The 52,613-nt window shown below is 51.7% G+C and carries 44 protein-coding genes; 26 read left to right on the top strand and 18 right to left on the bottom strand.

Annotation, left to right across the window (positions count from 1 at the left end; all coding sequences use genetic code 11):
* Positions 1-265, bottom strand: a 265-nt coding sequence (locus WBL83_RS11975) for a contractile injection system protein, VgrG/Pvc8 family (RefSeq protein ID WP_424589355.1), incomplete at its 3' end; no start/stop codon positions are given.
* Positions 266-545: 280 nt separating this feature from the next.
* Here WBL83_RS11975 and WBL83_RS11970 point away from each other — a divergent pair.
* Together WBL83_RS11970 and WBL83_RS11965 are read left to right on the top strand one after the other, a co-directional pair.
* Positions 546-1,301: an alpha/beta fold hydrolase gene (locus WBL83_RS11970; RefSeq protein WP_424589354.1), complete on the top strand. Its 756-nt coding sequence runs from the start codon at positions 546-548 to the stop codon at positions 1,299-1,301.
* Between the two features lie 77 nt (positions 1,302-1,378).
* Entirely contained in the window at positions 1,379-1,612 is a 234-nt protein-coding gene (locus WBL83_RS11965; protein WP_424589353.1) for a DUF2526 family protein, read from the top strand.
* 131 nt (positions 1,613-1,743) lie between these two features.
* Here the strand turns inward: WBL83_RS11965 and dtpB are convergent, their stop codons facing one another.
* A complete protein-coding gene (gene dtpB / locus WBL83_RS11960; RefSeq protein ID WP_424589352.1) occupies positions 1,744-3,222 on the bottom strand; it encodes a dipeptide/tripeptide permease DtpB in 1,479 nt (492 codons plus the stop codon).
* Positions 3,223-3,699: 477 nt separating this feature from the next.
* Between dtpB and atzF the strand changes: the two genes are divergently transcribed.
* The 8 genes from atzF (at position 3,700) to urtE (ending at position 15,672) form a co-directional block, all read left to right on the top strand.
* A complete protein-coding gene (atzF, locus tag WBL83_RS11955; RefSeq protein WP_424589351.1) occupies positions 3,700-5,496 on the top strand; it encodes an allophanate hydrolase in 1,797 nt (598 codons plus the stop codon).
* Positions 5,497-5,506: 10 nt separating this feature from the next.
* Positions 5,507-9,142, top strand: a complete 3,636-nt coding sequence (uca, locus tag WBL83_RS11950) for an urea carboxylase (protein ID WP_424589350.1) — start codon at positions 5,507-5,509, stop codon at positions 9,140-9,142.
* A 202-nt stretch (positions 9,143-9,344) separates the two neighbouring features.
* On the top strand, positions 9,345-10,028 hold the full coding sequence (locus WBL83_RS11945; protein WP_424589349.1) for a GntR family transcriptional regulator: 684 nt from the start codon (positions 9,345-9,347) through the stop codon (positions 10,026-10,028).
* A gap of 23 nt (positions 10,029-10,051) precedes the next feature.
* Complete coding sequence (urtA, locus tag WBL83_RS11940) at positions 10,052-11,323, top strand: urea ABC transporter substrate-binding protein (RefSeq protein ID WP_424589348.1); 1,272 nt, start codon at positions 10,052-10,054, stop codon at positions 11,321-11,323.
* Between the two features lie 116 nt (positions 11,324-11,439).
* Positions 11,440-12,930 carry an urea ABC transporter permease subunit UrtB gene (gene urtB / locus WBL83_RS11935; RefSeq protein ID WP_424589347.1) on the top strand — a complete coding sequence of 497 codons (1,491 nt, stop codon included), beginning with the start codon at positions 11,440-11,442 and terminating at the stop codon, positions 12,928-12,930.
* A complete protein-coding gene (urtC, locus tag WBL83_RS11930; protein ID WP_424589346.1) occupies positions 12,930-14,003 on the top strand; it encodes an urea ABC transporter permease subunit UrtC in 1,074 nt (357 codons plus the stop codon). The genes urtB and urtC overlap by 1 nt, the downstream gene beginning before the upstream one ends.
* Entirely contained in the window at positions 14,003-14,800 is a 798-nt protein-coding gene (gene urtD, locus WBL83_RS11925; protein ID WP_424589345.1) for an urea ABC transporter ATP-binding protein UrtD, read from the top strand. Before urtC ends, urtD begins: the two co-directional genes overlap by 1 nt.
* 173 nt (positions 14,801-14,973) lie before the next feature.
* Positions 14,974-15,672 (top strand): urea ABC transporter ATP-binding subunit UrtE, encoded by a 699-nt coding sequence (gene urtE / locus WBL83_RS11920; RefSeq protein ID WP_424589344.1) that lies wholly within the window; start codon positions 14,974-14,976, stop codon positions 15,670-15,672.
* Here urtE and WBL83_RS11915 read toward each other — a convergent pair.
* On the bottom strand, positions 15,650-16,549 hold the full coding sequence (locus tag WBL83_RS11915; RefSeq protein WP_424589343.1) for a LysR family transcriptional regulator: 900 nt from the start codon (positions 16,547-16,549) through the stop codon (positions 15,650-15,652). The two genes, urtE and WBL83_RS11915, sit on opposite strands and share 23 nt — an antisense overlap.
* Positions 16,550-16,658: 109 nt before the next feature.
* On the opposite strand from WBL83_RS11915, the gene WBL83_RS11910 reads away from it, so the two are divergent.
* Both WBL83_RS11910 and WBL83_RS11905 read left to right on the top strand, forming a co-directional pair.
* A complete protein-coding gene (locus tag WBL83_RS11910; protein ID WP_424589342.1) occupies positions 16,659-17,162 on the top strand; it encodes a phenolic acid decarboxylase in 504 nt (167 codons plus the stop codon).
* Positions 17,163-17,265: 103 nt separating this feature from the next.
* The gene (locus WBL83_RS11905; protein ID WP_424589341.1) at positions 17,266-18,444 is read left to right on the top strand and encodes a GNAT family N-acetyltransferase; all 1,179 of its coding nucleotides are present in this window, start codon (positions 17,266-17,268) and stop codon (positions 18,442-18,444) included.
* Between the two features lie 60 nt (positions 18,445-18,504).
* Here the strand turns inward: WBL83_RS11905 and ydeE are convergent, their stop codons facing one another.
* On the bottom strand, positions 18,505-19,707 hold the full coding sequence (gene ydeE, locus WBL83_RS11900) for an efflux MFS transporter YdeE (RefSeq protein ID WP_424589340.1): 1,203 nt from the start codon (positions 19,705-19,707) through the stop codon (positions 18,505-18,507).
* 191 nt (positions 19,708-19,898) lie between these two features.
* Here ydeE and eamA point away from each other — a divergent pair, with 191 nt between their 5' ends.
* Positions 19,899-20,792 carry an O-acetylserine/cysteine exporter gene (eamA, locus tag WBL83_RS11895; protein ID WP_424589339.1) on the top strand — a complete coding sequence of 298 codons (894 nt, stop codon included), beginning with the start codon at positions 19,899-19,901 and terminating at the stop codon, positions 20,790-20,792.
* 50 nt (positions 20,793-20,842) lie between these two features.
* On the opposite strand, the gene WBL83_RS11890 is transcribed toward eamA, so the two are convergent.
* The 5 genes from WBL83_RS11890 to marR all read right to left on the bottom strand — a co-directional run bounded on the left by WBL83_RS11890 (position 20,843) and on the right by marR (position 23,631).
* A complete protein-coding gene (locus tag WBL83_RS11890) occupies positions 20,843-21,724 on the bottom strand; it encodes a hypothetical protein (RefSeq protein WP_424589338.1) in 882 nt (293 codons plus the stop codon).
* A 3-nt stretch (positions 21,725-21,727) separates the two neighbouring features.
* Positions 21,728-22,183, bottom strand: coding sequence for a LacI family DNA-binding transcriptional regulator (locus tag WBL83_RS11885; RefSeq protein ID WP_424589337.1), 456 nt, complete (start codon positions 22,181-22,183; stop codon positions 21,728-21,730).
* A gap of 356 nt (positions 22,184-22,539) precedes the next feature.
* Positions 22,540-22,749 carry a multiple antibiotic resistance regulatory protein MarB gene (marB, locus tag WBL83_RS11880; RefSeq protein WP_424589336.1) on the bottom strand — a complete coding sequence of 70 codons (210 nt, stop codon included), beginning with the start codon at positions 22,747-22,749 and terminating at the stop codon, positions 22,540-22,542.
* 52 nt (positions 22,750-22,801) lie between these two features.
* On the bottom strand, positions 22,802-23,176 hold the full coding sequence (gene marA, locus WBL83_RS11875) for an MDR efflux pump AcrAB transcriptional activator MarA (RefSeq protein WP_424589335.1): 375 nt from the start codon (positions 23,174-23,176) through the stop codon (positions 22,802-22,804).
* Positions 23,177-23,196: 20 nt separating this feature from the next.
* Positions 23,197-23,631 (bottom strand): multiple antibiotic resistance transcriptional regulator MarR, encoded by a 435-nt coding sequence (gene marR, locus WBL83_RS11870; RefSeq protein WP_424589334.1) that lies wholly within the window; start codon positions 23,629-23,631, stop codon positions 23,197-23,199.
* A 198-nt stretch (positions 23,632-23,829) separates the two neighbouring features.
* Between marR and WBL83_RS11865 the strand changes: the two genes are divergently transcribed.
* Entirely contained in the window at positions 23,830-24,501 is a 672-nt protein-coding gene (locus WBL83_RS11865) for a MarC family NAAT transporter (RefSeq protein ID WP_424589333.1), read from the top strand.
* A 66-nt stretch (positions 24,502-24,567) separates the two neighbouring features.
* Here the strand turns inward: WBL83_RS11865 and WBL83_RS11860 are convergent, their stop codons facing one another.
* Entirely contained in the window at positions 24,568-25,764 is a 1,197-nt protein-coding gene (locus WBL83_RS11860) for a sugar transporter (RefSeq protein WP_424589332.1), read from the bottom strand.
* 166 nt (positions 25,765-25,930) lie between these two features.
* Here WBL83_RS11860 and WBL83_RS11855 point away from each other — a divergent pair, with 166 nt between their 5' ends.
* Positions 25,931-26,728: a PhzF family phenazine biosynthesis protein gene (locus tag WBL83_RS11855; protein ID WP_424589331.1), complete on the top strand. Its 798-nt coding sequence runs from the start codon at positions 25,931-25,933 to the stop codon at positions 26,726-26,728.
* On the opposite strand, the gene ptrR is transcribed toward WBL83_RS11855, so the two are convergent.
* Positions 26,725-27,585, bottom strand: coding sequence for a putrescine utilization regulator PtrR (ptrR, locus tag WBL83_RS11850; protein ID WP_424589330.1), 861 nt, complete (start codon positions 27,583-27,585; stop codon positions 26,725-26,727). The genes WBL83_RS11855 and ptrR overlap by 4 nt on opposite strands.
* A gap of 101 nt (positions 27,586-27,686) precedes the next feature.
* Here ptrR and sad point away from each other — a divergent pair, with 101 nt between their 5' ends.
* The 4 genes from sad to WBL83_RS11830 all read left to right on the top strand — a co-directional run bounded on the left by sad (position 27,687) and on the right by WBL83_RS11830 (position 33,300).
* Positions 27,687-29,063 carry a succinate-semialdehyde dehydrogenase gene (gene sad / locus WBL83_RS11845; protein ID WP_424589329.1) on the top strand — a complete coding sequence of 459 codons (1,377 nt, stop codon included), beginning with the start codon at positions 27,687-27,689 and terminating at the stop codon, positions 29,061-29,063.
* A gap of 140 nt (positions 29,064-29,203) precedes the next feature.
* Positions 29,204-30,130: a glutaminase B gene (gene glsB, locus WBL83_RS11840; RefSeq protein ID WP_424589328.1), complete on the top strand. Its 927-nt coding sequence runs from the start codon at positions 29,204-29,206 to the stop codon at positions 30,128-30,130.
* A 142-nt stretch (positions 30,131-30,272) separates the two neighbouring features.
* Entirely contained in the window at positions 30,273-31,712 is a 1,440-nt protein-coding gene (locus tag WBL83_RS11835) for a diguanylate cyclase (protein WP_424589327.1), read from the top strand.
* Between the two features lie 136 nt (positions 31,713-31,848).
* Entirely contained in the window at positions 31,849-33,300 is a 1,452-nt protein-coding gene (locus WBL83_RS11830) for a tagaturonate reductase (RefSeq protein ID WP_424589326.1), read from the top strand.
* Here WBL83_RS11830 and WBL83_RS11825 read toward each other — a convergent pair.
* A complete protein-coding gene (locus WBL83_RS11825; RefSeq protein WP_424589325.1) occupies positions 33,297-33,575 on the bottom strand; it encodes a hypothetical protein in 279 nt (92 codons plus the stop codon). The genes WBL83_RS11830 and WBL83_RS11825 overlap by 4 nt on opposite strands.
* Positions 33,576-33,639: 64 nt before the next feature.
* Here WBL83_RS11825 and WBL83_RS11820 point away from each other — a divergent pair, with 64 nt between their 5' ends.
* Positions 33,640-34,575 carry a zinc-binding dehydrogenase gene (locus WBL83_RS11820; RefSeq protein ID WP_424589324.1) on the top strand — a complete coding sequence of 312 codons (936 nt, stop codon included), beginning with the start codon at positions 33,640-33,642 and terminating at the stop codon, positions 34,573-34,575.
* 24 nt (positions 34,576-34,599) lie between these two features.
* On the opposite strand, the gene dsbG is transcribed toward WBL83_RS11820, so the two are convergent.
* Complete coding sequence (dsbG, locus tag WBL83_RS11815; protein WP_424589323.1) at positions 34,600-35,364, bottom strand: thiol:disulfide interchange protein DsbG; 765 nt, start codon at positions 35,362-35,364, stop codon at positions 34,600-34,602.
* A 145-nt stretch (positions 35,365-35,509) separates the two neighbouring features.
* Between dsbG and WBL83_RS11810 the strand changes: the two genes are divergently transcribed.
* A complete protein-coding gene (locus WBL83_RS11810) occupies positions 35,510-35,800 on the top strand; it encodes a VF530 family DNA-binding protein (protein ID WP_424589322.1) in 291 nt (96 codons plus the stop codon).
* A 3-nt stretch (positions 35,801-35,803) separates the two neighbouring features.
* Here WBL83_RS11810 and WBL83_RS11805 read toward each other — a convergent pair whose 3' ends face one another.
* The 3 genes from WBL83_RS11805 to WBL83_RS11795 form a co-directional block, all read right to left on the bottom strand.
* Entirely contained in the window at positions 35,804-36,808 is a 1,005-nt protein-coding gene (locus WBL83_RS11805; protein WP_424589321.1) for a FecCD family ABC transporter permease, read from the bottom strand.
* Entirely contained in the window at positions 36,808-37,764 is a 957-nt protein-coding gene (locus WBL83_RS11800) for an ABC transporter substrate-binding protein (protein WP_424589320.1), read from the bottom strand. Before WBL83_RS11800 ends, WBL83_RS11805 begins: the two co-directional genes overlap by 1 nt.
* A 148-nt stretch (positions 37,765-37,912) precedes the next feature.
* Positions 37,913-38,689, bottom strand: a complete 777-nt coding sequence (locus tag WBL83_RS11795; protein ID WP_424589319.1) for an ABC transporter ATP-binding protein — start codon at positions 38,687-38,689, stop codon at positions 37,913-37,915.
* A gap of 331 nt (positions 38,690-39,020) precedes the next feature.
* On the opposite strand from WBL83_RS11795, the gene WBL83_RS11790 reads away from it, so the two are divergent.
* The 5 genes from WBL83_RS11790 to WBL83_RS11770 all read left to right on the top strand — a co-directional run bounded on the left by WBL83_RS11790 (position 39,021) and on the right by WBL83_RS11770 (position 50,578).
* Entirely contained in the window at positions 39,021-39,305 is a 285-nt protein-coding gene (locus WBL83_RS11790; RefSeq protein ID WP_424589318.1) for a hypothetical protein, read from the top strand.
* A 217-nt stretch (positions 39,306-39,522) separates the two neighbouring features.
* A complete protein-coding gene (locus WBL83_RS11785; protein ID WP_424589317.1) occupies positions 39,523-40,113 on the top strand; it encodes a YSC84-related protein in 591 nt (196 codons plus the stop codon).
* A gap of 220 nt (positions 40,114-40,333) precedes the next feature.
* Positions 40,334-41,500, top strand: a complete 1,167-nt coding sequence (locus WBL83_RS11780; protein WP_424589316.1) for a methyl-accepting chemotaxis protein — start codon at positions 40,334-40,336, stop codon at positions 41,498-41,500.
* A 134-nt stretch (positions 41,501-41,634) separates the two neighbouring features.
* On the top strand, positions 41,635-41,799 hold the full coding sequence (locus WBL83_RS11775) for a YnfU family zinc-binding protein (protein WP_221200547.1): 165 nt from the start codon (positions 41,635-41,637) through the stop codon (positions 41,797-41,799).
* A gap of 187 nt (positions 41,800-41,986) precedes the next feature.
* Positions 41,987-50,578, top strand: coding sequence for a GH36-type glycosyl hydrolase domain-containing protein (locus tag WBL83_RS11770; protein ID WP_424589315.1), 8,592 nt, complete (start codon positions 41,987-41,989; stop codon positions 50,576-50,578).
* Here the strand turns inward: WBL83_RS11770 and WBL83_RS11765 are convergent.
* Positions 50,573-52,195 (bottom strand): ABC-F family ATP-binding cassette domain-containing protein, encoded by a 1,623-nt coding sequence (locus WBL83_RS11765; RefSeq protein WP_424589314.1) that lies wholly within the window; start codon positions 52,193-52,195, stop codon positions 50,573-50,575. The genes WBL83_RS11770 and WBL83_RS11765 overlap by 6 nt on opposite strands.
* Before the next feature lie 279 nt (positions 52,196-52,474).
* Positions 52,475-52,609 carry a hypothetical protein gene (locus WBL83_RS11760; protein ID WP_424589313.1) on the bottom strand — a complete coding sequence of 45 codons (135 nt, stop codon included), beginning with the start codon at positions 52,607-52,609 and terminating at the stop codon, positions 52,475-52,477.
* Positions 52,610-52,613 lie beyond the last annotated feature (4 nt).

The raw sequence follows: 52,613 nt of genomic DNA, 5'->3' as shown, positions 1-52,613 counted from the left end.
GCGGGTGCCCGGTGAGAGTGAACCAGCGCCCCGGCTGGAGCTGCGGGCAGTTACTGGTGCCGCTGGCAAAATCCACGTTATTGCGCCAGCCTTCCACCTGATATTTAGCAAAATCGGCCCCGCGCTGCTCATCCTTAAAACGCCCCGGATAGTCAAAGATTTCATAGTCCGGGCGCTGATACGACAGGTTTGCGCCTTCTTCCCGGTACTGCGCCTGCCAGCCTGGGGCGGTGAAGGTAAAGCGGGTGCCGTCAGTGGCCATCATGTTATTCCTTCAACAAAGCATGGATTCATTGATCTGAAAGTAAAGTTTCAGTTGATCTATAAATGTGTTAAATATAATTAAATCAATTAGTTAAAATAATTTTTGAAAATAGGTGGGATAGTGGAGCATTACTGTGACTAAAGTCTCAATTTTAAATGTAGTGAAACAGACAGCAATAAAGGCTATCTATGGAAATAAAGTTTATGGCATGCATTTATCAAAACCATACGGCAAAAAATAATTCACACTTAGCTACCATCAAAAATAATGGAGTGATGACATGGATTCGTTTTTCTCGACAATTGCAAATTGCCGCGTCCGCTGGCTGGATTTACCTGGAACAGGGATACCCCTGATCTTTATTCATGGGCTCGGATGCGCCTCTTCCTATGAGTATCCCCGCGTCGTCAGCGATCCTAACTTTGCGGGCAGAAGGGCCATATTGATTGACCTGCCGGGATTCGGGTATAGCGAAAAACCCAGGGAGTACGGTTATTCAATTAAACAACAGGCGGAAGTGATTGCCGGGCTAATATCCCATCTACAACTCGACCGGTATTTTATCTATGGCCACAGCATGGGCGGCAGTATCAGTATTGAGTTGGCAACATTATTAACCGATGGTTTATCTGGATTGATTGTCTCCGAGCCTAATTTCCATCCGGGCGGTGGCTTTTTCAGTCGGCAAATTTGCAGCGTTAGTGAGGCGGATTACATTTCAACCACTCACCACGCTATGGTTAATGAAGAAAGTGGGCCATGGGCGGGAAGTATGGCGGTTGCCGCTCCGTGGGCGGTATGGCGCGGGGCAAACAGTCTGATAACAGGCAATAACTGGTTTGACATATTTGCTCAATTGCCTGTGCCGCAAACGCTGATATTTGGTGAGCAATCATTACCCGACCCAGATTTCATGCAGCTTCAAAGCCTGGGGATTAGAACTGCGGTTTTGCCAGATTGTGGGCATTGTATGTCGTGGGAAAATCCTGCCGCTTTGGCTCGAGCTTTAGAAGCATTTTGCACAAAATATGAATAAGCCTTTGTAGGGTGGATAAGCGCAAGCGTCATCCACCATTGTCTGTTCTAATGTGCAAAACAATTGAGGAGAGAGTTATGGCACATCTGGAAGACGTTACCGTTCGCGTAGATGCAGCAATCACTGAAAATGTCATCGAACATATGAATGAATTGCTGATTGTGTTGAGCGACGATGCGGAACTGAGCCGTGAAGACCGTTACGAGCAGCAGCAACGTTTGCGCACCGCCATCGCGCAAAAAGGTCATCATCATAAAGCGGAGGTCGAACAGCGCCGTGATGATTTAACCAAAGGCGGTACCATAATTTAAGTGCCGTCCTGGCACTAATGACAAACCCTTTGTAGGTCGGATAAGCGCAGCGTCATCCGACAAAATTGATGCAAATGGTGGATGACGCTAGCGCTCATCCACCATCAAAAACCGTTATTAACCTTTGTCATTTACGCGGTTTTTGCTTCCGGCAGGGTATTCATCATACGGTTTAGCCATGGCACCATGGCGGCCATAATCAGGGCAATGATAAAGGTCGTGATGCCGATTTTGCTGAAAACACCGGTATACACTGGCAGGGTTTGCAGCGGATCGTTAAGGGATTCCGGCACTGCCGTGAAGGTAGCAACGTAGCCACCCAGCAGGAAGGCTGCGGCCTGGGTCAGGAACCACATCCCGAGAATAAACCCCATCATCGTTTGTGGCACCAGTGCCGCGACCATCGCTAAACCTAACGCGCTAATCATCAACTCGCCTAAGCTTTGGAACAGATAAACCAGCACGATAAACCACGGCGAGGTCAGCCCTTGCGCGTCAGCAAACCACAGACCCGCGGCGGCGGCGGTTAAAAAACCTAACGAGCACAGGAACATGCCAAGAGTGAATTTGGCCGGCATCGTCAGGTCTTTGCCTTTGGCACCAAAACGGGTATACAGCGAGGCCAGAATTGGGCTTGCGACCACTACCCAGAAGGGGTTTAGCGCCTGAAAACTGACAGGGTTTATAGTAAAACCGAGTATTTCATGACGTACGTTGTTGATAGCGAAGAAGTTCAGTGATGTCGGCATCTGTGCATACAGAATATAAAACAGCACGGCCTCAATCATCAGCACAAAGGCGACATACATGCGGTTGCGATCGCTTTTGCTTTGCTTTGCGGCTTCCCGGAAGAAAAGGAAAATCACGATGATCGAGAGCACAATCAACACGATATTGGCCACTTGTACGTTATGCATCAGCCACGCACAGACGTAAATCATCACCACGGTTCCGGCTAAAACCATCAGCAAATTTTTGTAGCTCATTGGCTGGTGATCGGGTTCAGAACCGATATCACGCACCATGCCACGGCAGCAGAAATAAACCAGCAGTGCGAAGACTAAACCAATGCCGCACAGGTTATAGGTGACGGCATAGCCATATTTGTTGGCGATGACCGGGGCAAGAGAAAGCGACAATAACGAACCAATATTGATAGACATGTAAAACAGGGTGAATGCGCCATCTAACCGCGGATCTTTCGGCGGATAGCATTTTGAAAGCAGACTGGCGGGATTGGCCTTGAAAAGCCCGTTGCCCACCGCGATGGTACCCAGGGCAATAAAGATCATGTCCGGACTATGCAGCGATAAACCTGTCATAAAGTAACCCAACGCCAGGACTACGGCCCCGAGAACCATCGTGCGTTTGGTGCCTAATAAATGGTCGCCAACGTAGCCACCGATGGAGATCAGTCCGTAAACCAATGCGGCAAATGCGCCGAAGGTCACGAAGGCTTGTTCCTGAGAAAAACCGAGCTGTTTAACGAAGAAAACGGCCAGAATGCCTTGTACGCCGTAGTATCCAAAACGCTCCCATAGTTCAACAAAAAAGATCATAAAAAACGGTTTAGGTTGCTGCAATAAACCGGTAGGGGCGGGCTTATTCATGTTCGTTTGCCTTTAGACATTTTAAGAAAGTATAGGCGGTGAGTCGCCTGTCACTCAGGTCGTTCGGTGATGGAGTTGAATTCTATTTTTTGTGCTGACTGGCGTTGTTAATGCCTTATTCAATACGTATGATAGATTATTGTATGGCTTGATTGCTTTCTTGTTGGTTGATCACACTATAAAACAATGACTGTGACATTTTTTTGTCTGCGTGTTTTTTTCTGGTCGGATAAGCGTCAGCGTCATCCGACACCACGGGTGTAAAGGGGGGAGAAGGGGCTGACACATATTCACCCTTCAAAACGTACATTGCACCATCATCGTTAAATATAAAAAATAAAGCGCCACAACGGTGCGGTAATAATATAAGTAAATATTATTACCCCGCGTCAATGCGTTAAATAACATCACGTTAAATATTTGGCATGCTTAATGCTTTATTTATCTCATCTTGTATACCAGATGGGATTCCAGTTTATGTCAGTAGCAACTTTGTCTGAATGGGTAGCGTGCTACCGCCAGAATCCACAACAACTTGTGGCGGCATATCAGCAGTTAGATGCGGATTTATCCCGCGATGATAATGCCTGGATATATATCGCCTCGCATGACGAAATTTATGCGCAATTAACACAAGTTTTCCTGGCGATTAATTCTGGTGAAAAACAAGCGAGCGATTTCCCTTTATTAGGCGTGCCCTTTGCGGCGAAGGATAATATTGATGTGGCTGGCATGCCCACCAGTGCTGCGTGCCGTGAGTTTACTTACACACCTGAAAAAGACGCGACGGTGATTGCCCGCCTGAAAGCGGCAGGCGCGATAGTGGTCGGCAAAACCAATCTCGACCAGTTTGCCACCGGGCTGGTGGGGACTCGTTCCCCGTTTGGTGCAGTGAAAAACACCTTTAATCCCGATTATGTCAGCGGGGGTTCCAGCTCCGGGTCGGCATCTGTGGTGGCGCGTGGCCTGGTGTGCTTTTCATTAGGCACGGACACGGCAGGATCCGGGCGTGTACCGGCGGGTTTTAACAATATCGTCGGGCTGAAACCGACCAAAGGCTGGATTTCAACCGCGGGCGTGGTGCCAGCCTGCCGTCTGAACGACTGCGTTTCAATTTTCGCCCTGACCGTTGAAGATGCCGAAACCGTTGCGGCAGTGGCGGGCGGTTATTGTGCAGAAGACGCATACTCTCGCGCCAATCCGCGCACCGCTCCGGCACGTTTTAGTGAAAAACTGCGTTTCGCCATTCCTGACCAACTTGAGTTTTTTGGCGATACCTATAGCGAAGCTGCATTCGCTCAGGCACTGACACATTTGCAGCAACTGGGTGCGGAACTGGTACCGATTGATTTCAGCGTTTTTAACCAGTTAGCAGAACAACTTTATTACGGGGCATGGGTGGCTGAGCGCACCGTGGCCGTTGGCGAGATCTTCAAAAACCAACCTGAAGCGATGGATCCGACCGTGCGTGGGATCGTGGCAAATGGCCTGAACTACACCGCCTGCGATGCCTGGCAGGCGGAATATACCCGCGCTGAACTGGCGCAAAAAATTAATGCCCGGTTGAGTGAGTTTGATGCGCTGGTGGTGCCAACGTCGCCCACCATACATACCCTGGCTGAAATGGCCGAGGAGCCGGTGCGTTATAACTCGCAATTTGGCACTTACACCAACTTTACCAACCTCGCGGATCTCTGTGCCCTGGCCTTGCCTGGGGATTTCCGTGCTGACGGCTTACCTGCCGGGATCACGCTTATCGCACCAGCCTGGCATGACCAGGCCTTGAGCCACTTTGGCAAACACTGGCAGCAAGCGTTGAATCTACCCCTGGGCGCGACGGATAAACCCTTCGCCGGGAGCGGCACTGGAAAAACCTCGCCAAACCATGTCCGTGTAGCGGTAGTGGGTGCGCACCTGCGCGGCATGCCATTAAACCACCAGCTCACCACCCGCAATGCGGTGTTTATTGAAGAATCGCGAACTGCCACCAATTACCGCCTTTATGCACTTGCCAACACGCAGCCACCCAAACCTGGCCTTGTCAAAAGCACAGAAGGGCAGCCGATTGCCATCGAGCTGTGGGATATCCCGCTGGCGCGTTTTGGCGAATTTGTGGCGGAAATCCCGGCACCGCTGGGTATCGGCACCTTGACGCTTGAAGACGGTCGGCAAGTGAAAGGGTTTATTTGCGAACCCGCCGCATTAGCGGATGCCACGGATATCACCGCGTGGGGCGGCTGGAAAGCCTGGCTTGCCCGTCACCACAGCGCCTGAGGAGAAGACTATGTTTAGCTCAGTATTGATAGCAAACCGCGGTGAAATCGCCGTTCGCGCGATAAAAACGCTGAAGAAAATGGGTATCGCCAGTGTCGCGGTTTACTCCGAACCAGACGCTAACGCCCAACATGTGTTGGACGCCGATGTTGCCATGGCGCTGGGTGGCGAAAAGGCATCTGAAAGCTATCTCGATATTGAGAAAATCATTGCCGCCGCTCTTACTTCAGGCGCTCAGGCGATTTTCCCGGGTTACGGATTTTTGTCCGAACGCGCCGAATTTGCGCAGGCCTGCGTGGATAACGGTCTGGTTTTCATCGGCCCAACCCCTGGGCAAATCCGCGATTTTGGCCTGAAACATCGCGCCCGTGAACTGGCCTTTAAAGCCGATGTGCCGATGACGCCGGGTACCGGCCTGTTGCTGACGCTACAAGAAGCGCAACTGGCAGCGGCGGAAATTGGCTATCCGGTGATGCTGAAAACCACCGCCGGTGGCGGGGGCATTGGGCTGACTCGTTGTGACGATGAAATTGCATTGATTGATGCCTGGTCCAGCGTGAAGCGCATGGGACAGCAGTTTTTCAGCGACGATGGCGTGTTTATCGAGCGTTTTGTTGACCGCGCCCGTCATCTCGAAGTGCAGATTTTTGGTGATGGCAAAGGCAACGTGGTGGCGCTGGGCGAGCGCGATTGTTCGCTGCAACGCCGCAACCAGAAAGTGGTTGAAGAGACGCCTGCACCAAACTTGCCGCACGCCACGCGTGAAGCTATTCATGCCGCAGCCGTAGCACTTGGCGAATCGGTGAATTACCGCAGCGCCGGTACCGTGGAGTTTATCTACGACGCCTCGCGTGATGCCTTTTACTTCCTCGAAGTGAATACCCGTTTGCAGGTTGAACATCCCGTCACTGAAATGGTCACCGGGCTTGATCTGATTGAAAGCATGATTAACGTGGCGGCGGGTGTCACGCTCGACTGGCAGCGCATGGCGCAAGCACCGAAAGGGGCTGCGATAGAAGTGCGCATCTACGCCGAAGACGCACTGAAAAACTTCCAGCCAGCTCCGGGCGTGTTGACGGACGTGTTCTTCCCGGATGATGTGCGTGTGGACGGTTGGGTGAGTACCGGCTGCGAAGTCAGTGCGTTCTATGATCCGATGATCGCCAAAGTGATCGTCCACGGCGACGATCGTCAGCAGGCGTTAAGTAAACTGAACGCGGCGCTGGCAGCCACGCGTTTACACGGTATCGCCACCAATCTCGACTACCTGCGTCAAATCGTCCAACTGGCTGAATTTAAGGCCGGCGTGATGTGGACGCGCATGCTCGATACCGTCGTCTATCAGGCGCACGCCATTGAAGTGCTGGAGCCGGGTACGTGGAGTAGCGTGCAGGACAGCCCGGGCCGCCTCGGTTACTGGGATATTGGCGTGCCGCCATCCGGCCCAATGGACGATTTTGCGTTTCGCCTCGCCAACCGCATTGTCGGCAACCATCCGTCAGCCGCCGGTCTGGAATTTACCCTGCAAGGCCCGACGCTGCGTTTTCACAGCGATGCGATAATCGCGTTAACCGGCGCTGATTGCCCGGCAACACTGGATGATGAAGCGGTTGCATACTGGCAGCCGGTGATTGTGAAAGCAGGGCAGACGCTAAAACTGGGGCGTGCGACTTCCGGTTGCCGCACCTATCTGGCGGTGCGCAACGGGTTAGATGTGCCGGTGTATCTCGGCAGCCGTTCGACGTTTGCCCTTGGGCAGTTTGGCGGCCATGCCGGTCGTACTTTGCGCGTGGCGGATGTGCTGGCGATTTCCCAGCCGTGCCTACCAGCCTGCACCACGCCTGCACCGATTTCACTGCCGCAAACGCCAGAACCGGCGGTGATCCCACAATACAGCGATGTCTGGGAGATCGGCGTGCTGTATGGCCCGCACGGTGCGCCGGATTTCTTTACGCCCGAATCCATGCAGACCTTCTTTGAGTCTGAGTGGCAGGTTCACTACAACTCCAACCGCCTCGGTGTGCGTTTAATCGGCCCGAAACCTGAGTGGACGCGTGCCGATGGAGGAGAAGCCGGGCTGCATCCTTCCAACGTTCATGACTGCGAATATGCGATTGGCGCGGTGAATTTTACCGGTGATTTCCCGGTGATCCTGACCCGCGATGGCCCAAGCCTCGGCGGATTTGTTTGCCCGGTCACCATCGCCAAAGCGGAACTGTGGAAAGTCGGGCAGGTGAAACCTGGCGACCGTATTCGCTTCCACGCGATTACCTTCGAACACGCACAATCGCTGGAGATCGCCCAGGACGTGGCGGTCACCAATTTGTTGCATGTGCTAACGCTGCCGGATTTGCATCCGTCGATTACGCCGACCACCACCTCCAGTGCGGCAGTGCTGGCGGAACTGGCGGCTGAAAGCGATTTTCCGGCGGTGGTTTATCGCCAGGCGGGGGATAATTACCTGCTAATCGAATACGGCGACAACGTGCTGGATCTGGCGCTGCGCCTGCGAATTTATCTGCTGATGAAAGCCATCAAACAGACCGGGATCTCGGGTATTGAAGAGCTTTCGCCAGGCGTCCGTTCGTTGCAGGTGCGTTACGACAGCCAGCACATTTCTCAGTCGCAACTGCTGACGTTACTGCTCGGGCTGGAAAAACAGCTCGGCGATGTCACGAAGCTCAAAATCCCGTCACGCATTGTCCATCTGCCGATGGCCTTTGAGGACAGCGCTACGCTGGCGGCTGTTGAGCGTTACAAAGAAACCGTGCGGGCAGAGGCGCCGTGGCTTCCGAATAACGTCGATTTCATTCAGCGCACCAATGGTCTCGCGCATCGCAATGAGGTGAAACAGATCCTGTTTGACGCCAGCTATCTGGTGCTCGGTCTTGGGGATGTGTATCTCGGCGCACCTTGTGCGGTGCCGCTTGATCCTCGCCACCGCTTGCTGAGCTCGAAATATAACCCCGCACGCACCTGGACTGCCGAAGGCACCGTTGGGATTGGCGGCATGTATATGTGCATCTACGGCATGGATTCACCAGGTGGATACCAACTGGTGGGGCGCACGGTGCCTATCTGGAATACTTTCCTTAAAAATAAGCGGCTTAAGAACGAACAGTTTGGCGATGAGCCGTGGCTGCTGAAGTTCTTCGACCAGGTACGATTTTATCCGGTAACGGAGGACGAACTGACGGAGTTTCGCAGCGCCTTCCGCGAAGGGCGCGCGCAGGTACGAGTTGAAGAAGTGGAGTTCGATTTCGCCCAATACCAGCAGTTCCTCAATGACAACGCCGATGACATCGCGGATTTCCGCAAGCGTCAGCAGTCCGCATTTAACCTTGAAGTCGCGAACTGGAAAGAGCAGGAAAGCGCTGCTGTTGAAAACGCCATGCTTGCCGAACCTGAGGTGAATGAGGATCAGGAGGGCCATCTGGTGAGCGCGGATCTGAACGGCAATATCTGGAAGATCCTCGTTGAACCGGGGCAGGTGGTGAAGCAGGGCGAGCCGCTGATTGTGGTGGAAGCGATGAAGATGGAGTTGATGGTCGCCGCACCTTGCGATGGCACCGTATTGCGCATCAGTTGCCAGCAAGGCCGCCAGGTTGGGCCGGGTGATGCGTTGTTGTGGCTGGATGCGGTGTGATGTTGGGTTATGGACGCCCTCATCCCGGCCTTCTCCCCCAGGAGAAGGAGAAAACCAATCGTTCGACCTTTGCTGGGGAGAAGGAGAAAACCAATCGTTCGACCTTTGCTGGGGGAGAAGGAGAAAACCCATCGTTGGGGGAGAAGGAAAACACCAATCTGTCCCCTCTCCTGGGGGAGAGGGTTAGGGTGAGGGCGCTCCTGTGCAAATAAAAAAACCACAAGCCATCGCCGAGCGCATCTATCGCCACTTGAAACAGGAAATTTTCGATTTCCAGTTACTGCCAGGCGATCGCTTTAGCGAAAACGATATCGCGCTGCGCATGGCGGCCAGCCGGACGCCGGTTCGTCAGGCGTTGTATGCGCTGGAGCAAGAAGGGTATGTCGAAGTCCAGTCACGTAGCGGTTGGCAGATTAAAGCGGTGGATTTTGATCATCTGGAATCGCTTTACGATCTGCGCATCGTGCTGGAACTCGAGGCAGTAAAACGCCTGTGCAACTTCCCTGCAGAAGTACACCCGCTGCCATTGCAGGCGCTCAGGCAATTCTGGCTTGATGCGCCGCCCCTGGCGGATGGCGCAGAAGTCGCCAGCCACGACGAAGTTTTTCATATGACGCTGGTTGAAGCGACAGGTAACCCGGAAATGGCGCGTGTGCATCGCGACATTACCGAAAAGATCCGAATTGTGCGGCGCCTGGACTTTACTCAACGTCCACGCGTCAGTGCCACATATCTCGAGCATGGGCAAATTTTGCTCGCCATTTTGAACCGCCAACTTCAGGAGGCGCAAACCCGCTTACACGACCATATAGCCGCAAGTCAGAAAGAGGTTCGTCAAATTACTCTCCATATGCTTCAGCAAGCGAAGCATGGGGTTATTCGATAATTCGGAACTGGGGTACACACATTATGCAACGTCGCACCTTCATCAAAGCCTTCGCGCTCTCCGCGTCTGTCATCAGCATGGGTTTGGCCTTTAATGCGCAGGCCGCAGACACCATTAAAGTCGGCATTATGCATTCGCTATCCGGCACGATGGCTATTTCTGAAACGCCATTAAAAGACGTGGCGCTGATGACCATTGCCGACATTAACGCTAAAGGCGGTGTGCTCGGTAAACAACTCGAACCGGTGGTAGTCGACCCGGCGTCTAACTGGCCGTTGTTCGCTGAAAAGGCGCGTCAGTTACTGAGCCAGGACAAAGCGGCCGTGGTGTTTGGGTGTTGGACATCGGTTTCGCGTAAGTCGGTGCTGCCGGTGTTTGAAGAGCTGAACGGTTTGCTGTTCTATCCGGTGCAATACGAAGGTGAAGAGATGTCGCCAAACGTGTTCTATACCGGCGCGGCACCTAATCAGCAGGCGATCCCGGCGGTGGAATATCTGATGAGCGAAGATGGCGGGGCGGCAAAACGTTACTTCCTGCTGGGCACCGATTACGTCTATCCGCGCACCACCAATAAGATCCTGCGTGCGTTCCTGCACTCCAAAGGCGTGCAGGATAAAGACATTGAAGAAGTTTACACCCCGTTTGGTTACAGCGATTACCAGACCATCGTCTCCAATATCAAGAAATTCTCCGCCGGTGGCAAAACCGCAGTGATCTCCACCATCAATGGCGATTCCAACGTACCGTTCTACAAAGAACTGGCAAACCAGGGCCTGAAAGCGACCGATGTACCGGTTGTGGCGTTCTCGGTGGGTGAAGAGGAGTTGCGCGGCATCGACACCAAACCGTTGGTCGGCAATCTGGCGGCATGGAACTACTTCGAGTCGGTTGATAACCCAACCAACAAAGCGTTTGTCGCCGAATGGAAAGCTTATGCCAAAGCCCACAAACTGCCGAATGCTGACACCGTAGTGACCAACGATCCGATGGAAGCGACCTATGTCGGTATCCATATGTGGGCGCAAGCGGTGGAAAAAGCCGGTACCACTGATGTTGATAAAGTCCGCGCCGCGATGGCGGGTCAAACCTTCAAAGCTCCGTCTGGATTTACCCTGACCATGGACGCCACCAACCACCATCTGCACAAACCGGTGATGATTGGTGAAATCGAGGGTAATGGCCAGTTCAACGTGGTGTGGCAAACCGAAGGTCCGGTTCGCGCCCAACCGTGGAGCCCGTTCATCACCGGCAACGACAAGAAATCTGAAGAGCCTGTGAAAATGGCGAGCAACTAGCGCGTTTTCTCCCTCTCCTGGGGAGAGGGCCGGGGTGAGGGCGTCCGTCGCTAATCCCCCTCACCCTAACCCTCTCCCTCAAGGGAGAGGGGATCGATCGCATAAAGGAGACGCCCATGAAATTTGTCCGCTGGCTGCTAATCATAGCCTGGCTGCTGCCGTGTTTCGCTCATGCCGGAGATGCTGAGGATTTTGCCGCAGCAAACCGCACCCAACAGGCCAAACTGCTGCAAAACTGGGCGGCTGCACCGGATGCAAAGCGTTTACCGTTACTCAACGCTCTGGCGCAAGAAAATCTGGTGATTAACGATAAAAAAGTTCGCCTGACTAACCGGCTACGCATTCTTGCTGGCAGCGCACTGGCCAGCCATCAGTTAGTCAGTGACAACGTCACGCAGCGTTTGCAGGCTGCGAAAACCCTCCAGCGTGAGGCGCAACCGGATTTGCTTCCGCTGTTACAACAACGACTTAAAGTGGAGCAGGACGAGAATGTCCGTACCGCTCTTGAAGGTGCGGTGGCACGCCTGCAACTCACCAGTACCGACGCCAAAGTGCGCCTGAACGCGGTTGAACTGTTGAGCCATTCCAGCGACCCGGATACCCAGGCGCTGCTCAAACCGCTCACCGATCCGCAAACCGAGTCAAACGAACAGGTGCGAAAAGCCGCAGCGGAAGGGCTGAAAAAAATCCAGCATCGTCTCATGCTCGGCGACATTCTCGGCCAGGCGTTTATGGGGCTTTCTCTGGGCTCGATCTTGCTGTTAGCCGCGCTGGGGCTGGCGATCACTTATGGCTTGCTGGGCGTGATTAATATGGCGCATGGCGAAATGCTGATGCTGGGCGCGTATTCGGCGTGGATGGTGCAAAGTGCCTTTCAGCATTACGCGCCGGGCTGGCTGACGATTTACCCGATTGTCGCGCTCCCGGTGGCGTTCGCCATGACCGCCGGGATTGGTATGGCGCTTGAGCGCACCATTATTCGCCATCTTTATGGTCGCCCGCTGGAAACCCTGCTCGCAACCTGGGGTATCAGCCTGATGCTGATACAAATCGTGCGCATGGTGTTTGGCGCACAAAACATGGAAGTGGCGAATCCGGCCTGGCTTTCAGGTGGCGTGCAGGTGCTGCCGAATCTGATTCTACCGTGGAACCGTCTGGTGGTGATTGGCTTCGTGATGCTGGTGTTGCTGTTTACCTGGTTGTTGCTCAATAAAACTCGTTTGGGGATGAATGTGCGCGCAGTGACGCAAAACCGTGCGATGGCGGCTTGCTGCGGTGTGCCAACCGGAAGGGTAGATATGCTGGCGTTTGGTCTGGGTTCAGGGATCGCCGGTCTTGGGGGCGTGGCACTTTCACAGCTGGGTAACGTCGGCCCGGAACTGGGCCAGGGCTACATTATTGACTCCTTCCTGGTGGTGGTGCTCGGTGGCGTTGGCCAACTGGCAGGCACCGTCGCCGCCGCTTTTGGGCTGGGGATTTTCAACAAAATCCTCGAGCCACAAATTGGCGCGGTGCTCGGAAAAATCCTCATCCTTGTGCTGATCATTCTGTTTATTCAGAAACGCCCGCAAGGCCTGTTCGCTCTGAAAGGAAGGGTGATTGACTGATGAGCCAGCCGCTAACTTTAACGCTGACCCGCAAAGCGCCGCGTTTGTCGCGGGTATTGGGATCGCTGATGGTCGTGCTGATGCTAACGTTGCCGTTTCTGACGCTGTTGCCCGCCAGCCATCCCCTGAGCCTGTCGACCTATACCCTGACGCTGGTCGGCAAAATTCTCTGTTACGCCGTAGTCGCCATCGCACTGGATTTGGTGTGGGGATATGCCGGGCTGCTCTCATTGGGCCATGGGATTTTCTTTGCCCTTGGCGGTTATGCGATGGGTATGTACCTGATGCGCCAGGCTGCGGGTGACGGGCTGCCGGCGTTTATGTCATTTTTATCCTGGGATGCGTTGCCGTGGTTCTGGTGGGGAACGCAGCATTTTGCCTGGGCGCTGGCGTTGATTGTGCTGGTGCCAGGGGTGCTGGCACTGGTGTTTGGCTTCTTTGCCTTCCGCTCAAAAATTAAAGGCGTCTATTTCTCCATCATGACCCAGGCGCTGACTTACGCTGGAATGTTGCTGTTCTTTCGTAATGAAACCGGATTTGGCGGCAACAACGGTTTTACCGGTTTTACCACGCTGCTCGGGATGCCAATAACGGCCACCAGTACGCGCATCGGCTTGTTTATCGCCACGGTTTTGCTGCTTATCGCAAGTCTTGGCATCGGTTTTGCCCTGGCGCGCAGCAAGTTTGGCCGGGTGCTAACGGCGGTGCGCGATGCGGAAAATCGCCTGGTATTCTGCGGCTACGATCCACGAGGTTTTAAACTGTTGGTGTGGACGTTATCCGCCGTGCTATGCGGCCTGGCGGGGGCGTTATATGTCCCGCAAGTGGGGATTATCAACCCCGGTGAAATGTCACCGACCAACTCCATCGAAGCGGCTATTTGGGTGGCTTTGGGTGGGCGCGGCACCTTGATTGGCCCAATCCTCGGCGCGGGTTTGGTCAACGGTGCAAAAAGCTACTTCACCATGGCCGTGCCGGAGTACTGGCAGCTGTTTCTCGGCCTGATTTTCATCCTCGTGACCCTCTTTTTACCCCGTGGCGTGATTGGTTTACTGCGTAAGGGAGACAAATAATGCAGCCAGGTGAACCGCTTTTTACCCGTCAGCATGAAGCTGACCGATATCGCGACCAGACCGATCCGGTATTGATGCTGGAAAATATCAACGTCAGTTTTGATGGCTTCAAAGCGCTGACTGATTTGTCGCTCAATATCGGTGTCGGGGAACTGCGTTGTGTGATTGGCCCAAACGGCGCGGGTAAAACCACCCTGATGGATGTGATAACCGGCAAAACCCGGCCACAAAGTGGCAGGGCGTTTTATGATCAATCGACCGATCTTTTGCGCCTGGAGCCTGCGGAAATCGCCAAACGCGGCATCGGGCGCAAATTTCAGAAACCAACGGTGTTTGAGGCGCTGACGGTGTTTGAGAACCTGGAGATTGCGCAGAAAGCGGATAAATCCGTGTTGGCGAGTTTGCGGGCGAAACTGAATGCTGAGCAGCGTGACCGTATCGACGAAATGCTAACTACTTTGCGCCTTGGCGCTGAGCGACATCGCAAAGCCGGGCTGCTATCACACGGGCAAAAACAGTTCCTGGAAATCGGTATGTTGCTGGTGCAGGAGCCACATTTGCTGTTGCTGGATGAACCCGCCGCAGGTATGACGGATGCGGAAACCGAGTATACCGCCGAGCTGTTTCGCGGGCTGGCGGGCAAGCATTCGTTAATGGTGGTGGAACACGATATGGGGTTTGTGGAAACCATTGCCGATCACGTCACGGTGTTGCATCAGGGGCAGGTGTTGGCGGAAGGATCGTTGCGCGAAGTGCAGGCCAACGAGCAGGTGATCGAAGTTTATTTGGGCCGGTAATTTTTGGTGGATGACGCTGCGCTTATCCACCCTACAACGGCTAAAACAGTCCTTGTAGTCCATGTAGGTCGGATAAGCGAAGCGTCATCCGACAAATGTTTCAACACGTCCATTTCGTAGGTCGGATAAGCGCAGCGTCATCCGACAGATGTTTTAAGCAAAAGAGGTTAACCATGCTGCAAGTCAACGATCTCAACCAATACTACGGAGGCAGCCATATCCTGCGCGGAGTCTCCTTTGAAGCCAACATCGGTGAAGTGACCTGCCTGCTTGGGCGCAACGGCGTCGGGAAAAGTACCTTACTGAAATGTCTGATGGGGCTCATCCCCGCGAAATCGGGCAGCATCAACTGGCAGCAAAAAAACATCACCAGCCGCAAACCTCACCAACGCGTGCAAGCGGGGATTGCGTATGTCCCCCAGGGTCGTGAGATTTTCCCGCGCCTGACGGTAGAAGAGAACTTGCTGATGGGGCTTTCGCGTTTTGCCGGGCGGGATGCGAGGTCAGTATCAGAAGAGATTTATCAGCTTTTCCCGGTGCTAAAAGAGATGAAACAGCGACGTGGTGGCGACCTTTCCGGCGGGCAGCAACAGCAGCTGGCGATTGGTCGTGCGCTGGCCTGCAAACCTCAGTTACTGATCCTTGACGAACCGACCGAAGGCATTCAACCCTCGGTGATTAAGGAGATCGGTCAGGTTATTAGCAGCCTTGCGGCAAAAGGTGATATGGCGATTTTACTGGTGGAACAATTTTATGACTTTGCCGCAGATCTGGCCGACAGTTATCTGGTGATGTCGCGCGGGTCGATTATTCAACGGGGAAGTGGAGCCAATATGGAAACGGATGGCGTCAGGGGGCTGGTGGCGATTTAAGGCTTTCTTCGCCACTTAACAACGCCACCAGTAACTCAATCTCCTTGTCCGCTACGTCTCTTGCTTCATTGACCAGTAGATAAAGCTGCGTGGTGCGCCGACTCCCCTGAACTAATGGCAGTGGAAGCAATTCACCGGATGCGATTAACGGCTGGATTTGGTCTTCGGGTAACCATCCGTATCCCACGCCGTGAACAATCGCTTCAATGGCGGCCTCAATGGTCGTAAAAGTCCAGCTTTCTGCTGCAGCAAATGGGCGGCTATGACTTTGTTGCTGAACACGGTCGACAATTTCGATTAAAGGATAGCGAGCTAAATCATCCCGACTGAGCGGTGCAGGGAGTTGCAGTAAAGGATGCTCCCGATGCGCCACAGCAACAAATGTGACGCCCATTAATGCTTTCCCGCTGGTTGCCACCTCTTCTGACTGGGTCACTAAATAGACGTCAGCTTCGCGACTCTTTAAATCAGACAAGCGCTCGCTACGCAGCACTTCGGTGAGATGCACCTGCGTCATGGGGTACGTCTGTTGAAAGCGGCGCAATACGTTGAAGAGAGTCGATTTGGGAAAAATGCTATCCACGACTAAGTCTAACCGCGCGCGTTCACCCCGCTTCAGAGCCGCAGCGCGGTTTTCTAGGGTCAGAAAACCCTGCAGTAAAGGCTGGGCCTGGGCTAAAAGTTGTTGTCCTTCTGGCGTGAGTTCAGCCTTACGCCCGACAATCGTCAACAATGACACGCCGAGCCGTTCCTGCATCAACGTTAACTGATAACTCAGCGAGGATTGGCTACGGTTAAACTCTTCTGCCGCGCGTGCAAAACTCCCGTAATGGACAACCGCCTGTAATAACTGCCACTGCTCAAGTGTGGTTTTCATGCCAATTAAAACCCATCTAAATTTTAAATGTATTTGTCCTAATAATAGCGTTATTAATCGAATAAGTACATGGATACACTGCTCTCATTAACTGAAAGGGAGAAAGAAAATGAGCAATTTCGATAAACACGATTTGAGCGGTTTTGTAGGAAAACACCTTGTGTATACCTATGACAATGGCTGGAATTATGAAATCTACGTTAAGAATGCCACTACGCTGGATTACCGTATTCACAGTGGGATTGTCGGTAATCGTTGGGTGAAAGATCAGACAGCCTGCATCGTTCGCGTTGCCAGGTCGGTGTATAAAATTTCCTGGACCGAACCGACAGGGACAGACGTTAGTCTTATGGTGAATCTGGAAGATAATATTTTCCACGGCACCATCTTCTTCCCACGTTGGGTCATCAATAATCCGGAAAAAACGGTCTGTTTCCAGAATGAGCACATCGCTGAAATGGAAGCCTTGCGTGATGCCGGTCCAGCTTATCCCACTGAAGTGATTGATGAATTTGCAAACATTACCTTTGTTCGGGACTGCGGTGAAAATAACGAATCCGTAATTAATTGCCCGGCCAGCGAATTACCGGCTAACTTCCCAGAAAATCTATGACGTTCATCCCACGTTTAAACCGTGCCAACTGGCACGGTTTTCAAACAAAGGGGATTGTGTAAAAGTAATTGCCTACACGTACTCATTTATCCGGTGAATGACTTTGGCAAACTCGACTAACGAATATCTGCAACCTATCGGTAATGCGCTGCCAGACTGGCAGCCTCGTCCACGCCCTGAACGCCTGGTTCTGCAAGGCAAGTTTTGTCATCTCGAACCGTTAAGTCATGACCATGCAGAGGATTTATGGGCCGCATGGAATACCGCCAAAGACGATAGTGGCTGGACGTATCTGAGTATCGGGCCGTTTAGCAACCAGCAGCAATTTACTGCGTTCATCGATACGGTTGCGCAGAGCAACGACCCACTGCACTTTGCGGTTATCGACGAGCTAACGGGTAAAGCCGTCGGTTCGCTGGCGTTGATGCGCATTGACCCGGCTAACGGCGTGGTCGAAGTCGGTTTCGTGATGTATTCCCCGCTATTACAACGCACCGTTCAGGCGACGGAAGCCCATTTCCTGCTGATGAAATATGCCTTTGGTTTGGGCTATCGTCGCTATGAATGGAAATGCGACAGCTTAAATGCGCCATCGCGCCACGCGGCGATTCGTTTAGGGTTCCGCTATGAAGGGCTTTTCCGCCAGCTGGTGGTGTACAAGCAGCGCACGCGTGATACCGCATGGTTTTCGATTCTTGATAGCGAATGGCCGGTTATTCAGCAGGCATTCGAAAACTGGCTTTCTGCTGAAAATATGCCAGGCGGCATTCAGAAAACGGGGTTGTCGCAGATGCGTAAAAACCTGATGTCAGTACAGACTCCTGCGGCCAGACAAAAGGTTCAAGTGAAAGCCCTTGAGGGGAGTGATTACGCGGCGTGGAAGGTGTTATGGCAAGGGTATTTGTCGTTCTACAACAGCCAGTTGAGCGATGAACTCAGCCAGCTCACCTGGCAGCGACTGCTTGATCCCGCCGAGCTAATGTATGCGTTAGGGGCGTTTAATGAAGACGGGAAGATGCTCGGGTTTGCCCATCTGATTTATCACCGTGGAACCTGGTCGGCGGGGGATCATTGCTATCTTGAGGATCTGTTTACCGCCCCAGAGTCGCGCGGCAAAGGTGTTGGGCGGGCATTGATTGAGGCGGTATATCAGCACGCGCAGGCGAAAGGGTCACAGCGCGTTTACTGGCATACGCATGAAACCAATGCAGCGGGCCAGGCGTTATACGATAAGTTAGCGGATAAGCCCGGGTTTATTCAGTATCGAAAAGATTTGGTATAGCGTAACCCTTTATACGGTTTCGGTTTTGTAGGGTGGATAAGCGCAAGCGTCATCCACCATTTAATTGAGCACCAACATCGGTTTCACCGCCATTCCTTTCACCACCATCAAATACGCCAGCATAATCGCCATCATCAACACCACGAAAAGCATATACGGCGGCATCCAGGTCAGCATTAAACCGGTGAACAGCGGGTTACATGCGCCGCCTAGCCATCCCAGTTGCTGTGCCGAGAAGTAGCTCGCTTTCAACCCCGCAGGGGCGATGTTATCCACCAGCATGTATTCACCTGGGGCAAAAATCAGCTCGCCGATGGTAAAGACCGCGGCCGATAACCCCCATAACAACAGGTTGTCGCCAGAAATCATAAAGCCTGCCAGCCCGGCTATAAAAAATAGCGTGCCGTAGCCCATCAGCTTTTTGATGTTGTCCGGGCGAATACGCTTACCGACCATATACTGGAAAGCTACCACCACAACCGCATTCACCGGTAGCACGACACCTACCACATTCTGCGCCAGAACCGAATCTGAGATAGCTATCGCGTACTGGGATAAACAGGCAGCGAAGGAGCCGAAGACCAGTGAACCAAGGAATGAAGAAAGCGTGAAATACATCAGCGCCTTATCTTTGAGCATCAGACCCGGAGACAGCCTGACGCCACTGTTTTGCTGGATGTCGCTCACCGGCACGCTATGCACATAACGGCTAATGACGATAAACGGAATGATCGCCGTCAGGCCAGATAACCAGAAAGGCAAGTTAGTGCTGTAGAGCACCGCCAGCGTGCCAATCGGCGGACCCACCGTCCAGCCGATATTGGCGAAGGTATAGTTGAGGGAGAAGATTTTTGGTTTCTGGTGAATTTCCAGCGTGTCGGCGAAATAGCCTTTCAGTACCGTCGCAAACACGGAATAAGCGCAGTTGATCAACGAGTAAAACATCACCACCAAAATGGCATTATTGACCAGCGGGATCGCCACAAATCCGCCGAGGAAAATAATAATCGCCAGCAGCATGCATTTTTTCTTGTCGAACTTATCCGCCAGAATGCCAAACCACAGGCTGAATACCACCCCAGCGGTCAGCGCAATCGTCAACGCCATGCCAATTTCTGTTAATGGCATGTTGTAATTGCGTGACAGATAAATCGTCATGAAGGGTAGCGTCAGACCCCGACCTACCGTAAGCAGCAGGGAAGAGAGCAGTAAAACGCTGATTGAGAGTTGCTTGCCAGAAAAACGCGTTGTTAAAGAAACCATTTTATCGTTTGTTTTTATTCATGATTAATCAGGGGGAAATCAGATTTAGCATGAAGATTTGGCAAAGTATAGACCCTGTTATTCAGAGGGTACCTTCTGTACTGAAGCTTAAACCTGTCATCTGTGTCTATTCATTCTTTTGTTTTAGCCTTAAGTTTTAACAACAATGCAATATCTACAGGGGTTGGAGTATGACGCGCAAAGATGGGCTGCTGGCGATGCTGGTAGTCGTGGTGTGGGGGCTGAATTTTGTGGTGATTAAAATGGGGCTGCATAATATGCCGCCGCTGTTACTGGCGGGCCTGCGCTTTCTGCTGGTCGCGTTCCCCGCGTTACTGTTTGTCGCGCGTCCGAAAATTCCCTTTGGCTTGCTGGCCGCTTACGCGCTGACGATTAGCTTTGGGCAGTTTGCGTTTTTGTTTAGTGCCATCAAGTTTGGCATGCCTGCTGGACTTGCGTCGCTGGTGCTTCAGGCGCAGGCATTTTTCACCATTATTCTTGGCGCATGCGTCTTCAAAGAACGCCTGCAAGGCAAGCAACTGGCGGGAATTACCCTTGCGGTTATCGGCGTGCTGGTATTAATTGAGGGTAGTCTCGGCGGGCAGCATGTGGCGTTACTCGGATTTATGCTGACGCTTGCCGCGGCGTTTAGCTGGGCGTGCGGCAATATCTTCAATAAGAAAATTATGCAGCTCGACGCGCGACCGCCGATTATGTCTTTGGTGGTGTGGAGTGCGTTAATTCCTGTGCTGCCATTCTTTGCCGCCAGTTTCCTGTTCGATGGCCCGGCATTGATGTGGCAAAGCCTGATTGCCATTGATCTGACCACCATTTTGTCGCTGGTTTATCTGGCGTTTGTGGCAACGATTGTCGGCTACGGAATATGGGGGAGTTTGCTGGGACGCTACGAAACCTGGCGTGTTGCGCCGTTATCGTTACTGGTGCCCGTGGTTGGGATGGCCAGTGCCGCATGGCTTCTGGGCGAAACTTTGTCGATGACACAGTTAGCCGGGGCGCTGCTGATAATGGGCGGGTTGTATATTAACGTCTTTGGTTTGCGGGTGAGGCGGGCAGTGGTGAGTTAATACGGACGGGCAAACCGCTCCAGGATTTCTGAAGCGGTTTGCTTATCTTCCTACGGAGTTGCATATTTTATTTCGTAGTTAAGAATGGCATTGTTACTGCTGGTTTTAAAATTCTTGATAAGGTTTTCAACTTGGGTAATATCTATTTTGTTCATGCATGCAAATTTATCGGTATTGATACAGTCACAATCTAAAAACATCTGTTCATGTTCTTTTTTGCAACCAGAGTAATAACCATGCATCCCACAAGGTTGCGCTATGCATTCAGATTCTTCATAGATAAGGCTTTGTCCGGGATATGTAATACACTCACCCCGCGAACTTCCCGCCAGGACAATGACATTTTCGGCTCCGACAGCAGCAGAGCCGTGTACCAAAAAGCTATCCAGACAAATACCCGCAAAGCTATATTTTGTAATGGCTAATGATTGTAGCAATGAGTAATTGACATTGCTGAGATCAATAAAATCAAAATTATTTGATAGGTTTTTTATCAAGGTTAGCCAACGCTTATAATTCCAGTTTCTATTGTCCGTGGTTGTTTTAGATTGAATCCATATTAAAGGCTTGCTGAATGTGGAAATTATCTCTTTTGCAAAACAGGCATCTGACTCGTGAGTGGGGATGTTTGGCAGGATAATCGGTAACTTAACTGCCAGTGATTCTTCCGCCATCTCCAGCATATGCAAATAACTTGCTCGATAAGGCCGGTTATTATGTGGTCTTCTGGATGTATATTTACGCAGATCAACATGAAGAAAAGTATTATCCACTGGTGGGTGTAAGTTGATCCCCTGCAGATGAGATACCAGTTCAAAATGTTTTGTAAAAACATGAATATCATCAAATAATTCACATTTTATTAGGCTCTGCAAGACTGAGGTGCTGGCCACTGTACAACCAAGTGAATCCGGTAGTCTGATGTTGATCATGACTTAGCTTTCCTTACTACTGGCAAGATTGACCACATTCTCTTCAACTAAAATCCCATTAACCATAGCCTCGTTATCCTCACTAAAGAAAATAAACATGCTGGCGCGTCCAAAGGATTTAGCCTTAATAATATTAGCCAAAAGCTGATCTTTGTTTTCAAAACATAGAAAACAAGGAATTCTACCCAATTCAGAAACTTGTGTTATGTAGTTGAGTGTGTCAATAATTTCCAGTTCTGAGTCTAATAATACAAAGCAAAAAACCTCTTTCGAGGAGGCTAAGCAACTTGCAATATTATTCTTCACATAGCCCAATTCAGACAATGCAAACTCAACATGCTTCCTTGTTTTGTTCGCCACGAGGTGAGGTGTATTAATTACTCTGGATATCGTCATTGCGGCATATCCCGTTTTGGCCGCAACATCCTGGATAGTTATCCTTTTAGAGTTTGTTTTCATTAGCAATCCCTTACAATTATTCCTTGTGGATAATAAAAACCCAACGGCGTAATTTGAAAATACAGATTGAAACATTCACGTTAAGACTGAACTGCGGTCGGCCAGGGAGGATTCTATATTTTTGGCTTTAAGTGTTTATGATGTGCGTCACACTTATAAAGTGATGCGGGTTTAATTTATCGAATATTTCTTATATCGATATTCAGCGAGAATGAATTCAAAGTATTCATTATACAGATTAATAAATAAGTGAATGCGATGAGTTAACCAGTGCAGGGCGAGTGGTTCAGAAGGGTGCTTGATGGAATAGTCAATCGAAAAGGCGAGTAAGTTTACCAAACCCGCCCAATACAAAATTAAAGTGTGTTTTCCTGGTAGTACGGCGTCCCCAGGAATTCTGATTTATCGCCAATCGTATGGCTATTGTCGGCATGGCTTTCAGACGATGGGATAATCATGTTGCCCTGATTGGTCTGAGTGGCACTGAAATGACTTGATTGCTCTGCCAGAGCATTAGCGGAAGCCAGAATCAAAAGCAGGCTGGCTGCGCCGATAAAACGTTTCATAAATCCTCGGTGTCTGAATCAACAGACGGTTGCATAGCATTTGTTAATAATATTAATGATTTAGCGGATGAATGTACTTTCCTTCACCACCTGAACACGCCACGCGGAAGCGGTGAGGTGGTACAGAAAAGTAATTCTTGAACGTGCGTGTGAGTGTCTGTTGGGACTCAAACCCGTATTGTTCGGCTAAATAGAGAATCGGCTCGTTGCTTTGTTTCAGCTTCAGGGCGATCTCGGTCAATTTGCGATTGCGGATGTACTGGCCTAATGAATGACCGGTTTCTTTTTTAAACATCCTTTGCAGGTGCCACTTCGAGTAGCCAGAACGCTGCGAAACCTTCTCCAGGGACAGAGGGTTTTCCAGGTTCTCTTCAATCCAGTCCAAAATACTTTGAATTGTTACTGAATCATTGTTCCGTCTGGACATCGTTTCACCTCTTTTCAGGTTTACGGTAATACCTTGGATAGCAAGTGATAAAGCGTATCGACTTCATCGGCTGTCAGGTTTTTTATCAGTTCTTGATGCATGCTTTGCCCCAAAAGACTGCGGCATTTTTCGCAGAGCGTTTTTCCTGCAGGAGTCAACTGTATCAACACGCCGCGTTTGTCATTGGGGTTGGGTAAGCGTTCAATCCATCCCTTACACAACAAGCGGTCTAACATGCGAGTTAACGCACCGAGATCCACTGAAAGCGATTTTTTCAGCGCCATCGGCGTAATGCACTCTGCGCGGTAGATAGAGCAGAGCACTTTAAATTGCGTTGAGGTGACATCCAGCGGGGAAAGATGCTCGTTAAGCAGGCGTTCCTTGTACTGGTTAACCATATAGATGAGCTGCCCGAGCGGGATCATTTCGTTAAACAGATTGTCTTTGTTTGTCATTTTGATTGCCCAGGCAAGTACATTTAATCACGGCAGATATTATTGCTCAGGCAAGCATAAGTCAACGTGATGAATAAGCGATGCCACGAATTGCTAAAACGGTTCAGTTTTAACATTAAGCTAAATCGTTTAACTCAAGTTCACAGCCCTGGCTGCTATACTGTGCATCGCTTATATATCGGACGTTAAGGACTAAAGATGATGGAGTTGATTAAGGCCATAGGGTTGGGGTTGGTGGTGCTGTTGCCGCTGGCTAACCCACTGACTACGGTAGCATTGTTCCTTGGTCTCGCCGGAGATATGAACAAAAAGGCCCGTGATAAAACCGCGTTGATGGCGTCAGTCAATGTATTCATTATCATGATGGTCGCGTATTACGCCGGGCAGGTGGTGATGAATACCTTTGGTATCTCCATCCCAGGCCTGCGTATTGCGGGTGGTTTAATTGTTGCGTTTATTGGCTTCCGTATGTTGTTCCCGCAACAAAAAGCCCATGAGTCGCCTGAGGCGCACTCCAAAGCAGAAGAAATGGAACAAGAGCCGGATACTAATATTGCCTTTGTGCCGCTGGCGATGCCAAGCACCGCAGGGCCGGGTACCATTGCGATGATCATCAGCTCATCCTCAACGGTCGAGCACGGTGTCAGTTTTTCTAACTGGGTGGTGCTAGTGGCGCCACCATTAATTTTTGCTTTGGTAGGGATTATTTTGTGGGGGAGTTTACGCAGTTCAGGCGCGATTATGCGTCTGGTGGGTAAAAGCGGAATTGAGGCTATTTCCCGTCTGATGGGCTTCTTGCTGGTGTGTATGGGCGTGCAGTTTATTATTAATGGTGTGCTGGAAATTATTACTCATTTCCCAGCCAGTTGATTACGACATCCATTAAAGGGTTGTCGGGTGAGCAGGACGCCACCCGACATCTCAACATTAACCGTGTTAACCGTGTTGCGGTTTTTCTTCTAACGACACCGGCCAGCGGCGGAAAATTAACACCGAACCGATAAGTGCAACCAGCGCCGGAACCGCACCGACCAGACCGATGCTCGACATATCAAAATGCAGACTCACCTGATTACCCACCAATGCCCCCGCACCAATCCCGAGATTGAAAATCCCCGAGAATAACGCCATGGAGACATCCGTTGCATCAGGTGCCAGCGCCAGAACTTTGACCTGCATACCCAGCGTGATAACCATAATCGCCACCCCCCACAGCAGACATAACAGCGTCAGGTAAGTGGTGCTTTCTGCGGAAGGCAGCAGTAACGCGAGGCACAGTACCAATAAACCGATAGAGCCACTGACCAGCGATGATGAGTGTCGGTTACCTAACTTACCAAACATCACGCTGCCAATAATCCCGGCACCGCCCAGCACTAACAGCAGGAAGGTTGCCATATTGGCGCTCAGCCCGGCGACGGTTTGCACAAACGGCTCGATGTAACTGTATGCCGTGTAATGCGCGGTAACGACCACGGCCACTAACACATATAAACTCATTAGTGCCGGGCGCTTAAACAGCAGGGGCAGGCTTTTCAGCGAGCCAGAATGTTCGCTGGGTAGTTTTGGCAGCAGTTTCATCACGCAGAACAACGTGATAGCTGCAATCACGCCAATGGCGAAGAAGGTGGTGCGCCAGCCGAAATATTGCCCGACGACTCGCCCAAGCGGTAAACCTAATACCATCGCAAGTGCGGTGCCGGTGGCAATCAAACTTAGCGCCTGCGCTTTTTTGCCAGCTGGCGCCATACGAATTGCCAGCGACGCGGTAATCGACCAGAAAATAGCGTGGGCAAAGGCGATACCAATGCGGCTAATCACCAGCACGGTGAAGTTCCAGGCGAGGAATGAGAGCACATGGCTTGCGATAAACAGGACAAAAATGCTGACTAACAGCCGCTTTCGCTCGACCTGGCTGGTCAGCAGCATAAACGGCAGGGACATCAGCGCCACTACCCATGCGTAGATGGTTAGCATGATCCCAACCTGTGCGGTTTGCATGCCAAAACTATCGGCGATGTCAGAGAGCAAACCGACAGGGACAAATTCCGTGGTGTTAAAAATAAAGGCCGCGACAGCGAGCGTAACGACGCGTAGCCACGCAGTTTTGCGTGAGACATTGCTTATGGTCATAAATGGGGTTCGCGCTGGTCAGTAAAAGTGTGGAGAGGAGGCGATCATAAAACCATCAATCCTGCGGTACAACCGCTTTTGTGATTAAAGTCTCATTTAATTGTCATGCTATTCGGGGATCTCGTGGCATGGTAGAAGTCATTGGGTACGACAGAGAGAAAATGCCATGCAGCAAATTGATTTTTATATGGTCGATGCGTTTACCGATTCCACTTTTGGTGGCAATGCGGCAGCGGTTTGCCCGCTGACAGAATGGCTGCCAGATGAAACCTTACAGGCGATGACGCGTCAGCATAACCAGTCGGAAACGGCTTTTTTTATCACCACCGATAGCGGGTTTGAATTGCGTTGGTTTACCACGCAAGGGGAGGTTAATCTGTGCGGCCATGCGACACTCGCCACCGCCCATGTGATTTTTGAGTATCTGAATTACCCGGAAACCGCGATTCATTTTGCTACGCGTTTCGTCGGCCCGCTGACCGTTACGCGCAATGGCGACTGGCTGACGCTTGATTTCCCGGCCACCAGCAGTGATGCGGTAGAGCCGCCACAAGCGTTGCTCGATTCGCTGGGGATCGGTGATTATCAGGAAGTCCGGCTCGGGCGCACCTGGACGGTAGTGCTTGAGAATCAGCAGCAGGTTGAAGCCATAAAACCTGACTTTGCACTGATGCGTACCCTGAATCAAAAAGTGTGCATCACGGCACCGTCAGATGAAGAGGGTTATGACTTTGTCAGCCGTTTCTTTTCACCTGGGTCGTCGATGCCCGAAGATCCCGTCACCGGTTCCACGCATACCATGCTGATCCCTTATTGGGCGCAAAAGTTGGGTAAAACCCAGATGCTCGCCCGCCAGGTTTCCCAACGTGGTGGTGATTTGCGTTGCCAACTTGCGGGTGACCGCGTACTTATCGGCGGGAAAGCGGTGACTTATCTGGTCGGCAAAGTGTTGTTGCGCGGCTAAGGTGTGGGTTTCAGTAGCCCGATAAACGCATCGAGTTGTCGGGTTTTCGCACCACGTCGCCAGATAAGCCAGGTATTGAGGAATCGCCACGCTTCGGGCAGTGGCGATATTGAAACCTGGTGACTGCCCGGCATACTTTCCAGCATGCTTCTGGGCATCAGGGCAATTCCCGCTCCGGCAATAACGCATGCCAGCATGCCGTGGTAAGACTCCATCTCATGAATTTTCCCCGGCAGCGATTGCTGGTCGTGGAACCAGCTTTCGAAATGCCGTCGGTACGAACAGTTGGCGCGAAACGCATAAATACTGGCACCGCTCACTTGCCGGGCATCGGTAATCACCGCGTGGTCGGCGGGGGCGACAATCACCATCTCTTCTTCATAAACCGCCAGCCCTTCCAGTAACGGATGCAGGATCGGGCCATCGACAAATGCCGCTGACAGCCGCCCATCCAGCACGCCATCAATTTGATCACCCGATGGCCCCGTGGCTAACGAGAGCTGAATTTTGGGGAAACGCTGGTTAAACATCGCCAGCACACTGGGAATGCGCACCGCAGCAGTGCTTTCCAGCGAACCGAGCGTAAGAATACCCTGAGGTTCATCGCCAGACACCGCCATCCGGGCTTCATCAACTAACGCCAGAATCCGTTTGCTGTAACTCAGAAAACTATGTCCAGCGGGAGCCAGGCGCAAACGCTGGTTTTCCCGGATAAACAACTCCACACCGAGGTCGGCCTCAAGCTGCTTAATGCGGGTGGTGAGATTAGACGGGACACGGTGCACCTTAACCGCTGCCGCGCTGATGCTGCCGGTTTCTGCGACCGCATTAAACATTTCAAGTTGGGTGAGATCCATTAGCCTTTCTCAATTCGTGAATGACTCGCTCATTATTATTCATTTTTCATGATTGTCACGCCGGTTTAAGGTTAGGGCATCAACGAAATGCAGGGGACATCATGAACACACACGCAATTTCAATTAATCCGGCTAACGGACAGCAGCTCTCAGCAACCGCTTTTGCATCGACGCAGCAGCTGGATAACGCACTGGCGGGGAATCACGCGGCATTTAATATCTGGCGCGGAGTGCCACTGGCGGAGCGAGCCGATAAATTACGCGCACTGGGGGCGGCAGTCCGCCACCACGCCGAAGCGCTGGCGCAAATGATCACCGCTGAAATGGGTAAACCTGTCACCCAGGCGCGCGGCGAAGTGGCTAAATCAGCCCATTTATGTGACTGGTACGCAGAACACGGCCCGGCGATGCTGGCAACGGAAAGCACATTGGTGGAAAACCAACAGGCGGTGATTGAGTACCGTCCGCTGGGCGCCATTCTGGCGGTAATGCCGTGGAATTTCCCACTCTGGCAAGTGCTGCGCGGGGCAGTACCGATCCTTCTGGCGGGTAACAGTTACGTGCTGAAGCCTGCGCCGAATGTGATGGGATGCGCACAAATCATTAAGCAGTTGTTTGTCGAAGCCGGTTTCCCGCGAGGACTGTTTGAAGTCGTCAACGTCACGCCCGATGGCGTAAGCCAGGCGATTAAAGACGATCGGATTGCGGCGGTCACGGTAACAGGCAGTGGACGTGCAGGTGCGGCGATTGGCGCTCAAGCCGGTGCGGCCCTGAAAAAATGTGTGCTTGAGTTAGGCGGTTCCGATCCGTTTATCGTGCTTAACGACGCCGACCTTGATGAAGCGGTAAAAGCGGCGGTGGCTGGGCGTTATCAGAACACCGGACAAGTCTGTGCGGCGGCAAAACGTTTCATTATTGAAGCGAGCATTGCGGATGCTTTCACTGAAAAATTCATCGCCGCGGTGCAGGCACTGAAAATCGGTGAGCCTGGTGACGACGCGACCTGCATCGGGCCGATGGCGCGTTATGACTTGCGGGATGAGTTGCATCAGCAGGTGACAACGTCACTTAATCAAGGGGCGAAATTGCTGCTGGGCGGGGAGAAACTGGCGGGCAAGGGCAATTACTATGCGCCAACCGTGCTGGGGAATGTGACAGCGGAAATGCTGGTATTCCGCGAGGAATTGTTTGGCCCGGTGGCGACAATTACCGTCGCTCGCGACGCCGAACAGGCTCTGGAACTGGCTAATGACAGTGACTTCGGTCTTTCCGCTACGCTGTTTACTGCTAATACTGAATTAGCTGAGGAATTTGCCGCCCGTCTCGAATGCGGTGGGGTCTTTATCAACGGTTATAGCGCCAGCGATCCGCGCGTGGCGTTTGGTGGCGTGAAGAAAAGTGGCTTTGGCCGCGAGCTTTCGCATTTTGGTCTGCATGAGTTTTGTAACGTGCAAACCGTGTGGAAAAACAGACACTAGTTTGTCAGGCGGGTAAGCAGTGACGTTGCGCCTGTTACGAGATGCATCTTGTCAGTGCCGTTGCGTGTTTTCACCTGCCTCCCGTAAGCACGCTCTGATATACTGGCGGGCGTAAAATACCCGCCATTCAGGAGTTTGCAGTGCCAGGTCTGTTAGATAATCAATTGCTCGAAGATATTCTGGCTCAGGTTCGGCCACTCATTGGTCAGGGAAAAGTCGCTGATTACATTCCTGCACTGGCTGAAATTCCTGGCAACAAACTGGGCATTTCGGTATGCACTGTTGACGGCGAAATGTTTAGCGCCGGGGATGCGGCAGAGCGTTTCTCGATTCAATCCATTTCAAAAGTGCTGAGTCTGACGCTGGCCATGGCACGTTATGAAGAGCATGAAATCTGGGCGCGCGTCGGTAAAGAGCCTTCGGGGCAGCCGTTCAATTCATTACTTCAGTTAGAACTCGAACAGGGCAAACCGCGCAACCCGTTTATTAATGCCGGGGCGTTGGTGGTGTGCGATATGTTGCAGACCCGCCTGAGTGCGCCGAAACAGCGAATGCTGGAGGTGGTGCGTGCTATCGCCGGGCAACCCGATCTGGCCTACGACACGCGCGTCGCGAAATCTGAGTTCGAGCATTCGGCACGTAATGCGGCCATCGCCTGGCTGATGAAATCCTTTGGTAATTTTGATAACGACGTCATCACCGTATTGCAAAATTATTTCCACTATTGCGCGCTGAAAATGAGCTGCAATGAACTGGCGAAAACCTTCTTATTCCTGGCAAATCAGGGGCGCGCCTTGCACCTTGAAGAACCGATTCTCACCGCTCAGCAGGCCAGACAAATCAATGCCCTGATGGTCACCAGCGGAATGTACGATGGAGCCGGTGAGTTTGCCTATCGCGTAGGGATGCCGGGTAAATCAGGCGTGGGTGGGGGAATTATCGCCATCGTTCCTCATGAGATGTCGATTGCGGTTTGGTGCCCGGAACTGGATACCTCGGGTAACTCGTTAGCGGGAACGGCCGCCCTGGAAATTCTGGCCAAACGGATAGGTCGTTCAATTTTTTAAAGTATGACGTAAAGCTGCGCAATTACCTGGTTGCCAACAGGTTGTACCAGGTACAATATGCTAAGCTCAATTTTATTTTTTGCACTCATCCAGATGTGTAAACTCTTTTCGCAGTGCATGCATAATTATGAGTCAAACAAGCATGTCTAATCAAAATTACCTTAAGTTATTTTCACCAGATAAACGTTTAGCGAATGCCGTAAATATATTTATCATTACCACATTGTTCTATTTTTTTGGCGCGTCACTGCGTTTGATTGACGAGCTGTCGCTGTTCTGGCCGCTCAACGCGGTGCTGGCGGCGGTGTTTGTCCGCAACCCGTTCCTCAACCGCGCGATCTATTATTTTGTTTGTTATAGCGCGATGGTGGTGTACGACGCCTTCACCACGCATTGGGGATGGCAGTCGGCGATAATTAATTTGTCGAACATGGTATTTGTTATTGTGGTCGCGCGGTTATTACTACGCTATTCCCGGACGCAAGATGAAAACAATTGGGCGCTCAATGCGTATAATCTTTTTTATACCTGTCTGATTGGTTCAGTCATCAGTTCTTTATTAGGTTCAATAGGTTCAACGGGCCCATCCTCAGACTACCGTGAATTTATTTCATTATTTACGGACTGGTTTAGCGAGCAGTTTTCGACCGGCGTTTTAATGATGCCTTTTTTGCTGATGGTGAAGTGGCCGCAGTGGAAGAAGTTGCCCGATTTTCATCTGTCAAAAATCTACCCATTGCTGGGAGTGATCATTTCCGTCTTTGCTTCGGTGGCAATCGGCGGTGCTGGTAGCCTGGCGTTTCCATTGCCAGCGCTGATCTGGTGTGCGATTCGTTATCCGTTGCCGGTGACCGCGTTACTGACGTTAGTCACCGGTGGGGCGGAGATTATTTTACTCGCTAACTCCATCATTACTATTCATCCCAATAATCCGTTGGTGGTGAGTGAGATGTTCTCCGCACGCCTTGGGATTGCCACCATGGCGATTTGCCCGCTTATCGTTTCCGTTAGCGTGGATGCGATTAACCGGCTTATCAAACAGACCTCGCTGCGCGCCGATTATGACTTTCTTACCGGTGTTTACTCCCGTTCAGGTCTTTATGAGGCGTTGAAAAACAAAGCGCCACTGATGCATCAACCCGATCAAAAACTCTGCGTCATGCTGCTGGATATTGATTACTTCAAACGCATAAATGATAACTACGGTCACGAATGTGGTGACGTGGTGTTGGCTGCGTTTGCCCGGCGTTTGTCGCAAACCGTCGACAAGAATGGACTGGTGGCGCGACTTGGCGGCGAAGAGTTTGTTGTTGCCTGTAGCACCCGCTCAGAAGAAGAAGGTTATGCCATCGCCGAGCAAATCCGTAAGGATATCGAACTGACAGCGTTTCGTTACCAGCAACAATCACTGTTTATCACCGTGAGTATTGGTCTTGCGGCAACCTCCACCGATAAACAGACGCTGCTTGATGCGTTTAACTCGCAGCTTGCCCAGGCCGATAAGTATCTCTATTTGTCTAAACGCAATGGTCGCAATCAGACCAGCATGGCGTCGTTAAACGAATACGTTATCAGCAAGTAGTCGATAGTTGTTGTACCAAAAATAATTGGTATAACAACTCTTGTTTGATCAAAACGGGGTTTCACTTCGTTGAGTTCTGATAATTTGGTCAGGATATTTGTGGTCGTTCATCCTGTACACACCAAGGAACAACATAGTGAAAACACTTAATCGTCATGATTTCCCTGGCGCTCAATATCCTGAACGTATTATCCAGTTTGGTGAAGGCAACTTCCTGCGCGCTTTCATCGACTGGCAAGTCGATTTACTCAATGAACATACGGACTTAAATGCGGGCGTGGTTATCGTACGTCCGATCGACAGCGCATTCCCGCCGTCGTTATCTACCCAGGATGGGCTATACACCACGGTTATCCGTGGCCTGAACGAGCAGGGCGAAGCGGTAAGCGACGCGCGTCTTATTCGTTCAGTGAACAGAGAGATCAACGTCTATCAGGAGTACGAAACGTACCTGAAACTGGCGCATAACCCAGAGATGCGTTTCGTGTTCTCCAACACCACCGAAGCGGGTATCAGCTACCACGCGGGCGATAAATTTGAAGATGCGCCAGCGGTAAGTTATCCGGCTAAACTCACCCGTTTGTTGTTCGAGCGTTTCAGTCACTTCAACGGTGCAGCAGACAAAGGTTGGGTGATCATCCCTTGCGAGCTTATCGACTATAACGGTGATGCCCTGCAAGAGCTGGTTCTGCGTTACGCACAAGAATGGGAACTGCCAGCGGCATTCATTCAATGGCTGAATGAAGCGAACACATTCTGTTCAACACTGGTTGACCGTATTGTGACGGGTTACCCACGTGATGAAGCGGCCGACATTGAGAATTCTCTGGGCTATAAAGATAGCTTCCTGGCGGCAGCAGAACACTTCTACCTGTTCGTGATTCAGGGGCCTGCTTCGCTTGCCCAGGAGCTGCGTCTGGACAAATACCCACTGAACGTACTGATCGTTGATGACATCAAACCTTATAAAGAACGTAAGGTTGCGATCCTCAACGGTGCTCACACCGCTCTGGTTCCGGTTGCTTATCTGGCAGGTTTAAACACCGTTGGCGAATCCATGAACGATGCCGAAGTGTGTGGCTTTGTGGAAAAAACTATTGCTGAAGAGATTATCCCGGTACTGGATCTGCCGCGTGATGAACTGCAGTCATTCGCCCAGGCAGTAACCAGCCGTTTCCAGAACCCGTATATTCAGCACCAGTTGTTGTCTATCGCGCTTAACGGCATGACCAAATTCCGCACCCGCATTTTGCCTCAATTGCTGGCAGGCCAGCAGGCGAGCGGGACTTTGCCTCCGCGTCTGACTTTTGCACTGGCGGCATTGATTGCTTTCTATAAAGGCGAGCGCAATAACGAAAGCTATCCTTTACAGGATGACGAGCATTGGTTAGTGCGTTATCAGCAGCTGTGGACGTCATTGGGTGATAAGCAAATCACCGTGCAGCAGCTGGTTGAAGCGGTGTTAAGTGATAGCGATCATTGGGGCCAGGATTTGACTCAAGTCCCGGGTCTGGTGGCTAAAGTTAGCGAAGATCTGCAGGTTATTTTGAACCAGGGTATGCGCGCGGCGGTGGCTCGTTACTGCTAAGGGTTAAACGTTTGGGGATGGTGGTGGATGACGCTTGCGCTTATCCACCCTACAAAACCAAAACGTATGTCGCATGTAAACTCTGCACGTAGGTCGGATAAGCGTAGCGTCATCCGACAGGATTTGCCGACAAAACCGGCATGTAGGTCGGATAAGCGCAGCGTCATCCGACGGAATTTGCCGACATAACCGGCACGTAGGTCGGATAAGCGCAGCGTCATCCGACAGGATTTGCCGACAAGACCGGCACGTAGGTCGGATAAGCGTAGCGTCATCCGACATAACCTGGCCTGCAAAACCTTGATATAGTGCCTGTAACTCACCTTACAGGCATTTTTTATGCACAATTCGGCACTCTGGTTCCGGCAATTTGGCCAACCAGAAGACGTCATCACCCTCGAACATTCAGAACTGACACCACGCCCTTGCGGCATGCTGCGCGTCCGGATGCGTTATGCCCCGGTTAATCCTTCCGATCTCATTCCCGTTACAGGCGCTTATCGCCATCGTGTGGTTCCGCCTAAAGTTGTCGGCTACGAAGGCGTTGGAGTCGTCACCGATGCCGATAATCCTGAGCTGATTGGCCGCCGGGTTCTCCCTCTTCGGGGTGAAGGGACGTGGCAGCGCTGGCTTGATTGCTCACCCCAATGGGCGGTTCCGGTACCGGACAGCATTCCTGATTTACTGGCCGCGCGCGGGTATATCAATCCACTCGCCGCATGGGTGATGCTAAAAAAATGGCCGGTGCAGGGCAAAACGGTTCTGCTGACGGCTGCTAATTCTTCCTGCGCGGCATTACTGACGCAATGGGCCACAATCCAGGGTGCTGATCAGATATTTGGCGTTTGCCGGAGTGAAGAACAATGTCATGCGTTACAACGTCACGGCGTGACGGCGGTGCTGGCGAGCGACCTGGCGGCAGTGAGTATCATCGCGCAGCAGGCGGATAGTGTGTTTGATGCGGTGGGCGGGCATCTTGCGACAGTGTTACTCGCAAATCTTAAGCCGGATGCCGATTTTGTCTCTTACGGTTTGTTGAGCGGGCAGCCTTTTGATGCACGCGGCAGCACGGGTAAACCCCAGCGTTTTCATTTGCGCGATACGTTGGCGGTGACGCAAACTGATGAATGGCAGCAATGGTTTGTCGAACTTTGGCCGTTACTCGCGCAAAGTCATTTACCGGACGTGACGCTGTTTGCGCTGGAAGAGTGGCGTGTTGCGTTAAGGGAATTTGCGACTGCAGGGCGACGTTGTAAACCAGTATTGGCGATGTAACGTGACAACGTCACCCTGAAAGGGTTATTTATCGCCACCCATAATGACGTTCATGGTTTCTTCGTCGGGCAGACCTTGATGTTGTTGCAGGCGACCTTCTTTATTCAGGTAATAAATAGATGGCGTCGCGCTGCCACCGAGTTCGTCCATCAACGCCAGGTTAGCTTCCAGCGCTTTGGTGATTTCAGGCTTGATGGTCGCCGGGACGTTTAACGTCATTTTGCCCTTGCTGTTCTCATACTCTGCCAGCGTTTTAGCCGGATCCTCAGACATCAGTATTGCAGCCGCTTTTTGGCCGCTGTCCGGACGTAACATCCCGACCATCAAGACACGCAGCTGTACTTTGCCGGAGTCCAGCCACGGTTGTGCGTTTTGCCAGAACTGTGTGCAATACGGGCAGTACGGATCGGCAAAGGCGTAAACAATGTGCGGAGCATCCGCTTTGCCCGCCGCTATCCAGTGATTCTTCTCGAGTTTTTGCCACATCTCTTTTGCCATGGGTGCATAAACCCATTTCTCAACCTGAGCGTCACTGAGATTCTTACCCGCGGCATCAACCAGATTACCCATGATGGCGTGCTGTTTATCCGGCGTCAGGAACACGGTAGTGCCTTGCCCCTGAAATTGCATCACGTAGCCGGGTAAATCTCCTGGGGCTTTAAATTCTCCTTTCAGTTCAAAACCTTGCTGCTGTAAGGCGCTAATCGGGGCAGGGAGTTTAGCATCGGCTGCCAGCAGCGAAGTGCTGGTGAGCAGGGCAAGCGACAGAGTCCATACGGCATGTTTCATTACTTAATCCTTATCATTCGCATGATGAATGTATGCCCGCACAGGCTACATGTCGTTCACCCGGATTGAAAGTTATCGATTAGAAAGATGAATGGTCATTATTTTGCTATCGTATGCGCCATTATTCAGATTCATTGGACGCATTATGACCCACTCATCAAAAGACCCTCTGCACGGCATGACACTTGAAGCCATTGTGAATGCTTTAGTTGCGCGTTTTGGATGGGAAGAACTGGCAAAACGCATCAACATCAATTGTTTTAAAAGTGACCCAAGCGTTAAATCCAGCCTGAAATTCCTTCGTCGTACTCCCTGGGCGCGAAAAGAAGTCGAAGACTTGTACCTCGACTCTTTAGAAGATGACATTGCTGCTCAAAAAGAGATCCAGGCTGATAGCCCATGGGCAAACTGGCAGAGCAAGAAAGAGCAGGAATAACTTTCAGCTCGCCCGCCGCAGCAGAATAAACAGCACAAACATACCGCCGACACCGGCGGTGATAATCCCGATCGGTAGTTCCTGTGGGGCGGTGAGCGTTCGGCTGAGGATATCCCCGGTCAATAGCAGGATGGCGCCCATTATGCCGACCAGGGGTAATAATCTGCGATGCCGGACTCCGGCAAATGGCCGGGCCAGATGAGGCACCATCAGCCCGACAAAACCGATGACACCGGTCAGTGAAACCAGAATTGCCGTAGCAATAGAGCAGCAAAGAAACACTTCGGTGCGCAGGCGCAGAACGTTAATACCTAACGATCCGGCAGTTTGTTCACCTGCCAGCAAACCATCCAGAGCACGCCAGCGTAGGGCGATTAACCCCGCCAGCATCAGCAGAGCGATGGCGGCAAAGCCCAGGTTATCCCAGCGGGCTAATCCCAGCCCTCCGAGAGCCCAAAACAGCGCATTACTGGCCGCGCGTTGGTCGCCGGAAAATATCAGGTAATTGGTAAGCGCCCCAAACAGAAATGAGACGGCCAGCCCACAGATAATCAGCTTCTCTGTGCCTTTATGTGACTGAGACATAAAGATTATCATCACCGCAGCGGCTGATAACATTCCGCCGACAAAGGCGGCGACAGGCAGAGTCCAGGCACCGAGGCTGTCCCCAAGGCGTGTGATCACCAGCACTACACCCGCAGAAGCTCCTGATGACAGGCCAAACAAAAAAGGATCTGCCAGATCGTTACGTGTGGTGGTTTGTAACAGAGAACCGACCAACGCAAGACCCGCACCCGCCATCATACCCAGTAACGTGCGCGGTAAGCGCAGCTCCAGCACGATGCTTTTTATCATCGGCGAGACGTCGCCCGTCGCCAAATTCAGTGCGTTCAGCACATCGGAAAACGACAGCGGCACACTGCCTTTTGCCACACTGGCAAGTGTCAGCCCTGCCAGTAACAACGGGGCGATTATCCACACCAGTAAAAAGCGCTTATCGGCCAACATTAGTGAAACGCACCCGGATAGAGCCCATGGGCGATTTTACTGATGGCGGTGATGTTGGCAGGGCCGGGCGTCATCTCCTGATATTTGAGTTTCAGGAAGCGGTGATGGATAACCGCTGGGGTATGTTTCATTAACGGATGATGTTCGAGGAACGTCTGTAACCCATCAGCACCGCCGTTAATTCCTGCCTGATAATCCATCAGAATAATGAATTCCGGCTGAGTCGCAGCAACACTTTCCCAGTTGGTGTGGGTCCAGCTTTTATTTAGCGTATCCATGACATTTCTACCGCCAGCCGCTTCGATAATCGCCGTGGGCATGGCGTAAGCGCCACTGGTATAGGGCTTATCTTCACCCGAGTCGTAGAGGAAAACCCGCACCGGTTTTTGTCCTGCGGTTTTCTGCTTTAAATCAGCCACCTGCTTTTTCCAGCTATCGACCAGTTTGAGCGCTTCTTCTTCTTTGCCAAAGACTTTGCCCAGGCGCTGCATATCGCCATACAGCAAATCCATGCTGGCGCGTGGGCGATGGCTATCAACGTGAATACAGCTTTCGCTCAAAATAAGCGTTTTGATATTGAATTTAGCCAGTGCCTGGGGCGTGACATCTGCGCGTAAACCGTAGTTCCAGCCGGCAAACACCAGGTCAGGCTTAGCGGCCAGCAGAGTTTCCATGGAAGGATATTTGGGGGCAAGCTCCGGAATGTTGCCCTGCAACTGGGTAAACACAGGGATATTTTTGTACCAACCGGAAATGCCCGTAATGCCGACAATTTGTGGTTGCAGATGCAGGTCAAACGCCATCTCAGACATGTTGATGTCATGAACAACCATGCGTTTTGGGGCTTCGGTGAAGGTCAGCGGTTGCCCACAGTTATCGACAGTGACCGGAAATCCCGAGACTCCGGCGCTGGTGGTTATCGCGGCTAACACAACCGCAAGCGTTACATTTTTCACACTAACTCCTGATTCGTGAGGCCTGACACCTCACTTTCCAGTGACGGAGAACGCCGTCCCCTTCAGACCGCCGCACCTTACAGGAATTGATGGGATGAATAGATCCGCTCAGATCAATTAATGGTTAATTATTTGTATAACAATTGATTTAAGCGGTCAGCGCTTCGAAGATTCGCACTGTTTTGCCGGTTTTGGGATGGGTAACCTGCAGGCTTTGCATACCGAAAACGGTCTCAAAGCCAGGGGAATCCAGGACGTCTGCGGGTGTTCCACGGCAAACCAGGCGGCCTGCATTCATCATCAGCACCTGGTCGGAGAAGGGTTGAATTAATTCGAGATCGTGCAGCACTGCAAGGGTAGTGATGTTTTTGCGCTTTACCAGGTTCAGTAGCTGATGGCGGGCGAGCGGGTCGAGATGGTTTGTGGGTTCATCGAGCAACAGTAACGTCGGTTTTTGCGCCAGTACCCGTGCAAAACCCGCGCGTTGACGTTCACCGCCGGATAATTTCCCCAGCGCCACCGGTTTAAGGTGAGCGATGCCGACATCATTAATGGCGTCAGCAATTGCGTGGTCATGTTCACTCTTCGGATATTCCGCCTGCCACGGAATGCGCCCCAACGCGACATACTCGTTTACCGTCAGCCGTAAATCAGCGTTGTCGTGTTGGGTTAGCAGCGCCACTCTTCGGGCTCGTTCCATCGGCGTCATCGCAAACAATGTTTTGCCCTGAAACAGTATCTCACCGTGAGCGGCCTGCAACTCACTGATAATCAGGCGCAGCAGTGTCGATTTGCCACTGCCATTAGGCCCGATAATCGAGACAAACTCCCCGGCATTAACATCAAAACAGACGGCATCGACCTGCGGCGTTTTACCGGTGAAAGAGAGGGTGAGTTCACGAACAGTTAACACATTTGCAGGCATTGAGGCTTTCATGGGACCGATTATTGACAGAAACAATGCCAATCAGGATAACAGCGTTTGTTGCTAGTTAAGAATCTAAGTGTATTTTCTGGCGCATTCAGGCGGTCGCCTCTGTGGGTTTGCGCGTGCCCAACATTACGGGTCTGCGGCCGATACAGTCGCAGAGCGCATCGGAGACTTGTGTGGCGAGCACCGGGAGTGTAGTTAAATCGCGGTCGCTTTTTTGCGAGGATTGTCTTTCTGTCACACACTTCGGCAAAAAAAACGGCTTCAATGACAAGGTGATTTGCACAGAATCAGTCGTGTTGACGAACATTGGGGACTCAGGAAGATGGAAAAATATGTTTTTTATGTCAAAGATGAAGCCACTAAACATGAAAAAACCAAAGTTTTCGCCAGCAGTACGCTTTCAGAAGAAGCAATCCAAAAGTTAAAACAAGACGGTTATAAAAAGTACCCGCTGGATGTTGAGGCGGAAAGTAAGCAGGAAGCCATCGACAAGCTAAATGAAAACACTCGTGACAATATGGATGCCTTAGGTGGTTTTTCCGCCACTTTCGTTTTTCTGTCACTGTTTGGGTTTATCGTATTTGCTTTGATTTATTTGTTCAAATGATCTCCAGATAATGGAGGTGGCTTATTCTCAATACTTTTAAAAAGCTGAATAAAATAAATCAACACTTTAGTTATTTAAAATTAAACAAAAAAAATAACCCATAGCACAAAAAAATTAACCACAACATCGACTGTGTCATAATATCCGCCCCCTTATTTCGGGATTTAAACCATTTTGTTTGTTTAATCACCGATTCTTGAAAAGGGTTAGGATGCACATGCAGTTAAAAAAAATACTTCTTATTGCCATTCTGGGCATTGCCGGTTGTAGCGCAAAAGGTGATACCGCGAGTCAGCAACGTAACTCTATACAACATATGCGTATTGATACGTTAACCAAGTTGTATAAAATTCATCCTGAAGCACGTAGCCAAATTCTGAAGTCCAAAGGGTATGCAGTATTCTCCAATAACAGCAGCAAAATCCTGACCTTTGGATTTGGTGGCGGTTACGGTGTGGTGAAAAACCTCAGAACCGGCAAAGATACCTATATGAAAATGGCGCAGGCTGGCGCTGGTATTGGGCTGGGCGTGAAACAGTTACGCACGGTTCTGGTGTTCAATGATAGTAAAGCGCTGAACGACTTTATTAAGAATGGCTATATTGTCGGCGCGGATGCGAATGCCGCAGCAAAATATGACGATACAGGTTTGCCTGCGGTGAATGCCTCGGCAAGTGCTGTGGCACCTGGTTCAGTGGAGATGCCTAAGCCGCTTTACGTCTACGAACTCACCGAAAAAGGCCTTGCTGCGCAGGCGATGGTGAATGGCTATAAATACTGGCCGGATGAAACTCTAAACGGTAAGTAATGCATTTTAAACGGTGCCTTGTGCGCCGTTTTTTTTCGTTATCTTCATTCTTTTCATCCCTTTCTTCTCATTGCATTCCCGGCCTGATGTTGTAAGGAAGTGTAAACAACTGGTCTACCTGCTTATGTCAGTATTTAGCTTCAATTTTAATTGCCCACTGGATTTCTGATAAATATCACCGATAAATAAAGTACCCGTGAAATATGTTATAGGCACAAGCATGTTTAAAGATTACAGCGTAAGAACCGTAATTATTGTTTTTACAGCCATATCATTTGCGTTAATGAACTTAATGGCATTTTTATTGTTAGCAAACGTCAACGTTTTACTTATGCTGAATGCGGTTGGAGTCGTTTTACTTCTCATTCTTTGGGCTTACATGACAAAGTATCTTGTCAAACCGATTAATGAAGTTAAAAGAAACATCGATGAAATAAACTCAGGCAACTTATCCATATCGATAGCTGAGTTTGGTAACAATTGTGCAGGGAAATTGATTCCCGGAATCAACAGCCTTGCGCGAGAAATCTCCAGTCTGGTGATGGATATCAGAAAGTCTTCAAACTCAGCGAGTGTGTTATCTGGCACGCTTGCCCATCAAAGTGCAGATCTCTCCGTCAAAACGGAACAACAATCGGCCATGCTGATGCAAACCGCGTCGAGCATGGAAGAGATCTCCGCAGGAACGAAGAGCAACGCAGAAAACACCCGCCAGCTCAACACCATCACCAGTGAAGCGCATAAATCAGCAGGGCATGGTAGCGATTTAATGCAAAAACTCACTGAAAATATGGTCTCGATTACTGACTGCTCGAAGAAGATGACTGAGATTATCAGCATCATTGATGGCATCGCTTTCCAGACCAATATTCTGGCTTTAAATGCCGCAGTTGAAGCCGCCCGAGCGGGCGAACACGGTAAAGGTTTTGCTGTGGTGGCCGGTGAGGTCAGGGTGCTGGCGAAGAAAAGTTCTGAGTCGGCCAAGAATATTAAGTCGTTAATCGAACAGACCAATATCAATGTGATGCAAGGCGCGAAACTGGTTTCGGAAGCCGAGAAGAACATGCACGATATTGTTTCGGGTTCAGACGATCTTAATTTGCTGATGGAACATATTTTCTTGTCGACCAACGAACAGGAGAAGGGCATCCAACAAATCACTATCGCGTTATCAGAGCTGGAAAAAGTCACACACAGTAATGCGGCGGTGGTGGTTGAACTGGCGCACTCTTCGGATGTGCTTAAAGACCAGGTGGTTGAGTTGCAGACAAGAACCAGCAACTTACGTTTGGGCGATGAACAACGTGTTGTCACCACAAGTACGCCACGAATCGTTCCGGCAAAGCCGTTAAAGCCCGCAGACGAAGGGCAATGGCAAACGTTCTAATTCAGCGTTTTTGAATGCCGATTTGCCGTTCTCGTAGCCATATCCGCCCGAAGACATCTGCCACAGGATAACTTGTGCGCTATTTGTTCAGGGCGTGATACGATGAACCTCATTCATTGAAATGGCTAATCATCATGTCCCTCTTAGATTACGCAATGAAGCGCTTCGGTAATGCAGCAAATAGTTCGGTGACATGTCCTATCTGTGGAAGCAAATCCTCACATCCCGCAAACAAAGTCCGACTGGGGCAAACGCTGCTCTGTCCAAAATGTAAATCACTGTTCGTTATACCGCGATAATCCATTCTCTTTTTCGAAACCATCCGGAAAGCTATTCCCGCAAAGCTGTATAAAATTTAACCTATACTTTAGTGAAAAATATTGCAGCTGTTAAATCCCTGATGCCTGACACTCCATCCTGAGAGAACGTTTCTGATCTGATTGAACAACTGCTTCTGCGCGTCCACTTCGCCTGACGAGCACATTCATGAAATTAAATTTTAAACAGTGGTTTACCTCAAGTAAGCCACTGGATATTCATACTGAAACGCCTGGCTGGCAGCCCGCTGGACCTGCTAATGAAAGTCCAATAAAAGCGGAGCTTTTCTCTGCTGCGCAAATGGAACGTTATGGCCAAAAACTGGCGCGTTCCCATAAGTTATCGCCCGAGAAGATGCCGTATTACCTGCTTAAGCGTCTGGAAGATAACGAAGCGATCATTACTCACAACTGCTATCTGCTTAATGCCGGAGAGAAATCGGGCATTACCCCTGCGGGTGAGTGGTTGCTGGATAACTACTATTTGATTGAAGAGCAGATCCGTGTGGTGCGCCATCATCTGCCAAAAAACTTCGGCAAAGGCCTGCCGCCGCTGACTCCGCCACATAACTGCCCGCGTATTTATGATATTGCCTCCGAAGCTATTGCTCACGCTGATGGACGTTGGGATGCCACCAGCCTGACCAGCTATATTGCGGCTTATCAGCAGGTGACGCCTTTAACTCTGGGTGAGCTTTGGGCGCTCCCGGGGATGTTACGCCTGGCACTGATTGAAAATTTACGGCGTGTCAGTATCGAAGTCGCGGAAGCGCAAAAAGAACGGAATCTGGCGGATGTCTGGGTGACACGAATTTTTGAATGCGCCGAAAGCACGCCCGCAGATTTGATTATGGTGATTGCCGATATGGCGCGTTCCCGCCCGCCGCTGAGCAGTGCGTTTGTCGCAGAACTGGTGCGGCGATTACAGGGCCGCGGCAATATGCTCTCTTTGCCGCTGACCTGGGTCGAACAGCGACTTGCAGAAACCGGCGTCACCACCGATTACCTGATTCATCGCTTCAACCAACAGCTTGCCGCAAGCCAGCTTTCAGTCAGCAACAGCATCGCCGGTTTGCGGCTGCTCAGTGAAACGAACTGGGCCGATTTTGCCGAAGCCATGAGTCTGGTGGAACAAACGCTCCGCAAAGATCCTTCGGGAATTTACCCCGCGATGCATTTTGATACCCGCGACCACTACCGGCATATCATTGAGATCCTCGCGCGCCATAGTCGCTCCAGTGAGCCGGAGGTGGCACGCCACATCCTCGGAATGGCAAATGCGACGGACTCCGCATCGCCCGCGCACCATGTTGGCTATTACCTGATTGGTGAAGGGCGGGCAGAGCTTGAACAACAACTGGCGGCCAATACTTCGTGGTTCGTTCGCCTGCGTCATGCCTTTACTCAAACCCCCTTGCTGAGTTGGCTGGGAAGCCTGAGCCTGTTGACGACGGCACTCAGCGCCGACATTTTAGCGCGCACTCATGAACACGGGTTGGACTGGCCACTGTTGCTTCTGCTTTCTTTACCGCTGGTGGTGATCGTCAGCCAGTTCACCATCAACTTGCTCAACGAGACAACCACCCGTTTCCGCTCGCCAATGCCGTTGCCACGCATGGACTTCTCAAGCGGTATCCCCAATGAATTTTGCACTATGGTGGTGATCCCTTGCTTGCTCACCAGCCGGGCAGGTATCGATAAGCTGCTTAATAGCCTTGAGATTTGCTATCTCGGGAATAAAACCCCCAATCTCTACTTCGCGCTGCTGAGCGACTTTGCCGATTCGAAGGAGGAACATTCTCCAACCGACGGTGACCTCCTGCACTGGGCCGAAGCACAAATGCAGAATCTCAACCGCCGTTATGCGCCTGTTACGCAGCCGCTTTTCTTCCTGCTCCATCGCTCACGCCAGTGGAATGCGCAGCAGGGCGTGTGGATGGGATACGAGCGTAAACGCGGCAAACTGTCGATGTTGAACAGCTGGCTGCGTGAACCCGCGAATCAGTTCTCCGAAGTGCACAATAATGCCATTAGCCCACCGTGTGGGGTGAAATATGTGATTACGCTGGACAGCGATACGGTGCTGCCCCGCGATACGGCCCATAAACTGGTCGCGACCATGGCGCATCCGCTCAATCACCCGATTTACGATCCGCAAAAACAGCGTGTGGTAAAAGGTTACGGTATTTTGCAACCCGGGCTTGCGGAGGAAATTCCGCGTAACGGACAAGGGCGTTATGCGGCGATGTGCAGCAGCGTGCCGGGAAATGATCCCTATTCGATGATGTCGTCAGATATTTATCAAGATCTGTTTGGCGAAGGGTCGTTTGTCGGCAAAGGAATTTATGATGTCGATACCTTTGTGCAAGCCACGCAGAATACTTGTCCAGAAAACTTAGTTCTGAGCCATGATTTGCTGGAAGGGTGCTATGCCCGTTCGGGTTTGCTGAGTGAAGTCTTGCTCTATGAGCAATACCCGAATAATTATCTGACCGATGTGGCGCGGCGCACCCGCTGGATCCGTGGTGACTGGCAACTGCTTAACTGGCTGAAACCCAGAGTCAAAAAAGCGGACGGTACGCGTGATAAAAACCCGCTGACCACGCTTTCTCGTTGGAAGTTGTTCGATAACTTGCGACGCAGCCTGGTAGCTCCATCATTGCTGATGCTGATTTTTTGCACGCTTTTACTGGTGCCCAATCCTTATTACTGGATTGGTGTGCTGGCGTTTGTGCTGCTGCTCCCGACCGTACTGGTGATTACCCAGGATCTGTTTAACAAGCCTGCGCGCCGACCGTTTCTCCAGCATCTGATGTTGGTGGCTTCTGGCGGACTCAAACGCCTGATGCGCATTGGCCTCGGCTTTGCGACGCTTCCCCATGAAGCAAGTTATTCGTTGCAGGCCATCTTCGTGACGCTATGGCGTCTCGGGGTCAGTCATCGCAATCTTAATCAATGGGCCAGTTTTGACCAAAGTAGCGCGGGCAACAAAGCGTCTCCAGTGCGCTTATATCTGTCGATGTGGCTGAATGTGATAGCCGGCGTGGCGTTGATAGCACTCGCGGCATGGCTGGCGCCGATGCTGTTGTTCTTTGCATTGCCGATTGGTTTGCTGTGGTGCCTGGCACCGGCGTTGTTAAGCTGGTTAAGTCGGGAACCAAAACGTAACACTGTCACTTTTAGTGCGGTTCAAAAACGCCTGCTACGACAAAGTAGCCGCGAGATTTGGGCGTTTTTTGAAACGTTTGCCACCGCCAAAGAAAACTGGTTACCCCCGGATAACTTCCAGGAAATCCCCCAGCCGGTGATTGCCCATCGCACTTCGCCGACCAATATCGGCCTGTCGCTGATGGCCAATCTGACCGCATGGGATTTCGGCTACATCCCTCAAGGGGATATGTTGCAGCGCATCACGCTCACACTCGACACGCTGGACAAAATGGAGCATTTCCGTGGCCATTTGTATAACTGGTACGACACTCTCACCTTACAGCCCCTTAACCCGCGTTATATCTCGAGTGTGGATAGCGGCAATATGGCGGGGCATTTACTCACCCTGAGTGCCGGTTTAACTGAGCTGCGAAATCATCCGATTCTGGATTGTACTCACGTGCTGATGGGCATCGACGATACGCTGCACATTCTCGAAAAAACCTGGGGGCAGAGCGCGCCCACCTCGTTGCGCCAGTTGCGTAATCACTGCAATACTGCGCTGACGCTGAAACCGTCGTTACTGTTTGCTGAACTGAAAAATATGCGCGCCCAATGCAACCGCCTCCATGCACTTTGCAGCCATGAGAATGGGCAGGTGCGGCGTTGGGTAGATATGCTTCAGCATCAGTTAGTGCTTATCTGCCATGAATGGACCAATTACCTCAGCTGGCTTCCGACAAGTTGGGATAACAAACCGCTGCCAACGCTCTCGTGGCTTGCCCAGGCAAAACATACCGGTGAGGGCTCGCCATCAGAGTCGGCTATCCGCCAGGCGCGCACCCGTCTGGATATCATTACCGAACTGGAATTGCGTCTGCACGAACATGCGCGGATGGATTTTGTCTTCCTGTATAACGAAGTGACCAGTCTGCTCAGCGTCGGGTACAACTGCGATAATAACAAGCTCGACAACAGTCATTACGACTTGCTGCCATCGGAAATCCGACTCACCAGTTTCCTGGCGATTGCCACTAACCAGTTGCCGCTGAAAAGCTGGTTCGCGTTAGGGCGGTTGTTCACCACCATTGATAACGAAACCGCGCTGATGTCCTGGAGCGGCTCGATGTTTGAATACCTGATGCCGAACCTGGTGATGCCGACGTATCCCGGAAGTTTACTCGAGGAGATGAGCCAGTCGGCGGTAAAACGCCAGATTGACTGGAGCAAAGAGCGCGGTGTGCCGTGGGGAATTTCTGAGTCGGGATATTATTCGTTTGATGCGCTGCAAAATTATCAATATCACGCGTTTGGTGTGCCAGGACTCGGCCTGCGCCGTGGTCTGGCTGATGACATGGTCATTGCGCCCTATGCGACGATGATGGCACTGACGATTTCGCCATATAAAGCCTGTGAAAACCTGCTGAAACTGGAGAAAAGCGGCGCACGGGGCGAGTTCGGTTTTTATGAAGCGCTGGATTACACCCCGTCGCGTCTTGCCAGTGGGCAGATGTATGCGGTGGTTCGTTCGTGGATGGCTCACCATCAGGGAATGGCATTCCAGGCGCTATCCCATGTACTGCTTGGCGCACCGATGGTGGATCGCTTTATGTCCAGCCCGGCGTTTCAGTCGGCGCGTCTGTTATTACAAGAGCGTGTGCCAGATGCCGTTGAGCTTTACAGTCCGCGTCGCCACTTTGAATCCCATGAAGGGGTTCTGCAACCAGTCCAGTATGAAACCCGTGAGTTTACTGACGTTGACAGCCTGATACCGGAAATCCAGCTACTGTCGAACGCGGATTATCACCTGATGGTGAGCCAGTCCGGCGGCGGTTACAGTCGTTGGAAAGATTTGGCACTCACCCGCTGGCGTAGTGATGCGACATGCGATAACTGGGGCGCGTTTTGCTATATCAGCGATCCGGCGACCGATGAAGTGTGGAGCAATACCTGGCAGCCGCTGGGCGAACCCGTAACCCAGTACGACGCCATCTTTACCGATGCAGGGGCGGAATTCAAACTTGTGGCCGGAACCATCAATGTGAAAACGCAGATTGTGGTCTCGCCAGAAGATGATATTGAACTGCGTCGTGTGACGTTGCTGCATCGTGGACGCCAGCCGCGCACCATAGAATTGACGACTTACGCCGAAGTCGTACTCGCGCCTTTTGAGAGTGATTTAGCCCATCCGGCTTTCAGTAATCTCTTTATTCAGACCGAACTTCTCGCGCAGCAAAATGCCATTCTTTGCCACCGTCGCCCACGCGCACCGGATGATAATGGCCCGTGGATGTTCCATACCATGGTGGTGCATGGGCAATCGCAAAACAAAACAACTTTTGAAACCGACCGGGCAAAATTCCTTGGGCGCGGCAGAACGCCAGCGAATGCGCAGGCGATGCGTCAAAGCGGATCATTGAGCAACAGCGTCGGGCCGGTGCTGGATCCTATTCTTGCCATCCGTCAGTCGATTGTCCTGCAACCCGGCTTACCGGTTACCGTCGATATTATTTACGGCGTCACCGAGAGCCGTCAGCATAGCCAGGCATTAATCGAGAAATATCATGACCATCCGATAGCCGACCGCGTATTTGAACTGGCGTGGTCACATAGCCAGATTGTGTTGCGCCAGATTAACGCCAATGAAGATGATGCGACGCTGTTTAACCGTCTTGCCAGCGCGGTGCTGTTCCCTGGCCCTGAACTGCGTGCTGATGCCAAAACGCTTGCGCGTAATCGTCGCGGACAATCGGGCTTGTGGGGCTGGTCTATCTCGGGCGATTTGCCGATTGTTATCCTGAATGTCACCAGCGATGAAAGTATCTTGCTGATTACCACCATGATTCAGGCACACCATTACTGGCGACTCAAAGGGCTGGCGGTGGATCTGGTTATCCTCAATGACAGTCTCGGCGGCTACCAACAAGAGCTGCAGAATCAGATTATTGAGTTGATTGTGGCGGGGTCAGAAGCCAGCCAGATGGACAAACCTGGCGGCATATTTGTGCGCAATGGCGAACACATGTCGGCGGAAGACCGTCTGTTGTTGCTGAGTGTGGCGCAAATCGTACTTGATGACCGTTCTGGTGGCCTGAAAGAGCAGTTAAACCAACGGCTACAGGCCACTACCTCTTCGCAACTGGCCCTTGTCCCGCAAAGCGGGGTGCCGGCGAATCAACACGATCCGTGGCAGCCGGATACCAGTACGCTGGTCTATTTCAACGGGCGCGGCGGTTTCTCTGAAGATGGTCGCGAATATCAGATAACGCTTGATGAAAATGACAGGACACCTGCGCCTTGGGCCAACGTGCTGTCTAACGCCAGTTTCGGGACAGTGATTTCCGAAGCAGGGCAAGCTTATACCTGGTATGAAAACGCCCATGAATATCGCGTCACGCCGTGGGAAAACGATCCGATTAGCGACCGTTCCGGCGAAGCGTTTTATCTGCGTGATGAAGAAAGCGGCCTGGTGTGGTCCCCGACCACGCTTCCGGTATGTGGCGCGGGGCATTACCTTTCACGCCATGGTTTTGGCTACAGCGTTTTCGCCCATCGCGAAACCGGTATCGACACCGAACTCACGGTGTTGGTGGCGGAACATGCCCCGGTAAAAATAGCCATTCTGACGCTCAGTAATACGTCGGGGCGCACGCGTAAGATCTCCGTGACCGGTTATGTGGAGTGGACGCTGGGTGAATCCCGCAGTAAATCGGCGATGCATGTCATCACGCGCGCGTCCACGACCGGCAACGGTTGCGGCGTGCTGGCCAATAATTTCTACAGCAGCAACGGTTCAGAACGGACCGCTTTCTTTGCGGTAACCGGCGTGCATTGCTCGGTCACGGGGGACAGGCGTGAGTTTTTAGGACGCAACGGTTCGCAAAGTGACCCTGCGGCGATGAAGCTGCGCACTCTGTCTGATAAAACGGGCGCCGGGCTGGATCCGTGTGGTGCCGTGCAGTCAGCCACCACGCTGATTGATGGCGATCAGCGCAGTTTCATCTTTGTGCTGGGGATTGGGCAAAATCCGCAGGAAGCGGAAACGATGATTAACCAGTATATGAGCGAAGAGGCGGCTCGTGCGGAACTGGCCAATGTGCACCGTTACTGGCATCAGATGCTGGATAAAATCGTCGTTTCGACCCCTGATCCTGCGGTCAATTTACTGGCTAATGGCTGGTTGCTCTATCAGACCATCGCCTGTCGCATTATGGCCCGCAGTGGATATTACCAGTCCGGCGGAGCGTTTGGCTTCCGCGACCAGTTGCAGGATACCCTGGCGCTGAGTCATGCCGCGCCAGAAAGGTTGCGTGACCAGATTCTGCTTTGCGCATCACGCCAGTTTGTTGAAGGCGACGTGCAACACTGGTGGCATCCACCTTTGGGGAATGGTGTACGTACCCGTTGTTCGGATGATTATCTGTGGTTGCCGCTCGCTATCTGCCATTACGTTGAAACCTCGGGCGACATCGGTTTGCTTGAGCATCGTTTACCTTATCTTGAAGGACGCGAATTACTGGCGGGAGAAGAGTCGGCTTATGAACAACCGGTTATCAGCGCCCTTGAAGAGACGTTGTGGCAGCATGGGGTAAAAGCGATTCGACATGGTCTGCGTTTTGGCCAGCACGGTTTGCCATTAATGGGCGCGGGCGACTGGAACGACGGCATGAATCTGGTAGGGCTTGAAGGTAAGGGCGAGAGCGTGTGGCTCGGCTTCTTCCTCTACGATGTCTTGCAACGTTTTGCGGCGCTTGCCGCACAAATCAATGATGATGAAACCGCGACGTTATGTCGTGAAGAAGCCGCAAAATTGCAGAAAAACCTCGAGGCCAACGGTTGGGACGGCAGCTGGTATCGCCGTGGCTATTTTGATAGCGGGGAAGCGTTGGGTTCGCAAAATGCCAAAGAGTGCCAGATAGATGCCATTGCACAAAGCTGGTCAGTGCTATCCGGAGCGGGAAGTGCCGACCGTTGTACCCAGGCTATGCAAGCGCTGGATTCTCGTCTGGTTGATGCTGAGGCGGGATTAATTAAGTTACTCACCCCACCATTTAATGGGAATGGGCCTAATCCGGGTTATATCCAGGGCTACTTACCGGGTGTTCGTGAAAACGGCGGGCAATATACCCACGGTGCGATTTGGGCGGTGATGGCTTTCGCTCGCAGCGGCAATATCGAACGGGCCTGGCAGCTCTGGTCGATGATAAACCCAATCAATCACAGCCTGTCAGCAGATGCGGTGGAGCGCTATAAAGTCGAGCCGTATGTCATGACTGCGGACATTTATAGTGTGGCACCTCATACCGGTCGCGGTGGCTGGAGCTGGTATACCGGTTCCGCAGGTTGGGCCTATCGCTTAATAACCGAAACACTGTTGGGCATTGAGCGCCATGGCGACGCCATCACCGTTCATACTTTGTTGCCGCGTGACTGGCCATCTGTCAGCCTCGCTTATCAACATGGCAACAGTTACTACCGCATCAACGTTATGCGCAGCGAAGGGGCTTATCGTGTCGTGCTCAATGGCGCCGAACTCACAGGAGACCGCATCCCGCTGGTTGATGACGGCCAAAGCCACGAAGTCGAGATTTGGCTGGGGACGGTTTCATGACGGCCCCCAGGCCTGAAGCTGCCAGCCATTTTCGGTTATTGATAACCGATCGGTTAATTTCAGATTCTCCAGAAACACGGCATCGTGCGAAACCACCACTAAAGCACCCTGGTAACGACAAAGCATGGTTTCCAGCGCCTGAATAGAGGTTAGATCCAGGTGGTTACTGGGTTCATCGAGCAACAGGAGTTGTGGAACAGGATCGGCATACAGCACACAGGCTAACGCGGCTTTCAGGCGTTCGCCTCCGCTGAGCAACCCGCATGGGATCTGGATTTTGTCGGCATTAAGGCCCAGTTGCGCCAGCCGCATGCGTAAATCCGCTTCACCGGCGTTACAGTTGGCCTCACGCATCTGTTCCAGCACGGTACGCTGTGGACAGAGAGCGGAGAGATGTTGATCAAGCCAGGCGTGACTATGCGTGACGCGTGATTCCCCGGACAACGGTTTAAGTGTACCTGCCAGCACTTTAACGAATGTTGATTTTCCAGAGCCGTTATCTCCGACCACGCCGATGCGTTGCTGAGCAGTAATCGTCAGATTCAACGGCGTCGGGAAGTTAGCCACAAAGGGCAGTTGAACCTCGTTAAGCCCGGCAACCTGGCGCTTTGAGGGTGAAACAATCTCCAGACAGTGCAGCACGATCGTGGCATTTTCATCTACCTGAGACGCCGCTTCATGCACCCGCTTATCGAGTAGCAACTGCGCGGCGAGATGTTGCTGGTTCAGTTTCCCCGCCGAGGCTTCACTGCGTTGCTTCTGCCTGCCGAGCAAAATGTTGGCCTGATTGGCTTCTCGTCCTTGCCGGTTCCCCCTTGATTGCCGCTTCTCAAGGCGTTCCTTCTGCTCACGGAGGGCTTTTTGATCGCGCTGACGCTCACGTTTACGCTGTTCCAGCAGTTGCAGGGCGTTTTGCGTTTCTTGCGCCTTTTGCTGGGCGTAAAACGAATAGTTGCCGCCATAACTCTTCAAACCTGTCGGGGACAGTTCAACAATTCGCTGCATCGACTCCAGTAACTCGCGATCGTGGCTCACCACCAACAACCCGCCGGACCAGTGTTGTAACTGGTTAATCAGCGCCCGTCGCCAGCGGCTGTCGATGTGGTTAGTGGGCTCATCAAGAATGATAAAATCAGCCTCCGACAACCATGCGCCCGTGAGTGAGACACGCATCGCTTCACCGCCGCTTAACTGGCTGACCGGCGTTGATGCGTCCAGATGCCCAAGCCCGGCTCTTTCCAGCTCATGCTGCAATTGCTGACGAATATCCCATTGATGGCCAACGATATCGAAATCGAGCACAGAGACGCTGCCCATTTTGATGCGTTTAAGCGCATCAAGCGTGGCTTTAACTCCTGCAAGATCGGCAACGGTCGTGTGCAACGGATTGACAATCTGTTGGGCCAGATACCAGGTTGCACCAGAGCGGGTACTGCGCCCGGACGACGGAAGAAGTTGCCCGGCTAAAATCTGCGCGAGAACGCTCTTGCCCACGCCGTTTCGACCAACGAGGCCGGTACGACGAGTGTCAAAAGTTTCAGTGAGTGGTGAGAACAGCGGTGTGCCGTCAGGTAAGGTGAAATCAACGCATTCAAGCGCGATATAAGTATTCGTCATGGGGTACTCCACAGATGCCATAAATTGACCCGAACAAACGGGCAATAAAATTGGCCGTCAAGCAGACGGCAGCATCAATGGCGCATTGGCGTAATACCTATATAGAGAAGAGATGAAGTGAATCATTTTAAGCCAGGTTAGCCTAAAGTAAAACCCTGGACTTTGGAGGCATAGTCTGTGGTGTTCAGGCTGGTGGGGAAACGGGTGGCGGAATGCAAGATATACCAACAGGAGCAGCCCGTAGACTACTCCTGAGGTTTTTATGATGACGCTGAATTTTTACTCTCTTGGATCAATAACTTCGGGGTCTTCAGGGTCAACGGGATCAATCACATCGGGTGTATCTGGAATAGTATCTCCAGGTAGCGGTTCATCAACCGGTACCGGATCAACCAGGTCGGGACGATCAGACATAAAA

It is taken from the genome of Buttiauxella sp., assembly GCF_049686335.1.
Classification (GTDB): Bacteria; Pseudomonadota; Gammaproteobacteria; order Enterobacterales; family Enterobacteriaceae; genus Buttiauxella.
The sequence above is the reverse complement of the archived record's forward strand: the minus strand, read 5'-3'. Positions and strand labels throughout refer to the sequence as shown.

What these genes read in the sequence shown, in the direction of transcription:
- WBL83_RS11970 (WP_424589354.1), top strand. Translation starts at nt 546, where the DNA reads ATGGATTCGTTTTTCTCGACAATTGCAAATTGCCGCGTCCGCTGGCTG.
- WBL83_RS11965 (WP_424589353.1), top strand. Translation starts at nt 1,379, where the DNA reads ATGGCACATCTGGAAGACGTTACCGTTCGCGTAGATGCAGCAATCACT.
- dtpB (WP_424589352.1), bottom strand. Translation starts at nt 3,222, where the DNA reads ATGAATAAGCCCGCCCCTACCGGTTTATTGCAGCAACCTAAACCGTTT.
- atzF (WP_424589351.1), top strand. Translation starts at nt 3,700, where the DNA reads ATGTCAGTAGCAACTTTGTCTGAATGGGTAGCGTGCTACCGCCAGAAT.
- uca (WP_424589350.1), top strand. Translation starts at nt 5,507, where the DNA reads ATGTTTAGCTCAGTATTGATAGCAAACCGCGGTGAAATCGCCGTTCGC.
- urtA (WP_424589348.1), top strand. Translation starts at nt 10,052, where the DNA reads ATGCAACGTCGCACCTTCATCAAAGCCTTCGCGCTCTCCGCGTCTGTC.
- urtB (WP_424589347.1), top strand. Translation starts at nt 11,440, where the DNA reads ATGAAATTTGTCCGCTGGCTGCTAATCATAGCCTGGCTGCTGCCGTGT.
- urtC (WP_424589346.1), top strand. Translation starts at nt 12,930, where the DNA reads ATGAGCCAGCCGCTAACTTTAACGCTGACCCGCAAAGCGCCGCGTTTG.
- urtD (WP_424589345.1), top strand. Translation starts at nt 14,003, where the DNA reads ATGCAGCCAGGTGAACCGCTTTTTACCCGTCAGCATGAAGCTGACCGA.
- urtE (WP_424589344.1), top strand. Translation starts at nt 14,974, where the DNA reads ATGCTGCAAGTCAACGATCTCAACCAATACTACGGAGGCAGCCATATC.
- WBL83_RS11915 (WP_424589343.1), bottom strand. Translation starts at nt 16,549, where the DNA reads ATGAAAACCACACTTGAGCAGTGGCAGTTATTACAGGCGGTTGTCCAT.
- WBL83_RS11910 (WP_424589342.1), top strand. Translation starts at nt 16,659, where the DNA reads ATGAGCAATTTCGATAAACACGATTTGAGCGGTTTTGTAGGAAAACAC.
- ydeE (WP_424589340.1), bottom strand. Translation starts at nt 19,707, where the DNA reads ATGGTTTCTTTAACAACGCGTTTTTCTGGCAAGCAACTCTCAATCAGC.
- eamA (WP_424589339.1), top strand. Translation starts at nt 19,899, where the DNA reads ATGACGCGCAAAGATGGGCTGCTGGCGATGCTGGTAGTCGTGGTGTGG.
- WBL83_RS11890 (WP_424589338.1), bottom strand. Translation starts at nt 21,724, where the DNA reads ATGATCAACATCAGACTACCGGATTCACTTGGTTGTACAGTGGCCAGC.
- WBL83_RS11885 (WP_424589337.1), bottom strand. Translation starts at nt 22,183, where the DNA reads ATGAAAACAAACTCTAAAAGGATAACTATCCAGGATGTTGCGGCCAAA.
- marB (WP_424589336.1), bottom strand. Translation starts at nt 22,749, where the DNA reads ATGAAACGTTTTATCGGCGCAGCCAGCCTGCTTTTGATTCTGGCTTCC.
- marA (WP_424589335.1), bottom strand. Translation starts at nt 23,176, where the DNA reads ATGTCCAGACGGAACAATGATTCAGTAACAATTCAAAGTATTTTGGAC.
- marR (WP_424589334.1), bottom strand. Translation starts at nt 23,631, where the DNA reads ATGACAAACAAAGACAATCTGTTTAACGAAATGATCCCGCTCGGGCAG.
- WBL83_RS11865 (WP_424589333.1), top strand. Translation starts at nt 23,830, where the DNA reads ATGATGGAGTTGATTAAGGCCATAGGGTTGGGGTTGGTGGTGCTGTTG.
- WBL83_RS11860 (WP_424589332.1), bottom strand. Translation starts at nt 25,764, where the DNA reads ATGACCATAAGCAATGTCTCACGCAAAACTGCGTGGCTACGCGTCGTT.
- WBL83_RS11855 (WP_424589331.1), top strand. Translation starts at nt 25,931, where the DNA reads ATGCAGCAAATTGATTTTTATATGGTCGATGCGTTTACCGATTCCACT.
- ptrR (WP_424589330.1), bottom strand. Translation starts at nt 27,585, where the DNA reads ATGGATCTCACCCAACTTGAAATGTTTAATGCGGTCGCAGAAACCGGC.
- sad (WP_424589329.1), top strand. Translation starts at nt 27,687, where the DNA reads ATGAACACACACGCAATTTCAATTAATCCGGCTAACGGACAGCAGCTC.
- WBL83_RS11835 (WP_424589327.1), top strand. Translation starts at nt 30,273, where the DNA reads ATGTCTAATCAAAATTACCTTAAGTTATTTTCACCAGATAAACGTTTA.
- WBL83_RS11825 (WP_424589325.1), bottom strand. Translation starts at nt 33,575, where the DNA reads ATGACGCTACGCTTATCCGACCTACGTGCCGGTCTTGTCGGCAAATCC.
- WBL83_RS11820 (WP_424589324.1), top strand. Translation starts at nt 33,640, where the DNA reads ATGCACAATTCGGCACTCTGGTTCCGGCAATTTGGCCAACCAGAAGAC.
- dsbG (WP_424589323.1), bottom strand. Translation starts at nt 35,364, where the DNA reads ATGAAACATGCCGTATGGACTCTGTCGCTTGCCCTGCTCACCAGCACT.
- WBL83_RS11810 (WP_424589322.1), top strand. Translation starts at nt 35,510, where the DNA reads ATGACCCACTCATCAAAAGACCCTCTGCACGGCATGACACTTGAAGCC.
- WBL83_RS11805 (WP_424589321.1), bottom strand. Translation starts at nt 36,808, where the DNA reads ATGTTGGCCGATAAGCGCTTTTTACTGGTGTGGATAATCGCCCCGTTG.
- WBL83_RS11795 (WP_424589319.1), bottom strand. Translation starts at nt 38,689, where the DNA reads ATGCCTGCAAATGTGTTAACTGTTCGTGAACTCACCCTCTCTTTCACC.
- WBL83_RS11790 (WP_424589318.1), top strand. Translation starts at nt 39,021, where the DNA reads ATGGAAAAATATGTTTTTTATGTCAAAGATGAAGCCACTAAACATGAA.
- WBL83_RS11785 (WP_424589317.1), top strand. Translation starts at nt 39,523, where the DNA reads ATGCAGTTAAAAAAAATACTTCTTATTGCCATTCTGGGCATTGCCGGT.
- WBL83_RS11780 (WP_424589316.1), top strand. Translation starts at nt 40,334, where the DNA reads ATGTTTAAAGATTACAGCGTAAGAACCGTAATTATTGTTTTTACAGCC.
- WBL83_RS11775 (WP_221200547.1), top strand. Translation starts at nt 41,635, where the DNA reads ATGTCCCTCTTAGATTACGCAATGAAGCGCTTCGGTAATGCAGCAAAT.
- WBL83_RS11770 (WP_424589315.1), top strand. Translation starts at nt 41,987, where the DNA reads ATGAAATTAAATTTTAAACAGTGGTTTACCTCAAGTAAGCCACTGGAT.
- WBL83_RS11765 (WP_424589314.1), bottom strand. Translation starts at nt 52,195, where the DNA reads ATGACGAATACTTATATCGCGCTTGAATGCGTTGATTTCACCTTACCT.
- WBL83_RS11760 (WP_424589313.1), bottom strand. Translation starts at nt 52,609, where the DNA reads ATGTCTGATCGTCCCGACCTGGTTGATCCGGTACCGGTTGATGAACCG.